Source organism: Paraburkholderia translucens (genome assembly GCF_020881035.1).
Taxonomy (GTDB): domain Bacteria; phylum Pseudomonadota; class Gammaproteobacteria; order Burkholderiales; family Burkholderiaceae; genus Paraburkholderia; species Paraburkholderia translucens.
Genome location: NZ_JAJITC010000006.1, coordinates 399,270 through 455,714, shown reverse-complemented (window position 1 = coordinate 455,714; position 56,445 = coordinate 399,270). Strand labels below are relative to the sequence as shown.

General features: G+C 63.5%; 53 protein-coding genes (2 of these 53 running past the window's edge). 27 read left to right on the top strand and 26 right to left on the bottom strand.

Features of this window, described 5'->3' with window-relative positions:
- The 5 genes from LJ655_RS14390 to LJ655_RS14370 all read right to left on the bottom strand — a co-directional run.
- Positions 1-425: the start of a peptide chain release factor 3 gene (locus tag LJ655_RS14390; RefSeq protein ID WP_230561901.1), read on the bottom strand. 1,177 nt of this gene lie to the left of the window's left edge; the window shows 425 of its 1,602 coding nt (coding positions 1-425); its start codon is at positions 423-425; the stop codon falls past the left edge of the window.
- Positions 426-1,144: 719 nt separating this feature from the next.
- Positions 1,145-1,444, bottom strand: a complete 300-nt coding sequence (locus LJ655_RS14385; RefSeq protein ID WP_230561922.1) for an H-NS histone family protein — start codon at positions 1,442-1,444, stop codon at positions 1,145-1,147.
- Between the two features lie 125 nt (positions 1,445-1,569).
- Positions 1,570-2,769 (bottom strand): serine hydrolase domain-containing protein, encoded by a 1,200-nt coding sequence (locus LJ655_RS14380; RefSeq protein WP_230561900.1) that lies wholly within the window; start codon positions 2,767-2,769, stop codon positions 1,570-1,572.
- 78 nt (positions 2,770-2,847) lie between these two features.
- A complete protein-coding gene (locus LJ655_RS14375; RefSeq protein ID WP_230561899.1) occupies positions 2,848-3,051 on the bottom strand; it encodes a hypothetical protein in 204 nt (67 codons plus the stop codon).
- 493 nt (positions 3,052-3,544) lie between these two features.
- Positions 3,545-3,811 (bottom strand): hypothetical protein, encoded by a 267-nt coding sequence (locus LJ655_RS14370; protein WP_230561898.1) that lies wholly within the window; start codon positions 3,809-3,811, stop codon positions 3,545-3,547.
- A gap of 631 nt (positions 3,812-4,442) precedes the next feature.
- On the opposite strand from LJ655_RS14370, the gene LJ655_RS14365 reads away from it, so the two are divergent.
- The 3 genes from LJ655_RS14365 (at position 4,443) to LJ655_RS14355 (ending at position 7,918) form a co-directional block, all read left to right on the top strand.
- The gene (locus LJ655_RS14365; protein ID WP_008921056.1) at positions 4,443-4,694 is read left to right on the top strand and encodes a hypothetical protein; all 252 of its coding nucleotides are present in this window, start codon (positions 4,443-4,445) and stop codon (positions 4,692-4,694) included.
- Positions 4,695-5,099: 405 nt separating this feature from the next.
- Positions 5,100-6,092, top strand: coding sequence for a DedA family protein/thiosulfate sulfurtransferase GlpE (locus tag LJ655_RS14360; RefSeq protein WP_230561897.1), 993 nt, complete (start codon positions 5,100-5,102; stop codon positions 6,090-6,092).
- A gap of 95 nt (positions 6,093-6,187) precedes the next feature.
- The gene (locus LJ655_RS14355) at positions 6,188-7,918 is read left to right on the top strand and encodes an FAD-dependent oxidoreductase (RefSeq protein ID WP_230561896.1); all 1,731 of its coding nucleotides are present in this window, start codon (positions 6,188-6,190) and stop codon (positions 7,916-7,918) included.
- Between the two features lie 102 nt (positions 7,919-8,020).
- Here LJ655_RS14355 and LJ655_RS14350 read toward each other — a convergent pair whose 3' ends face one another.
- From LJ655_RS14350 to LJ655_RS14340, 3 genes are all read right to left on the bottom strand, one after another.
- Positions 8,021-8,278 carry a hypothetical protein gene (locus tag LJ655_RS14350; protein ID WP_230561895.1) on the bottom strand — a complete coding sequence of 86 codons (258 nt, stop codon included), beginning with the start codon at positions 8,276-8,278 and terminating at the stop codon, positions 8,021-8,023.
- 94 nt (positions 8,279-8,372) lie between these two features.
- Complete coding sequence (locus LJ655_RS14345; RefSeq protein ID WP_268991465.1) at positions 8,373-10,418, bottom strand: NHL repeat-containing protein; 2,046 nt, start codon at positions 10,416-10,418, stop codon at positions 8,373-8,375.
- A gap of 422 nt (positions 10,419-10,840) precedes the next feature.
- The gene (locus LJ655_RS14340) at positions 10,841-11,743 is read right to left on the bottom strand and encodes a DMT family transporter (protein ID WP_230561893.1); all 903 of its coding nucleotides are present in this window, start codon (positions 11,741-11,743) and stop codon (positions 10,841-10,843) included.
- 229 nt (positions 11,744-11,972) lie between these two features.
- Here LJ655_RS14340 and LJ655_RS14335 point away from each other — a divergent pair, with 229 nt between their 5' ends.
- Positions 11,973-12,866 (top strand): helix-turn-helix domain-containing protein, encoded by an 894-nt coding sequence (locus tag LJ655_RS14335; RefSeq protein ID WP_230561892.1) that lies wholly within the window; start codon positions 11,973-11,975, stop codon positions 12,864-12,866.
- A gap of 24 nt (positions 12,867-12,890) precedes the next feature.
- Here LJ655_RS14335 and LJ655_RS14330 read toward each other — a convergent pair whose 3' ends face one another.
- The 3 genes from LJ655_RS14330 to LJ655_RS14320 all read right to left on the bottom strand — a co-directional run bounded on the left by LJ655_RS14330 (position 12,891) and on the right by LJ655_RS14320 (position 18,657).
- A complete protein-coding gene (locus tag LJ655_RS14330; RefSeq protein ID WP_230561891.1) occupies positions 12,891-15,923 on the bottom strand; it encodes an FAD-binding and (Fe-S)-binding domain-containing protein in 3,033 nt (1,010 codons plus the stop codon).
- A gap of 38 nt (positions 15,924-15,961) precedes the next feature.
- Positions 15,962-17,248, bottom strand: a complete 1,287-nt coding sequence (locus LJ655_RS14325; protein WP_230561890.1) for an MFS transporter — start codon at positions 17,246-17,248, stop codon at positions 15,962-15,964.
- 188 nt (positions 17,249-17,436) lie between these two features.
- Entirely contained in the window at positions 17,437-18,657 is a 1,221-nt protein-coding gene (locus LJ655_RS14320) for a pyridoxal-phosphate-dependent aminotransferase family protein (RefSeq protein ID WP_230561889.1), read from the bottom strand.
- 171 nt (positions 18,658-18,828) lie between these two features.
- Between LJ655_RS14320 and LJ655_RS14315 the strand changes: the two genes are divergently transcribed.
- From LJ655_RS14315 to LJ655_RS14295, 5 genes are all read left to right on the top strand, one after another.
- Positions 18,829-19,533 carry a GntR family transcriptional regulator gene (locus LJ655_RS14315; protein ID WP_230561888.1) on the top strand — a complete coding sequence of 235 codons (705 nt, stop codon included), beginning with the start codon at positions 18,829-18,831 and terminating at the stop codon, positions 19,531-19,533.
- A gap of 318 nt (positions 19,534-19,851) precedes the next feature.
- Positions 19,852-20,610 (top strand): SDR family oxidoreductase, encoded by a 759-nt coding sequence (locus LJ655_RS14310; RefSeq protein WP_230561887.1) that lies wholly within the window; start codon positions 19,852-19,854, stop codon positions 20,608-20,610.
- Positions 20,611-21,508: 898 nt separating this feature from the next.
- Entirely contained in the window at positions 21,509-21,889 is a 381-nt protein-coding gene (locus LJ655_RS14305) for a BON domain-containing protein (protein ID WP_230561886.1), read from the top strand.
- Between the two features lie 648 nt (positions 21,890-22,537).
- On the top strand, positions 22,538-22,678 hold the full coding sequence (locus LJ655_RS14300) for a hypothetical protein (protein WP_230561885.1): 141 nt from the start codon (positions 22,538-22,540) through the stop codon (positions 22,676-22,678).
- Between the two features lie 46 nt (positions 22,679-22,724).
- Positions 22,725-24,371, top strand: a complete 1,647-nt coding sequence (locus LJ655_RS14295) for an Nramp family divalent metal transporter (protein ID WP_230561884.1) — start codon at positions 22,725-22,727, stop codon at positions 24,369-24,371.
- A gap of 363 nt (positions 24,372-24,734) precedes the next feature.
- Here the strand turns inward: LJ655_RS14295 and LJ655_RS14290 are convergent, their stop codons facing one another.
- From LJ655_RS14290 to LJ655_RS14280, 3 genes are all read right to left on the bottom strand, one after another.
- Positions 24,735-25,253 carry a hypothetical protein gene (locus LJ655_RS14290; protein ID WP_230561883.1) on the bottom strand — a complete coding sequence of 173 codons (519 nt, stop codon included), beginning with the start codon at positions 25,251-25,253 and terminating at the stop codon, positions 24,735-24,737.
- A 249-nt stretch (positions 25,254-25,502) separates the two neighbouring features.
- Positions 25,503-25,982: a nuclear transport factor 2 family protein gene (locus LJ655_RS14285; RefSeq protein ID WP_230561882.1), complete on the bottom strand. Its 480-nt coding sequence runs from the start codon at positions 25,980-25,982 to the stop codon at positions 25,503-25,505.
- Between the two features lie 13 nt (positions 25,983-25,995).
- On the bottom strand, positions 25,996-26,652 hold the full coding sequence (locus tag LJ655_RS14280; RefSeq protein WP_230561881.1) for a TetR/AcrR family transcriptional regulator: 657 nt from the start codon (positions 26,650-26,652) through the stop codon (positions 25,996-25,998).
- Between the two features lie 122 nt (positions 26,653-26,774).
- Here LJ655_RS14280 and LJ655_RS14275 point away from each other — a divergent pair, with 122 nt between their 5' ends.
- Entirely contained in the window at positions 26,775-27,425 is a 651-nt protein-coding gene (locus LJ655_RS14275) for a YceI family protein (RefSeq protein ID WP_230561880.1), read from the top strand.
- A gap of 42 nt (positions 27,426-27,467) precedes the next feature.
- Here LJ655_RS14275 and tdh read toward each other — a convergent pair whose 3' ends face one another.
- Positions 27,468-28,499 (bottom strand): L-threonine 3-dehydrogenase, encoded by a 1,032-nt coding sequence (tdh, locus tag LJ655_RS14270; RefSeq protein WP_230561879.1) that lies wholly within the window; start codon positions 28,497-28,499, stop codon positions 27,468-27,470.
- A gap of 28 nt (positions 28,500-28,527) precedes the next feature.
- Positions 28,528-29,733 (bottom strand): glycine C-acetyltransferase, encoded by a 1,206-nt coding sequence (locus LJ655_RS14265; RefSeq protein ID WP_230561878.1) that lies wholly within the window; start codon positions 29,731-29,733, stop codon positions 28,528-28,530.
- A 137-nt stretch (positions 29,734-29,870) separates the two neighbouring features.
- Between LJ655_RS14265 and LJ655_RS14260 the strand changes: the two genes are divergently transcribed.
- The 3 genes from LJ655_RS14260 (at position 29,871) to LJ655_RS14250 (ending at position 32,233) form a co-directional block, all read left to right on the top strand.
- Complete coding sequence (locus LJ655_RS14260) at positions 29,871-30,509, top strand: helix-turn-helix domain-containing protein (RefSeq protein WP_230561877.1); 639 nt, start codon at positions 29,871-29,873, stop codon at positions 30,507-30,509.
- 115 nt (positions 30,510-30,624) lie between these two features.
- Positions 30,625-31,035, top strand: a complete 411-nt coding sequence (locus LJ655_RS14255) for a DUF2471 family protein (protein WP_230561876.1) — start codon at positions 30,625-30,627, stop codon at positions 31,033-31,035.
- Positions 31,036-31,150: 115 nt separating this feature from the next.
- Complete coding sequence (locus LJ655_RS14250; RefSeq protein WP_230561875.1) at positions 31,151-32,233, top strand: tyrosine-type recombinase/integrase; 1,083 nt, start codon at positions 31,151-31,153, stop codon at positions 32,231-32,233.
- A 70-nt stretch (positions 32,234-32,303) separates the two neighbouring features.
- Here LJ655_RS14250 and LJ655_RS14245 read toward each other — a convergent pair whose 3' ends face one another.
- The gene (locus LJ655_RS14245) at positions 32,304-33,533 is read right to left on the bottom strand and encodes a DNA-binding protein (protein ID WP_230561874.1); all 1,230 of its coding nucleotides are present in this window, start codon (positions 33,531-33,533) and stop codon (positions 32,304-32,306) included.
- 1,842 nt (positions 33,534-35,375) lie between these two features.
- Here LJ655_RS14245 and LJ655_RS14240 point away from each other — a divergent pair.
- Positions 35,376-36,725 carry a replication initiation protein gene (locus LJ655_RS14240; protein ID WP_230561873.1) on the top strand — a complete coding sequence of 450 codons (1,350 nt, stop codon included), beginning with the start codon at positions 35,376-35,378 and terminating at the stop codon, positions 36,723-36,725.
- 60 nt (positions 36,726-36,785) lie between these two features.
- Here LJ655_RS14240 and LJ655_RS14235 read toward each other — a convergent pair whose 3' ends face one another.
- Together LJ655_RS14235 and parA are read right to left on the bottom strand one after the other, a co-directional pair.
- Positions 36,786-37,841: a ParB/RepB/Spo0J family partition protein gene (locus tag LJ655_RS14235; RefSeq protein WP_230561872.1), complete on the bottom strand. Its 1,056-nt coding sequence runs from the start codon at positions 37,839-37,841 to the stop codon at positions 36,786-36,788.
- A 24-nt stretch (positions 37,842-37,865) separates the two neighbouring features.
- A complete protein-coding gene (gene parA / locus LJ655_RS14230) occupies positions 37,866-38,528 on the bottom strand; it encodes a ParA family partition ATPase (RefSeq protein WP_230561871.1) in 663 nt (220 codons plus the stop codon).
- 714 nt (positions 38,529-39,242) lie between these two features.
- Between parA and arsC the strand changes: the two genes are divergently transcribed.
- Positions 39,243-39,602: an arsenate reductase (glutaredoxin) gene (arsC, locus tag LJ655_RS14225; protein WP_230561870.1), complete on the top strand. Its 360-nt coding sequence runs from the start codon at positions 39,243-39,245 to the stop codon at positions 39,600-39,602.
- Between the two features lie 54 nt (positions 39,603-39,656).
- Here arsC and LJ655_RS14220 read toward each other — a convergent pair whose 3' ends face one another.
- Positions 39,657-40,640, bottom strand: coding sequence for a sulfonate ABC transporter substrate-binding protein (locus tag LJ655_RS14220; protein ID WP_230561869.1), 984 nt, complete (start codon positions 40,638-40,640; stop codon positions 39,657-39,659).
- A 130-nt stretch (positions 40,641-40,770) separates the two neighbouring features.
- On the opposite strand from LJ655_RS14220, the gene LJ655_RS14215 reads away from it, so the two are divergent.
- Complete coding sequence (locus LJ655_RS14215; RefSeq protein ID WP_230561868.1) at positions 40,771-40,965, top strand: hypothetical protein; 195 nt, start codon at positions 40,771-40,773, stop codon at positions 40,963-40,965.
- Between the two features lie 87 nt (positions 40,966-41,052).
- Here LJ655_RS14215 and LJ655_RS14210 read toward each other — a convergent pair whose 3' ends face one another.
- Both LJ655_RS14210 and LJ655_RS14205 read right to left on the bottom strand, forming a co-directional pair.
- The gene (locus LJ655_RS14210; RefSeq protein ID WP_230561867.1) at positions 41,053-41,259 is read right to left on the bottom strand and encodes a zf-HC2 domain-containing protein; all 207 of its coding nucleotides are present in this window, start codon (positions 41,257-41,259) and stop codon (positions 41,053-41,055) included.
- A complete protein-coding gene (locus LJ655_RS14205) occupies positions 41,246-41,851 on the bottom strand; it encodes an RNA polymerase factor sigma-70 (protein WP_230561921.1) in 606 nt (201 codons plus the stop codon). The genes LJ655_RS14210 and LJ655_RS14205 overlap by 14 nt, the downstream gene beginning before the upstream one ends.
- A 441-nt stretch (positions 41,852-42,292) precedes the next feature.
- Between LJ655_RS14205 and LJ655_RS30100 the strand changes: the two genes are divergently transcribed.
- Both LJ655_RS30100 and LJ655_RS14200 read left to right on the top strand, forming a co-directional pair.
- Complete coding sequence (locus LJ655_RS30100; protein ID WP_268991463.1) at positions 42,293-42,427, top strand: hypothetical protein; 135 nt, start codon at positions 42,293-42,295, stop codon at positions 42,425-42,427.
- Between the two features lie 374 nt (positions 42,428-42,801).
- Positions 42,802-43,356, top strand: a complete 555-nt coding sequence (locus LJ655_RS14200; protein ID WP_230561920.1) for an NADPH-dependent FMN reductase — start codon at positions 42,802-42,804, stop codon at positions 43,354-43,356.
- 45 nt (positions 43,357-43,401) lie between these two features.
- Here the strand turns inward: LJ655_RS14200 and LJ655_RS14195 are convergent, their stop codons facing one another.
- Positions 43,402-44,220 (bottom strand): hypothetical protein, encoded by an 819-nt coding sequence (locus LJ655_RS14195; RefSeq protein ID WP_230561866.1) that lies wholly within the window; start codon positions 44,218-44,220, stop codon positions 43,402-43,404.
- Between the two features lie 247 nt (positions 44,221-44,467).
- Positions 44,468-46,762 carry a hybrid sensor histidine kinase/response regulator gene (locus LJ655_RS14190; RefSeq protein WP_230561865.1) on the bottom strand — a complete coding sequence of 765 codons (2,295 nt, stop codon included), beginning with the start codon at positions 46,760-46,762 and terminating at the stop codon, positions 44,468-44,470.
- A 541-nt stretch (positions 46,763-47,303) separates the two neighbouring features.
- Between LJ655_RS14190 and LJ655_RS14185 the strand changes: the two genes are divergently transcribed.
- The 9 genes from LJ655_RS14185 to LJ655_RS14145 all read left to right on the top strand — a co-directional run bounded on the left by LJ655_RS14185 (position 47,304) and on the right by LJ655_RS14145 (position 55,367).
- Complete coding sequence (locus LJ655_RS14185) at positions 47,304-47,669, top strand: response regulator (RefSeq protein WP_230561864.1); 366 nt, start codon at positions 47,304-47,306, stop codon at positions 47,667-47,669.
- Positions 47,662-48,285, top strand: a complete 624-nt coding sequence (locus tag LJ655_RS14180) for a chemotaxis protein CheC (protein WP_230561863.1) — start codon at positions 47,662-47,664, stop codon at positions 48,283-48,285. Before LJ655_RS14185 ends, LJ655_RS14180 begins: the two co-directional genes overlap by 8 nt.
- A complete protein-coding gene (locus LJ655_RS14175; protein ID WP_230561862.1) occupies positions 48,282-49,232 on the top strand; it encodes a sensor domain-containing diguanylate cyclase in 951 nt (316 codons plus the stop codon). Before LJ655_RS14180 ends, LJ655_RS14175 begins: the two co-directional genes overlap by 4 nt.
- A 241-nt stretch (positions 49,233-49,473) precedes the next feature.
- Positions 49,474-50,322: a presqualene diphosphate synthase HpnD gene (gene hpnD / locus LJ655_RS14170; RefSeq protein ID WP_230561861.1), complete on the top strand. Its 849-nt coding sequence runs from the start codon at positions 49,474-49,476 to the stop codon at positions 50,320-50,322.
- A gap of 4 nt (positions 50,323-50,326) precedes the next feature.
- Positions 50,327-51,595 carry a hydroxysqualene dehydroxylase HpnE gene (gene hpnE / locus LJ655_RS14165; protein WP_230561860.1) on the top strand — a complete coding sequence of 423 codons (1,269 nt, stop codon included), beginning with the start codon at positions 50,327-50,329 and terminating at the stop codon, positions 51,593-51,595.
- The gene (gene shc, locus LJ655_RS14160; RefSeq protein WP_230561859.1) at positions 51,592-53,676 is read left to right on the top strand and encodes a squalene--hopene cyclase; all 2,085 of its coding nucleotides are present in this window, start codon (positions 51,592-51,594) and stop codon (positions 53,674-53,676) included. The genes hpnE and shc overlap by 4 nt, the downstream gene beginning before the upstream one ends.
- Before the next feature lie 3 nt (positions 53,677-53,679).
- Positions 53,680-54,423: a phosphorylase gene (locus LJ655_RS14155; RefSeq protein WP_230561858.1), complete on the top strand. Its 744-nt coding sequence runs from the start codon at positions 53,680-53,682 to the stop codon at positions 54,421-54,423.
- Positions 54,424-54,648: 225 nt separating this feature from the next.
- Positions 54,649-54,906: a hypothetical protein gene (locus LJ655_RS14150; RefSeq protein ID WP_230561857.1), complete on the top strand. Its 258-nt coding sequence runs from the start codon at positions 54,649-54,651 to the stop codon at positions 54,904-54,906.
- Between the two features lie 95 nt (positions 54,907-55,001).
- The gene (locus LJ655_RS14145) at positions 55,002-55,367 is read left to right on the top strand and encodes a YbjP/YqhG family protein (RefSeq protein ID WP_230561856.1); all 366 of its coding nucleotides are present in this window, start codon (positions 55,002-55,004) and stop codon (positions 55,365-55,367) included.
- Positions 55,368-55,415: 48 nt separating this feature from the next.
- Here the strand turns inward: LJ655_RS14145 and LJ655_RS14140 are convergent, their stop codons facing one another.
- Together LJ655_RS14140 and hpnN are read right to left on the bottom strand one after the other, a co-directional pair.
- Positions 55,416-56,441 carry an MlaA family lipoprotein gene (locus tag LJ655_RS14140; protein ID WP_230561855.1) on the bottom strand — a complete coding sequence of 342 codons (1,026 nt, stop codon included), beginning with the start codon at positions 56,439-56,441 and terminating at the stop codon, positions 55,416-55,418.
- 2 nt (positions 56,442-56,443) lie between these two features.
- Positions 56,444-56,445 carry a 2-nt sliver of a hopanoid transporter HpnN gene (hpnN, locus tag LJ655_RS14135; RefSeq protein WP_230561854.1) on the bottom strand. It continues 2,614 nt past the right edge of the window, so just 2 of its 2,616 coding nucleotides fall inside the window; its start codon lies beyond the right edge, outside the window; the stop codon is cut by the window's right edge — 2 of its three bases fall inside, at positions 56,444-56,445.

The following is a 56,445-nucleotide window of genomic DNA, read 5'->3' as shown; positions in this document are numbered from 1 at the left end:
CGGTCGAGCTTGTTGATGAACGTGACGATCGGCGTCTTGCGGCTGCGGCAGACTTCGAGCAGCTTCAGCGTTTGCGCTTCGACACCGTTCGCGCCGTCGATCACCATCACGGCGGCGTCGACCGCGGTCAGCACGCGATAGGTGTCCTCGGAGAAGTCCTCGTGGCCCGGCGTGTCGAGCAGATTGATCACGCAATCGCCGTACTCGAACTGCATCACGGAGCTTGCGACCGAAATGCCGCGCTGCTTTTCGATCTCCATCCAGTCGGACGTCGCGTAGCGGTTGCTCTTGCGGCCCTTCACGGTACCGGCGATCTGGATCGCGCCCGAGAACAGCAGCAGTTTTTCGGTGAGGGTGGTTTTACCCGCGTCCGGGTGGGAAATGACCGCGAATGTGCGGCGGCGTTTGAGTTCGGAGACTGACATCGGGTCTGGCGGTCACGGAAAGGGGTTCGGGCGGTTTCCGGCGGCCCTGGGCGGCCGGTATGCCGCGCGTGGCGCGGCGGCGTCGGGCGGCGGAAGTCGGGCGCGGGCCCGGATCGGCCGGTGTTGGCGTCGCCTCCGGATACGGGTGGCGAACAGGTCGCGACCCAGCGTTCGGCAAGGCGGGAATCGCTGGCACAAAGCGGCGCAAGGTGCGAATGATACACGTCTGGCGAGGCGGCCGGGGGAAAGGGGGGCGCGGCGCATCCTCGCAGTGAAAGGTGAGCGTTTTCGGGACTTGCGGCGGCGAATCCCGATTCGCGTCCAAAGGTGAGGATCGCGAAACGCATACGCGCACCAGCAAAGGCAGGCAAACCGCAAACGCGATGCTCGGGAGAACGGCGGTAAAGCGTCGAACCCGCGACCAACACGATCGGGCTCGACGCCTGGAAACGCCCGCCAGCAAGGGCTGGCGGGCGTTCTTGGAGTAAACGGAGCAGCGGTGCGCCGCGATCGCGATTCCTACGCACTGTGGTGCGTCATGCGACAAAGCCTGGCTCACCGAAGCATCCCGCGAGGTTCGAATGCCCCGGTGAATCACGGCCGACCGGCTCACGCGTCACGCAAAGGTGAGCGTTTTCGGGACCTGTGCAACGGTGCGGAGCGAATCAATTGGCACATCACTTCAGAGAAGCCGGCCCCATGACCGCGCACTTCGAGGCTCAACTTTCGATCAGAAACCGCTCGCGATTCTTCCCGACGAGCCAACCCGGCGAACGCCCGCGGCCGCTCCATGTTTCGCCGGTCTTAGGATTGCGGTACTTGGCAACCGACGCCGATGCCGACTTGCGGCGCGGCTTTGGCAAGGCGCTCGCCAATCCGAGCTCTTCGGCGGTCAGATCGTATTCGGCGATCTTCTGCTTGATTTCGGCGATAGCTTGCGCGACTTCTTTCTCCCGTGCCGCTGCGACTTCTTTGTGGAGTTTTTCGAGTTGCGCAGTCAACTGTTTGTAAGAGGCCATGCCGGTGTACCCCCATCGGTTGGACGAACCGCGATGAACTGTGAGTAGTCGTTGGCGGACACTATCAGACGAATAACTCTCAGGATAGTGAATCGCGCGGCCAGTTGCATGCGCGGCGGATGCGCTCAATCATCGAGCGCATCGTAGACGCGGCGTTCGAAGTCGGCGGCCATCGGGAAGGGGTCGATCGAGCGGCGCTGGATCAGCATCAGGCCGATCATGTTCTCGACCGGATCGGCGAACCAGCTCGTGCCGTACGCGCCGGGCCAGCCGAACGAACCGAGCGAGCGATAGCCGAGCGGCAATTGCTGGGCCGGATCGTCGACGATCGACAGGCCGAGGCCAAAACCCTGCCCCGCCCAGATCTCCTGACCGAAAGCGGGCAGGCGGCGCTGCTCGGGGCTCAGGAAATTGCTGCGCATCAGATCGACCGAGCGGTGCGACAGCAATCGCGTGTCGCCGACGCGCCCACGTCCGAGCAGCAGTCGCGCGAATTGCAGATAGTCCTCGGCGGTCGAGACCAACCCGCCGCCGCCGCTCTGGAAGCGCCGCGGATTCGCCCAGCGGCTCGCCGCCGCATGATCCTCGACCACGCGACGCCGCGTGCCCGGATCGATGTTGTACGCGGTAGCGAGGCGCGCAAGCTGTGCGTCGGGCACCCAGAACGCGGTGTCTCGCATGCCGAGCGGCTCGAAAATGCGGGTGCGGAAAAACTCGCCGAGGGGCATGCCGCTTACGCGTTCGATCAGCACGCCCAGTACGTCGGTCGCGACGCTGTAGTGCCAGCGCGAGCCGGGCTGGAACATGAGCGGCAGTGCAGCGATACGCGCGAGCCACGCGCTGTTGTGGCCGCTCGCTTCGAAGCCGTTGAACGCGGCGGCGTAGGCTTCGGCAAGCGGACCGGTCGCCGTGAAGTGATACGCGAAGCCCGCACGATGCGTGAGCAGGTCGAGCACCGTGATTGGCGCGCGGATCGGATCGGTCTGGTCGAGCGGGCCGCTCGGATCACGCAGTACGCGCGGCGCCGCCAGCTCGGGCAGCCACCGCGCAATGGGCGCATCGAGCGCGAGGCGGTCTTCCTCGATCAGCATCATGATTGCGGCGCTCGTCACCGGTTTCGTCATCGACGCGATGCGAAATAGCGTGTCGCGCTCCATTGGCAATTGCGCGGCTTCGTCGCGTAGGCCCAGCGGTTCGAAGTAGCCGATTTCCCCGCGCCGCCACACGAGCGACACCACCCCTGCCACTTCGCCCCGCTCCACGTAGCCCTGCATCGCATTGGTCAACGTCGCTAGCCGGGTCGCGTCAAATCCTGCAATCTGCATATTCGTCCCGAGGTGGTGAAAGAAAACGTGCGTGCGCCATTTATCGCTGCTTCGGATTGGCGGACACAGTGACGACTCTCAGGCTTTTTGCCGTTTTTCCAATGCGCAAAGCGCGGCATCGAGGCGTTTGACGCGCTTTGCCTGGGCGGGTACGAGAACCGCGCCGGAAACGTGCTCGAGCCGATTGCGCCAGTAAGACAACGGGATACGGTCTTCTGCGGAAATATGCGAAATTATCTGTTCCAGATGCTCGATGTCTTTTTCGAGTTGCTGATGATTCATTGCTTACCCCGAATTATATTGGATTAATGTTAAAGCAAGTAAATCGAAAGCAGCGAGCCGCGATGGTCAGCGCGGCGGAAGGTAATGCCCGCCGGTAGTGGAAAAACCTTCCTGAGCTTTTGCCTGTAAGGGCAAAAACCGGAAAATTCTGCTCGCCGAGGCCAAATGGTCAACGGTTTGAAAAGAGTACTGCCGTCAGACTTCGAGTTCCGTTAGCTGCCGCACCGACTTTGCTGGACATCCAAAGGCTCAGATCAATTCGCTGTCGGCGCGCAAAGAATAATCGCTTTGCGGCCCTTCGGCATTGTAAAAATGCTGCCTGCTGGCTTGTTTAACCCAATAGGGATGCTAATCGCTTATTGAGCGCATATTACGCGCATAGATTTATGACAGCCATATGCCAAACGGAACGACACGGGCGTGCTAATCGAGCGGATTGGAAGCTGAGGGTAACGGGGGAAAGAAAATCAAACGCCGGCGCGGCATGATGTGCCTACTTCGCCACCGCGCGACAGGCGTAGATCAAGCTCAACGTGCCACCCGCGCTCGACTGGCGGACAATATCGAAGGCGCCGTTACAACTCGCGGCCGCCTGCTGCGAGCACGAGTCGGAACCCACCGGGCATTGCACGAGCGTGGTCGTGCGGCCGTCCGGCAGGAACAGCGGCGCGCTGCTGCTGCAACCGCCGAGCGCAACGATCGCGCCGATGGCCAGTGTGAGGCTCGAACGGCGCGCGAAGAAGGAAAGCCTGCGTTTCATGGAAACCCCGGTCACGTCTTGTTTTTCGATCCTGCGATTGTGCCACGCTGCCCTCGCGCTGCGTCAGTTGGCGCGGCGCGGCCAGACAGACGCGACGCCCCGAACGTCTGACCGGCAAACCGCAGTTTGATCTGATAGATCCGCATTAGTCCCACCTCGACAGCCGGTTGCCGAAGCACGAGGATGGAGTCGTCAGCGCCCAACCGTTGCAAGGGCAGGCTGACCCGAGTAACAACGGCGTTTAGCGGCCCGTCCCTGTCCGGACGGGCTATTTTTTGGCCCGCTCGAATGGTGCCGAAGGTGAGGGAATTCGGGAACGGAGCGGCGGTGCGTTGAGCCGCCCGGCACACGGGCTCCGCTCACCGCTCGATAACTCGCCCCAGCGTCACCGCCATGACAAAACCCGAAGCCGTCCCGCACTGCCGCGGGGCATGAAAAATGCGACCGTCGCCACAACGAGTCGCGTTAAACTGATTGGACGCCACGCGAGCGCAAATGCGTGAGCGGCGGCATACTCGACTAAAACCCGGGCGAGACGGAGACAGACGCAGCAAAGCACGACAGCGCGGCAGACGGCACGCCGTCCGCCCCGTACAATGGTTCCATCACCAACGCGACAAGGACAACTTCGATGCGCATCACCGGGTCCTCCGGGTCAATGGCCCTGCTCACCGAATACGACGACGCAACAGCGCGCGAACTTCGCTCGCTGCGCCTCGAATCGACCGAAGACGGCAAAGGCATCCTGCTGATCGAGGTCGATGAGCGCAAGCCGGGCATACATCGCGAGGTGCGCTACGAAATCACGCCCGCGGAGCTGATTGCCGCGATCCGCGCGCATGGCGCCGAGTTGCCGGGCGAGCAGCACAATCATCGTCAGTGAAGCAGGCGCGCAGCGTGGGAGCGTGCGCGTGACTCGTCAGCCTATCCCGCCTGTCGCGCCGCACTTCGAAGCGTGCGCGCGGGATTATTCGCATTGGACCCGTCCGCCCGCACCGGCGTCTTTCCGTTTATTCGGCTCGGGCTGTCAATCCACGCTTTCCTACGGGTTTTAGCTAGCGCTTTTTCGCCATTCGCCCACAGCGCTTGCGCTCGTTTCAGCACGTTGTCACAAGCGGTTGCCACGCTTGTATCTCGGGGCATGCCGCACACGTGCCGGCCCGCTCGCAGCGAGATAACGGGCCGATTTCCGGGCCGTTTGCACGTCTGAAAAATACGTCCATAATCGCTGCATTACTCTTTGCATTTCTTGTCGCACTGCGCCCGCAAGGGCCGCAGATGTAAACCGATGCTACATGATCTTGTCGCGCAATACGGACCGGCGCTCGTCTTCGTCAACGTGCTCGCCGCCGCGCTCGGGCTGCCGGTGCCGGCGATGCCGGCGCTCGTGCTGTTCGGCGCGATGGCTGCGATGCACCCCGGCTCGGTCGGCACGCAACTGCTGCCGGTTCTGGTGCTGTCGATCTTCGCCACGCTGATCGGCGACAGCGCGTGGTATCTCGCTGGCCGAGTCTACGGCGGCAATACGCTGAAGACGATCTGCCGGCTGTCGCTGTCGCGCGACACCTGCGTGAAAAAGACCGAGCGTTTCTTCGGCCGCTGGGGCGTGCGTGTGCTCGCGGTCGCGAAGTTCGTGCCGGGGCTGTCGATCGTGTCGATTCCGATGGCCGGCGCAATGCACACACGCTACCGGACCTTTCTCACCTACGACGGCGTCGGCGCCGCGCTGTGGTCCGGCACCGGGCTCATCATCGGCGCGTTGTTCGCGCGGCAGATCGACATGTTGTTCGCAATCGCCGGTCGGCTCGGGCGCACGGCGGCGCTCGTCGTCGTCGCGTTGCTGGGGCTGTACGCGGTGTACCGGTGGATCCGGCGCCGTCAGTTGATCGCGAAGCTCGCGACGGCGCGCATGGAGGTCGACGAACTCGCGAAGCTGTTCGCGGCCGGCCGCGCACCCGTCGTGTTCGACATCCGGTCGCAGGAGAAACGCAAGCTCGATCCGTTCGTGATTCCAGGCGCACAATTCGCCGACGAGCGGCAACTCGACGGCATCGTCGCCAGCTATCCGCACGATCAGCAGCTGGTGATCTACTGCTCCTGCCCGAACGAAATTTCCGCGGCATGGATGGCCAAGCAGCTCAGCGAAGCCGGTTTCTCGGACGTGCTGCCACTGCGCGGCGGCATGGAGGCCTGGCGTGACTCCGGCAAGCCGGTCGACGCGCTGCCCGAGATGCCGCCGCCGGTAGTCGCGGTCGACGACATCGCGCCCAAAGCCGTTTAGCCGGAACAAGCGGCGGCAGGGTCCGCCCCGGCGTGCGAGCACGCGCCGTCTCGCCTCCCGTTCAATCGTGCAATGAACATCGAAGGAGCGGTTCAATGCTTTCGACTCAGGACGTTTCGACTCAAGAGGTGGAAGGACAGCAGGGAGTCGTCGCCGACGCGCCGTATTCGTCGCTGTCGACGCGCATGCACCAGATGTTTCCCGTGCTCAGCAGCGCGGAGATCGACCGGATGCGCCGCTTCGGCGAGATCGGTCACTGGCAGTCCGGCGAGCTGCTGTTCGAAACCGGGCACACCGGCCCCGGCATGTTCGTGCTGCTCGAAGGTCGCGTGCAGGTTTATCAGCGCGACGGCGTCGGCCGCGAGGTCGTGATCAGCGAGCGCGGCGCCGGGCATTTCCTGGCCGAGGTCGGGCAACTGTCGGGCAGGCCCGCGCTCGTCAACGGCCGCGCGCTCGACGCGGTCGAAGCGCTGCTGATTCGGCCCGATCGCCTGCGCGCGCTGCTGGTCGCCGAAGCCGAACTCGGCGAGCGCATCATGCGCGCGCTGATTCTGCGGCGCGTGTCGCTGATCGAAAAGGGCGCGGGCGGTCCCATCCTGATCGGCAACAGCAGCGACGCGCGGCTCGTGATGCTGCAAGGTTTCCTGTCGCGCAACGGCCATCCGCATTCGGTGCTCGACGAACGCGACGAAGACGCGCTGCGTCTGATCGAGCAGTTCGCCGCGCAGCGCGAGGACCTGCCGCTCGTGATCTGTCCGGACGGCTCCGTGCTGCGTCATCCGAGCATGCCGGAACTTGCCACTCGCTTAGGTCTGCTGCCCGATCTCGACGACTCGCAGGTGTACGACGTCGCGATCGTCGGCGCGGGGCCAGCGGGACTGGCCGCCGCGGTGTATGCGGCTTCCGAAGGACTTTCCGTGATCGTGCTCGATAGCCGCGCGCCTGGCGGTCAGGCGGGCGCAAGCTCGCGCATCGAAAACTACCTTGGCTTTCCGACCGGCATCTCGGGCCAGGCGCTCGCCGGCCGCGCATTCGTGCAGGCACAGAAGTTCGGCGCGCACGTCGCGATTCCGGTGAACGTGAAGGCGCTGCAGTGCGGACAGTCGCCTTATCGGCTCGAGCTGAAATGCGGCGGTCACATCAGCGCACAGGCGATCGTGATCGCGAGCGGCGCGGTGTACCGGCGACCCACGCTCGAGGGGCTCGACCGCTTCGATGGACGCGGCGTCTACTACTGGGCGTCGCCGGTCGAGGCGAAGCTGTGCAAGCGCCGGGAGGTCGTGCTGGTGGGTGGCGGCAATTCCGCGGGCCAGGCGATCGTCTATCTGGCGACGCACGCGGCCAAGGTTCACGTGCTGATCCGCCGCAGCGGTTTCGAGGCGACGATGTCGCGCTATCTGATCGACCGCATTTGCTCGCTGCCGAACGTGTTCGTGCATCCGAACTCGGAAGTCGGCCGGCTCGATGGCGATGAGGATGGCCTCGTGTCGGTCGCATTGAAGAGGCCGCTGCCCGACGGCGTCGATCACTTCGACACGCGGCATCTGTTTCTCTTCACCGGCGCGGACCCGAACACCGAATGGCTGCGCACCTGCGGCGTGCAACTCGACGCAAAGGGTTTCGTGCTGACCGGCATTGCCGCGGACGGCTCAGCCACGGCGTGCGATCTCGGCACGACCGTCGAGGGCGTCTATGCGATCGGCGATGCGCGCGCCGGCTCGACGAAGCGCGTGGCCGCGGCGGTCGGCGAAGGCGCTGCCGTGGTCGCGCAGATCCACCAGTTGCTCGCGCAGACGAGCGGGGAAGCGGTGGCATTGGGCGCGTGACATTCAACGCGACGCCGCACGCATGAAACAATGCGCACCGTGCGTCACACGGTACGTTATTTCAAAGGCGACATGATGGCCCCGCCGACGCGGGGCCGCTTCTCAGCGGTCCAACTTCGCGCGCAACTCGCGCGCGGCCTCCAGCAGTCCTTCGTAACCCGAGCGTGCGTGTGCCGGCAAATCGGGATCGCCGACCAGCGCGCCGAGCGTTTCGATCAGACTGTACACAATGCCTTTCGCCGCGCCCGACGCAATGCCGCCCGACGACACCTGCTGATCGACGTGACTGAGCGCCGCGTCGAGGTGCTCGATCTGGGGACGATCGTCAGAGGGCGGCTTGGGAGAAACGTCTTGCGTCATGATCGAACATCGCTCCTTTGAGTGCATCGGTAAGGCTGTTATATACCGATCGTGCGCCGACGTCTATTCGTGTTCGGCGCGAGGGCGATCTGCATCAAGGTGTCCAGCGGTACATCAGGATCTTGGCGCGCGCGTCGTCTTCGACCAGCACCACGTACTCGCCGTTATCACGCCGCATCGCGCTGATGCCGAGATACACGTCGACCCACCCGCTCGTCCCGCCGACGCTCGCACCCGGTGTCATATAACCGACCGCCGTGCCGTTGCGCGCGTCGTAGACGTCGACCCGATCGGTGTACAGTTCGGCGACGAAGACATAGTCGCCCGCCACCGCGACGCCGACCGTGGTGGTCTGCGGATCGCTCTGCGTGTTCCATGGCAGCGAGATCGCGTAGACCTGTGTCGGCTTGCCGGTGCTCCAGTTCTCGTAGCGGGCAAGCACCGGGCCCGCTTCCTTCCAGTGCGTCGAGTCCCACGGCACTCCGCTCGTGAACCCGGACAGATACATCGTGTCGGTCGATGCGATGTAGACGAGCCGCGCGAGCCGCGTGAATGGCGCGGGCATCGCGAACATCTTCGAGCTCGCGTACGTGTAGGTCGGATTGCCGGCAGAGTCGAGACCTTGCAGCGGCATCTCGCGCACACCGCTCAATGGCGTGGCGAGCCACACGTTGCCGGATTCGTCGACCCACCAGAAGCCGTCGCCCACCGTGCTGCCGGTCGACGGATTGCTGCTGATCTCGCTTGCGTCGACGGCGCCATTGCCATTGCTGTCGCGCCACATCCATTCGCCGTAGGTCGGTTGCGCGGCTGGCCATGCGCCCGGCAGCGGATTCTGCGCGAGCAGCCCCGACGGAATCGCGATCTCGCCATGCGCGGCATCGAAGCGATAGACGTTCAGATAGTGCGCGCCTGAATCGAGCGTATAGAGAAAACGCCGACCGTCGAATCTGCGGACCATCGGTTCGCCGCGCACGCCGCGCGGCTCGTGAAACGCGGGGTCGTCGGGATAATCGAAGCGATCGAGCGTGAACGCCGCATACGACCATTCGTGGCCGACCGGCTGGCCGTAGTTGAGCGTGAAGCGCTTCGAGCCCGTGTAGACGGAGGCGGGCGTGGCCGGATCGAACGTGCCACTATCGACGAAGCTCAGGCCGTAGAGCCGCCAGTTGAGCACGCGCGTGCCGTACACGTAGCTCTCCAGCACCGCGCCTTGCCCGACCGACGCCGAGCCCGGTGCGCGCGGCCCCTCGCCGTTTTGCGCGACGTACAGATTCCCAGCCGGGTCGACGCCGATGCCGGTTATGCCGTTGAAGCGCACATCGCCGGGCACGCCGCGCACCGGGTGGAAGATGCCGTTGCGCGTACCGATCGACGCGCCGGCCTGCATCTGCCCATCCGCGCCTTTGTTGAACACGAGAATCTGCTGTGAAACGCCGTTGTCGGCGACCAGCAGTTGGCCTGTTGGCGTGATCGTGAGGTCGGTCGGCACCGTGCCGGCTGGCAGCGGCAATGGACCGGCGAGCGCGGTGCCATCGGCGCGGAAGTGCAGAATGCTCAGGCTGCCTGTCCCGAAGCCGCCGATGACCCACAGCGTCGAATCGGTGTCGATCGCGATGCGCGCGGGCGACACGACGCTCCACGAGCGCAGCGGTTGCATGGTCTGCGCGTCGTACACGACGATCCGGTTGCCGTAGGTGTCGGCCACGTAGAGCTCGCTGTCGGTCGCGGCGAGGCCGCGAATGCTCGCGTCGATGCCGGTCGTCACCGTTTCGACCGCAAGGAAGCTGTTCTTCGTCGCGTTCGCGCTATTGCCGATGCCGCCGGAAAACGGTGCGCCGGTCGCGAGCTTCGCGAGCGTGCGGCGCGTGATGCCATACCAGGTCTGATTGGCCGGCGGATAGTCGGCGCCGACCAGCGCATTGCTCTGGTTGCCGATCGACATCGCTCCATACAGGTAGGTGTGATTGACCGCGACCGCGTCGCCGCCCGCCGCGCCCCAGCCGTGCGTCGAACCGGCGATCGCGAGTTTATCGCCCGCGCGATAGGCGGCGATTTCGCTACCGCTTTCGTCCCACGGCGAATTCGTATAAATAGTGCCATCGGCGCCAACGCTAATGGCCTGAATGTCCTGCTGCATCCATTTACCGTCGCCAAATCCGAAACTATTACCGATCCATGACGTAGAGTAATTCAAATTGGATTGCGCGGAGACATTCTGGGAGATCAAGCCATGGATTAACACCACGGCAACGCCAAGGCGGGAAAATAGCTTCACGGCGGTTATTCCTTGCCAGGCGCGAATTGGCGGCTTTGTGGGCGACAATGCGCGCGCATCAAATTGGGTGGCTTATCCTCTCATATAAAAATAGAAAATTTATTGACAAAAAATCCGTATCCAATACTGATCAAACCGGATAATTCCGTTTGCATCGAATTACGTTTCCAATGAAATCCATCCGTTACAGAGCCGGTCAATACCGGCTCCCGTAAAGACTCACCAACTAGAAATCCGGTCGCTTTTTCTGCTCCTGTAAATCCTCACCTTGAGCGATATGCGAATCATGTGTGCGCCGTCCGGCGACGCTCGAGAATTCGCCGCGTCAGATCGAACGCCACCAGATTGCCGGCCACGACGAGCAGCAGACCGACTACCGCGAGCGCGGACCAGCGATAACCCTCGAACAGCGTCGACGCCGCGAGCGCGACGATCGGGAACAGCACTGTGCAATACGCGGCGCGCTCCGGGCCCATGCGACCGACCAGCATCAGGTAGGCGGTGAAGGCGACCACCGAACCAAACACCGCGAGATACGCGAGCGCGCCGAGATAGCGCACTGACGGCTCCAGCGCGAACGAATAGCCAGCGAGCAGACTACCGACCGTCAGGACGGCCGCGCCGATCAGCATCGCCCAACTGTTGGTCGCGAACGGATGCAGGCCCATCGACTGCATGCGGCTCGACAGCAGGTTGCCCGCCGAGAAGCACATCGTGCCGAGAAACGCGATACCAAGCCCGAGCCACGCCGTGTGATCGCCGAGATGACCGGCCATCTGCTGCACGAACAGAAAGACGATGCCGAGGAGCCCGAGCAACGCGCCCGCAATCGCGCTCGGCTGCAGCGGCCGGCCCATGAACAGCCGTCCGTTGATCGAGTTCAACAGCGGCGCGGTCGAGAACACCACCGCGACGAGCCCGCTCGGCACGAGCTGTTCGGCGTAGTAAAAGCACAGGAAATTCAGGCAGAACAGCGCGAGGCCCTGCGCGGCGAGGTAGCGCCAGGCGTCGCGCGGCGGCCAGATCGGCCGGCGCGTGATACCGAGCAGCGCGAACAGCAGCAGCGCGGCGATCCAGAAACGCCACGCAATCGACACCGGCGGCGGCACTGTGCCAAGTTGCCATTTGATCGCGATCCACGTGGTGCCCCAGATCAGCACGGTGACGGCGTAAAGCACGAGATTCATGGTCGGGCCTCGGACTGCAATGACGGACTGCAATAACGGGCTGCAATGACACGCAGCATTGACGATGCCCACTATGCGACCGCGCCGCCGCCCGCGATTGTCCAAAGTTGCGCACTTTTTCACGCCGCCGAGCGGCCAGAAGAGACGGGCCGTATACTGGCCGCTCAGCCCTTCGTCATCCAACGGAAACGCCCCGCTCGCCGCTGTGAACGCCCGCTCGTCCGTCCCCGTGATATCCGCCGCCGACACGCCTTTTGGTCTGCAGTCGGTCTGTCATACGCTAGCCAGTTCGAACGCGCATCTGGACCGCTTCGCGTGGCTCGGCGATGGACTCGCGATCGCGCTCTGGACGCGCGACACGAAGGAAGACGAGACCGTCTACGAGCGGCCCGGCCATCACACGCTATCGTGCTACCTGGATGGCGGCTATCGCACCGAGCGCCAGAAAATGCCGGGCCACTACGGCGCGCCGTCGCGGCTGTGCGCGCTGCCCGGCGATCACGAATCGCGCTGGTGGGTGCGCGGCCACATGCACTTCATGCACCTGTATTTTCGGCCCGAGCATTTCACGCGACGCGCGGTGCAGGAACTCGACCGCGAACCACGCGAATTGACGCTCGCCGATCGTACGTATTTCGAAGACCCGCGCATTGCGAGCCTGTGTCAGTCGCTCGTCAACGAGGAGTGGCAAAGTCCCGACGGTCTGCTGCGCACCAACGAGACCGCGCACGAGGTGCTGAGCCTGCTATTGCGCGGGCAAGGCGTGCGGCGCGCGAACGTGGCGCTGAAGGGCGGGCTCTCGGCCGCGACGCGGCGGCGCCTGCGCGACTATATCGACAGCCGTCTCGCGCAGCCGTTGACGCTCGGTGAGTTATCCGGTGTCGCGGCTCTCTCGGAATTTCATCTGGCGCGGATGTTTCGCGAGTCGTTCGGCTTGCCGCCCGCCGCGTGGATCGCGCGGCAGCGGCTCGATCGCGCGCGCACGCTGCTGCGCACGACGACGCTGCCGCTCGCACAGATTGCCGCCCAATGCGGCTATGCGAATGCGAGCCACTTTAGTCACCGGTTCCGCGAGGCTGTTGGGGTGACGCCGAGCGGGTATCGGCAAGCAATCGGCGTTTGAGCTTGCGTTTCAGTCAGCACCGCGTCATGGCAGCGCCATCGCCAGCACGCGCGCGACGTGGATCGCGTCGACGCCCGCGCCGTCGTGAATCTGATGCCGGCAGCTAGTGCCGTCGGCAACCATTACAGCAGCGGCGTCGAGCTTGCGCACCGCGGGCAGCAGCGACAGCTCCGCCATCGCCTGTGATGTCGCGTAGTGCTCCGCTTCGTAACCGAAGCTGCCGGCCATGCCGCAGCACGACGATTCGACCGTCGATACCTTCAATTCGGGAATCCAGTTCAGCACGGTCTGCACCGGTGTGAATGCGTCGAACGCCTTCTGATGGCAGTGGCCGTGCACGAGCGCCTGCTGCATCGGCAGCGGTTTCAATTCGAGCTGTAGACGTCCGGCCTCTTCTTCGCGCACGAGGAATTCCTCGAACAGAAACGCGTGCTCGGCGAGTCGCCGCGCTTCGTCGCCAAAGCCGTATTGCAGGAATTCGTCACGTAACGTCAGCAGGCACGATGGTTCGAGCCCCACCACTGGCACGCCGCGTTCGACGAACGGCCTGAACAGATCGAGACTGCGCCGTGCTTCCAGCTTCGCTTCATCGACGAGACCTGCGGCGAGAAACGTGCGGCCGCAACACACGGGACGCTCGCCCTGGCGTGCGCTGAAATGGACCGTGTAGCCTGCCGCTTCGAGCACCTGCTGCGCGGCACGCGCGTTGTCGGGCTCGAGATGGTTGTTGAAGGTGTCGACGAAGAGCACGACCTCTTTCGGAGCGGGGACTTGCGTCGCGTTGCGTGCGGACTGCGCGGACATCGCATCGGCCAGAAACGCCCTCCTGAAGCGCGGCAAGCTCCGCTCAGTCGCAAACCCGATCGAACGCTTGAACCACGTCGACAGCACCGGCACGCTGTCCGCGAGCGCCAGCAGTCCCGGCATGCGGCTCGCCGCGCCCGCATAGCGCGGCATGAACGCGACCAGCCGGTCGCGCAACCGCACGCCATGCGTTTTTGCACGCGCCGCGCGTGCCTCGATCTTGAACTTCGCCATATCGACGCCGGTCGGGCAATCGCGCTTGCAGCCCTTGCACGACACGCACAGGTCAAGCGTTTCCTTCACATCATCGCTCGCCAGGCCGCCTTCGCCGAGCTGCCCGGAAATCGCGAGCCGCAACGTGTTCGCCCGCCCGCGCGTCAGGTGCTGCTCGTCCTTCGTCACGCGATAACTCGGGCACATCGTGCCCGCGTCGAACTTGCGACAGTGGCCGTTGTTGTTGCACATCTCGACCGCTTTCGCGAGGCCGCCGCTCAGATCGCCGCCGCTGCCCGGCGCACTTTCTTCTCCGGTCAGCGGATTACGCTCGACGTTCCATGCCGACCAGTCGAGTACCGTATCGATGCACTGTTCGCGATAGCCCGGCGCGAAGCGGAAATTGCGCGCGTCGTCCATCTTCGGCGGACGGACGATCTTGTCGGGGTTGAAGCGGTTCTCCGGATCGAACAACGCCTTGATCTCGCTGAACGCCTCATTGAGCCGCGGCCCGTACTGCCACGCGACCCATTCGCCACGGCACAGTCCATCGCCATGCTCGCCGGAATATGCGCCCTTGCACTCGCGCACGAGCGCAGCCGCTTCCTCGGCGATCGCGCGCATCTTCGTTGCGCCGTCGCGGCGCATATCGAGAATCGGCCGCACGTGCAGCGTGCCGACGCTCGCGTGCGCGTACCACGTGCCTTCGGTGCCATGTCGGTGAAACACGTCGGTCAGGCGGCTCGTGTAGTCGGCCAGATGTTCGAGCGGCACCGCGCAGTCTTCGATAAAGGACACCGGCTTGCCGTCGCCCTTCATGCTCATCATGATGTTGAGCCCGGCCTTGCGCACTTCCCACAGCGCTTTCTGCGCATTGGCGTCTGGCATCTCGACGACTGCATCGGGCAAGCCCAGCTCGCCCATCAACTCGGTGAGCTGCTTCAGCGAGGCGAGCTGCGCGTCGCGATCCTCGCCCGCGAACTCGACGAGCAGAATCGCCTGCGGCTCGCCGACCAGCGCCTTCCCGATCACCGGACGAAACGCGGCATTGCTCAACGCGAGATCGATCATCGTGCGATCGACCAGTTCGACCGCCACCGGCTTCAGCTTGACGATGTGCTGCGTAAGCGCCATCGACTGCCGGAAGGTCGGAAAGTTGACCACGCCCAGCGCCTTGTGCGCGGGCAGCGGCGCGAGCTTCAGCGTGATCTGCCGGCTGAACGCCAGCGTGCCTTCCGAGCCGACCAGCAGATGCGCGAGGTTCGCGCTGCCGTCGTCGGTGTAGGCGCGGGGATTCTGGCAGTCGAACAGATCGATGTTGTAGCCCGCGACGCGACGCAGCACCTTCGGCACGCGTGCGACGATTTCATCACGCTCGCGCTGCGCGATCCGCGTGACACCCGCGACGATCTGCTGCAAACGCTCGCCTTGCGGCGGCTCGCGCAGCGACGCGAATCGCGCCCCGCTACCGTCGGCGAGAATCGCGTCGATCGCCTCGACGTTGTGCACCATGTTGCCGTATTCGATCGAGCGAGAGCCGCAAGAGTTGTTGCCCGCCATGCCGCCGATCGTGCATTGCGCGGCCGTCGATACATCGACCGGAAACCAGAGGCCATGCGGCTTCAGCCATGCGTTCAGATGATCGAGCACGACGCCGGGCTCGACCGTCACGGTGCGCGCGCCGGCATCGAATGCGACGATGTTGTTGAGCCACTTGCTCGTGTCGACGACGAGCGCTTCGCCGACCGTCTGCCCGCACTGGCTCGTGCCGGCGCCGCGCGCGAGCAGCGGCACTTTTTCGCTGCGCGCGATCTCGAGCACGATGCGCAAATCGTCCTGATCGCGCGGCACCACGACGCCGACCGGCATGATCTGATAGATCGACGCATCGGTCGCGTAGCGGCCACGGCTGGCGAGATCGAACAGCACGTCGCCGCGCAGCGATTTGCGCAGGTGCTGCGCGAGCGGACTCATCGCACGCGCGGCGGAGGGGACCAGATGGATCGGCTTGACGAGCAAGCCGGCAGTGGGATCCGTCATTGATCGGCAGGAAGCTGGCTCGGTGAAGTCGTCATGTTTCACACGCCCATTCTCGTGGAAACCTCCGGCTTCTCCGCAGCGCCGGGTTCGAAGCGGCTTTCCGGCTGCATGCGAAACGCGAGCACGACGCCAACGCCCATCAGCAACATGCTGCCGAGGAACGGCAGATCCCAGTTGCCGAAGAAGTCGATCAGAAAGCCGCCCATCACCGGCGAGATGATCGCGGCGAGCGCCGAGCCCGTGTTCATCATGCCGCTCGCGGTGCCGGAAAATTCCGGCGCGATGTCCATAGGGATCGCCCACATCGGGCCGATCGTCATCTCGGCGAAGAAAAAGCCCGACGCGAGACAAACGATCGACAGCGTCAGATCGTGCGTGAACATCAACGGAATCAACGACAGCAGGCAGAACAGCATGCACACCGACACCATCCAGCTGCGTGCGCGTTTGAGGCTGCCGGTGCGCTTGAAGATCGCATCGGTGACGATGCCGCCGAGCGTATCGCCGATCACACCGGCAAAGAACACGACCGATGCGAAGATCGCCGACTTCTGCAATTGCAGATGATGGTTGTGCAGGAAGTACAGCGGAATCCAGCTCAGGAACAGCCAAAGCGTCCAGCCGTAGCAGAAGTAGACGATCGTGACCGGCGTCATGCGGCGAAACAGCCTGCCCCACGGCAGGCCGGCGGTTTTCGGCTTCGGCGTGGGCAGCACGGCGAGTTCCTCCGGCGTGATGCGCGGATGATCTTTAGGGTGCTCGGTGAACGTGAGCGCCCAAACGACGACCCACAGCAGACTTAGCGCGCCGCAGATAAAGAACGATTCACGCCAGCCCCAGGTGGTCATGACGAGCACGATGAGCGCCGGCGCGACCGCATTGCCGATTCGCGACGCCGCGTGCGTGATGCCCTGCGCGAAGCCGCGCTTTTCTTTGGCGACCCAGCGCGACATCGCCGAGGTTGCCGCCGGGAACGTCGCGCCTTCGCCGAAACCGAGCACGAGCCGCGCCGCGAGCAAGGAAGCGAGGCCGCCCGCGAGACCGGTGAACACCGTCGCGAGACCCCAGATCGCGCCGCAGATCAGCAATGTGCGTCTCGCGCCGAAGCGATCGCTGACCCAGCCGCCAATCACCTGAAACAGCAGATAGGGATAAGCGAAGGCCGAGAACACGAGGCCGACCTGCGTATGCGTGAGATTGAATTCCTTGCCGAAACCCGCGGCCGCGGTGCTGACGTTCACGCGATCGAGGTACGTGATGAAGTACATGATGCAAAGCATCACAAGAACGATACTGGTCGCACTGGTCAAACGAAACCGCTTCATGGTCTCTCCGTGGCATGTGTCGACGGCGTGCCTGAAGTGGCGCGCTGCGTCGTCGCCCGTCGGCGGCGGGGGCCGCTGTGGACGCATTGCATGTTGCTCCGGCCGCGTTCTGTGCGCGGCTCGGCGAGAAAAGCGCTCTTTGGTGTTGCGTATTGTTCTTTGTTGCTAACGTTATGCCTGCCCGGCCTTCAAGCCACCGCCTTCAACCCTCGCGTATTCGGCGCCTGGCTCAGCCACTCCATCGCGGCCGGCATGCCGCTTTCCCTGACCGGCACGCCAGCAAGCCGCAGACCCATTTCGCAGCCGGCCAGGGTGGCGAGCAGCGTCAAGTCATTGCAATCGCCGAGATGGCCGATGCGGAACATGCGGCCTTTCATCTTGCCAAGACCAGTGCCGAGCGACATGTCGAAGCGCTCGTAGATCAGCTTGCGCACCGCGTCGGCATCGACCCCCTCGGGCATCATCACGCCAGTGAGGACCGGGCTATAGACGGCGGGATCGGCGCACTGGATGTCGAGCCCCCACGCGCGCACCGCGCGGCGCGTCGCTTCGGCGAGGCGCTCGTGACGCGCGAACACGTTATCGAGCCCTTCACCGAGAATCATTTCGATCGCTTCGTGCAATCCGTACAGGAGGTTGGTGTTCGGCGTGTACGGCCAGTAGCCGGCCTTGTTCATCTCGACGATTTCCGGCCAGTCCCAGAAGCTGCGCGGGAGCTTCGCGTGCTGGTTCGCGGCCATCGCCTTCGGCGAGATCGCGTTGAAGCTGATGCCCGGCGGCAGCATCAGGCCTTTTTGCGAACCCGAAACGGTGACGTCGACACCCCATTCGTCGTGGCGATAGTCCGCGCACGCGAGACCGGAGATCGTATCGACGAGCAGCAGTGCCGGATGGCCCGCCGCGTCGATCGCGCGGCGCACGGCGGCGATGTCGGACGTGACGCCGGTCGAGGTTTCGTTGTGCACGACGCAGACTGCCTTGAGCGCATGCTGCGCGTCGGCGCGCAGACGCTCTTCGATCATCTGCGGCTGCACGCCGCGCCGCCAGCCTTCGATGCCCGGCAGCCCGAGGAATTCGGGCCTCAGCCCGAGCTTCTCGGCCATTTTTTTCCACAGCGTCGCGAAGTGGCCGGTCTCGAACATCAGCACCTGATCGCCCGGACTCAGCGTATTCGACAGCGCCGCTTCCCACGCGCCCGTGCCGGACGCCGGATAGATCACGACTGGGTGCTGTGTCTTGAAGATTTTCTTGATGCCCTCGAGGACCTCGAGGCCCAGTTCACCAAACTCGGGGCCGCGATGGTCGATGGTCGGATAGCTCATCGCGCGGAGGATGCGATCGGGCACCGGGCTCGGCCCCGGAATCTGCAGGAAGTGACGGCCAGCGGGATGAAAATCTAGCTTCAGCATCAGACTCCTCCAATTGAATTTTGCATGCAAAAAACTATATCAGAGGAGCGGGGACGCTCCAAAGCCGAAATTGGGCTGGTGATGCCCGTGTTTACCCACTTATGCGCGGTGATTAACTATTCGGTAGCCTTCCGATAAAATTCCCACGTCGTGTGAAGCTGAGGTTTTTGTATGCAAAATTCGGATTTCGATGCGGGTGTGGCCGCTGCCCCGCTGATGCCCAAGGTCGAGCGCCAGCGCCTGCACGATACGGTGGTGGAGCACATCCGCCGCTTTATCGTCGAGGGGGTGCTGAAGCCCGGCAAGAAACTGAACGAGCGCGAGTTGTGCGAAACGCTCGGCATCTCGCGCACCCCGCTACGCGAAGCGCTGAAGGTGCTGGCTGCCGAAGGGCTGATCGAGATTTCGCCGAATCGGGGCGCGTCGGTATCGAAGATGTCCGAAGCGGAAGTGCGCGAAACGTTCGAATTGATGAGCGGCCTCGAAGCGTTTTCAGGCGAACTCGCGGCTGAGCGCATCACCGTGGCCGAACTCGCCGAGATCAAGGCACTGCATTACGCGATGCTAGCGTGCCGCGCGCAGAACGATCTGCCGGGCTATTACAGCCGCAACCAGGCGATCCACGACAAGATCAATGAAGCAGCGAGAAATTCGGCGCTGCGGCAGGTGTATGTGTCGGTCAACCGTCGGCTGCAGGCGCTGCGCTTTCGCTCGAACTATCAGACGCCGAAGTGGGACCGCGCGATTCACGACCACGACGAAATGCTGAAGGCGCTGGAGGCTCGCGACGGGAAGAAGCTCGGCGCGATTCTGCGGCAACATCTTCTCGATAAGCGGGATGCGGTTTTGCAGGTGCAGCCACACTTGTCCACCTAAAATGTTGGCAAGCCTGTGGACAACCTTCGCACAGCGAGCTTAAGTGCTTGAAGCGCGAGAATTTTCTGCGCGCGGCGCAGGCGTAGGCAGTGAACGTCGCTATGGAGTCCGTGATAGTGGCTAGCTTGCTTCGCAAGGACGCCGTATCACCCGCACCGGCTTCAAATGGCAGTTGTCCACATAAATTGGGAACAAGCTTGTGGACAACCTGCGCACAGGCCTGCCAAGTGATTGATGCAGCGGGCCTATCGTTCGCGGATGCGGTCGCGGGCAGCGGCACGCGTGGCATTCCATATGTAAACAGATCCTGGTAACGACATGACCTCCTCTCTTCCGATTCGCGCGATCGTCACCGGCCATACGCGCGGCCTGGGTGCGGCGCTCGCGGAACAACTGCTCGCACGCAACGTCGCGGTGCTGGGTTTGGCGCGCTCGCGGCACGCCGCGCTGAAGGCGCGTTTTGCCGCGCAGCTTGAAGAGATCGAGTTGCCGCTGGCCGAACCTGCCCGCGTCGCGCAATGGATCGCCACCGACGCATTGCGCAACTTCGTGCGCGGCGCACAGACGGTGCTGCTGATCAACAACGCGGGCATGGTGCAACCGATAGGTCCCATCGAAGGACAGAACCCGTCGAACGTCGCGGACGCCGTGAGCCTGAACGTCGCGACGCCGCTGATGCTCGCGAGCGCGTTCGCCACCGCGGGTGTCGATGCGACCGACCGGCGCATCGTGCACATTTCGAGCGGCGCGGCGCGCAATGCGTATCCGGGCTGGAGCATCTACTGCGCGACGAAGGCGGCGCTCGACCATCACGCGCGCGCCGTCGCGCTCGACGCGAATCGCGCTTTGCGCATCTGCAGCCTCGCGCCGGGCGTGATCGACACGGCCATGCAGGCGCAAATTCGCGGTAGCAGCGAAGCGCAATTCCCGATGCGCGCGCGCTTCGAAGAACTGAAGCTCCACGGCAAGCTGTGGACGCCCGAACAAAGCGCGGCGAAGCTGATCGACTACGCGCTCAGCGATGCGTTCGGGCTAACGCCGGTCGCGGACATTCGCGAGATCGCGAAACCGGATTGATCGCGCTGTTGCTTCCAGGTGTCTACGCTCCCGAAAAGCCTCACCTTTGGCACGGAGCAGCGGCGGATCGGCGTCTGGTACCGTCGCCAATGCTCCTGAAAAGCCTCACCTTTGCGGTGAAATGAGGGGGTAAATGCCCACTTCCGGGAGTGCGCTGCCGGTCTCGCTCACCGCTCCCGAAAACCCTCACCTTTGACCGGACGCACCCCGTTCGCTTCGCCAACGCAAGCCGCGCATGCGGCAGATCGCCTGGACATTCAACGACTTACGTCACACAGCACGCGCACGGCGAGCGCGATTGATGCGGTAGTTCCCGACTGCACGAGATGCCGTTTGAGCATCAATAACGCATGCAGCCGACCGGTTCAGCATCCACGACTCCCGAATATCCTCACCTATTCGCGAACAGGCAGGGATGCGCAATCCCGCGCGCGTCTTGCCACTGGCCTTATTCGGTTTCTTGCGTGGCCAGTTAGTTGCAAAAGAACCGGCCGCGCGCGGCTCCCGAAAATTCTCACCTTTCAACTTTGGCGCGCGCTGCGCTCGTTGGCCGGACACGCTCTTCAGTCCATGCACCGCGTCGACGCTCTTCATCACTTCGACGATCGCCGTTCTGATCGGACAGCGCTCGTCTCCGAACTCGCCCGACTGGCCAATCGAAGCGTCTCCCGAATTCCCTCACCTTCAGTTTTGAAGTGCGCGTACAGGTGCGCATATTCTCACCTCGGCGCCTCCCGAATCCTCTCACCTATGGGGTATCGACCCATTCGCCGCAGAATATAATCGGAGCCGACGATCGATTACTCGTCGCGAGGCGGCATCGCGTTGCGTCGCCTCTTCCCTGCTGGCATCAAACAGCTCGAACGTCAGTTCCTGACACACCGGCAAAGGAGGAAGAATGAAAACAAACGGCGCGAGCAGAATCATTCGCGCGTTCGTCGCGGTGGCCATCGCGAGTTACGCGACCTATGCGAACGCGCAGACCGGCGGCATGCCGAATGACGCGTCGATGCAAAGCCAGCCGGCGCCCGCGGCTTCGAATCGAAACACCAACCGGTCCGACAGCGCGATCGTCCGCGACGTCCGCCGCGCTTTCACGCGCACGACGAGCCTCAATTCCGCGAACATTCACGTCACGTCCCGCCACGGCATCGTGACGCTGACCGGCACGGTACCGCGGCAATCGCAAATCGCGCGAGCCGGCAATGCCGCAAAATCGGTTCGCGGCGTGCGAAGCGTGCAGAACCGGCTGACGGTGCGACGGCGCGCCGGTGAGTAAGCCTCGCGGGCGGCATCGGTCGGATGGATCGATGTCGCCTGTTCGCCCTTCCCTTCCTATCGGCCTTGACCCGCGCTTCATTCAGCAGTGTGCAACGTGGCGTTCCCCACACGTTTTCTGCTCTGCTAAAGAAACAGGTTGACCTCGACGGAAAGCGCGCCCTAGAATTTAAAAATCCTCATCAACGGGGCTCACGCCTTGGACACCTGTAGTAGCCGACTTTCGAACATATTCGCTGCCTGACCGGCAGGACGTCCGCGCTCTCTTCATCAGCCGCCGTCTTGCCAGCAGGCAGACGGTGCGCGCCGCAGTTTATTCCCGTGCACCTTAGGTAACGTCGTATCCGCATGACAGGAACGCCGCGTTCAAACGCGTCCCTGCGCTGATACGGCGGCGTCGTATCGCGAGTCTCGCGAATGCGTGGATGAGCACGTGCGCAGCAAACGTATAAAGCGCCCGCACGCAATAGCCGCAACATACCGACAAGGAGCCGCCATGCCGGACAGTGACAGTTATCCCATATGCCGCTTACCCGTTCCATTAACTGAGGAAAGCGAGTAGACCTTCACCGCCGCGCCCGGACTTTCGCGACCTCCGTGTCTGCTGGCTTTTCACCAGCGCGTCGAGCCAGACGCACGGAGAGACTTCATGCAATTCGGCCTCCTTCTCCCGCAATTCCCACACGTGCGGGAATCGCACGCCTACTACGACACCCTGCTCGTGTTGAACGTCCGCGAATCTCATCCCTTCGCCGCGTTCTGGCGGCGTCTGACGTCGCGCGTCGCATAGCGTTTCACGATCCGTCCTTCGACAAATAGAACCAGGAGAGAACGACATGTCGACTCCGACGAACATTTCTTCCGCGCGCAGCGCCCTGCTCGATTCGGCACACGTCGGCGATATCAAAGGTGCGCTCGGCACGATCGCTCACCATGACACCGCGCCGCGCACGAGCTGGTGGGCGCGCCTGCGCACGTTGCTCGCGATCCTCGGCCCCGGTCTGATCGTGATGGTCGGCGACAACGACGCGGGTGCGTTCGGCACCTACACGCAGGCCGGTCAGAACTACGGCACTTCGTTGCTATGGACCATGCTGTTGCTGGTGCCGGTGCTGTTCGTCAATCAGGAGATGGTGCTGCGGCTCGGCGCGGTGACGGGAGTCGGTCACGCGCGGCTGATTTTCGAGCGCTTCGGCAAATTCTGGGGCGCTTTCAGCGTCGTCGATCTGTTCCTGCTGAACGCGCTGACGATCGTCACCGAATTCATCGGCATCACGTTCGTGCTCGACTTCTTCGGCGTCTCGAAGATCGCGGGTGTGTGCATCGCCGCGGCGCTGACGATGGCCGCCGTCAGCACCGGCGACTTCCGCCGCTTCGAACGCTTCGCGGTGGTGCTGTGTGTGTTGAGCCTTCTGCTCGTGCCGGTGCTCGTGTCGATTCATCCGCCGGTCGGCCAGATGGCGCGCGACTTCTTCATTCCGAACTGGCCCGCGCATTCGAAGCTGTCCGACGTGATGCTTCTGGTGATCGGCATCGTCGGCACGACGGTGGCTCCCTGGCAGCTATTCTTCCAGCAGAGCTACGTGGTCGATAAACGCATTACACCGCGCTTCATGAGCTACGAAAAGGCCGACCTGTGGATCGGCATCGTGTTCGTGCTGATCGGCGCGGTCGCGATGATCTCGTTCAGCGCGGCGCTCTTCCACGGCCGGCCCGAATTCGGCAACTTCACGGACGCGGGCGGCTTGATCGCCGGACTCGAGAAATATGCGGGACGTACGTCGGCGGTGCTGTTCGCGATTGCGCTGTTCGACGCGTGCGTGATCGGCGCGGCAGCCGTGTCGCTATCGACCGCCTATGCGATCGGCGACGTGTTCAAGATCCGCCATTCGCTGCATCGTAGCGTATCGGATGCGAAGGGCTTCTATGTCGTGTACTTCGCGATCGTCGCGGCCGCCGCGGCATTGGTGCTGATTCCGGGCAGCCCGCTCGGTCTCATCACCGAAGCAGTGCAGACGCTCGCCGGCGTGCTGCTGCCGAGCGCGACCGTGTTCCTGCTGCTGCTGTGCAACGACCGCGCGGTACTCGGTCCGTGGGCCAATTCGAAGAAGCTCAATCTGTTTACCGGCGCGGTGGTCTGGGTGCTCGTGATGCTGTCGATCATCCTGACCGCGTCGGTGATCTATCCGGACATCGCGGCGCAAACGATCATCGAAGTCCTTGCGGCCGGCACGTTGCTCGCGGTCGTCGGGTATGTGGCGACCATCGGGATTCGCACGCTGCGGGCCGCGTCCGCAGCCGCGCCAGCGCCGGTCTATGCGCAAGACGCGCGCAACACATGGCGCATGCCGCCGCTCGACGAGCTGCCGCCGCCGCGCCTGACGCTCGCCAACCGCGTGTGGATGGGCGTGCTGCGCGGCTATCTGCTGCTTGCGATCGCGCTCGTGATCGTCAAGGTCGTGCAGATGGCGTTGCTGAAGTAGTGCGAATGGTGAGGAGTTCCAGGAGGTCTGGGCAATGGTGAGGGTTTTCGGGAGACCGGTCATGCCCGCAAAATGACGTCCAGGCAGAGCAGTAGCGTCGGCGGCGTATCGGTTACCGAGCACGCCACGAAAATCTGCGCCCGGCTCATAGCGCTCGAACGGCAGCCCATCGAGCCGTGAGATGCTGAATTAGCGCGGCACCCTCGGGCATTGGCGGCCGCGCAATGGTGAGGAATTCCAGGAGATGATTTCCGCGTGTGAAGCCTCACGCTCGCGGTAATCGGCCGATCCGGGCGAAGCGGAAGCCGTCGGCTCCCGAAAAACCTCACCTCAGGTACATCGCCCTCGTTGCTCCCGACTTCATCAGAACTTCACCTTCACCTGAAAACCGATCGTAAAGGGCAGATCATCCGACGGGATCGGTGGGACGATGATGAAGTTCGCGCCGACCCGCTTGTAGTCGAGCATCACGATCGGCGCGACCACCGGGCCGATCGTGTGATTGCGGCCAAGACCCCAGTTGCCGTAGTTATAGCCGGAGATGATGCCGCCGATCGCCGCGATTCGCACGATACCCCAATGCGCGAACTCGGGCGCCCACACGCCGCCGCCATAGTAGGACGGCCGCCGCAGCGAATTGCGAAAGCCGCCGACCGTCAGTGCCCACTGGTTATTGAGCCAGCATTCGACGCCAAGCCCTGGATTGAACTGCTCGAAGTGCTTATCGGGATCGGGATTGATGTGATACGAGCCGAGCATCGCGTCGACCCACACACCGCCGTCGCACCAGCTGCCCGCATGCGCCGTGGAGACCGCTGCGAAGCTCGCGAAAAGCGCCACCGCGGCGCGTTGGATATTCTTGTTCATCTGCCGAAAGTGCATTTCTTCTCCGTCACCGGTCGAGCGCCGGTGTCATGGTGTCCTGGCGATCCGCGTGCCGCCCGTCGCGCACTGTACCCGAAGCCACGCGGTCGATGTTGAGGACTCGCTCGATCGGCCCGAAACGCGACGTGCCCCCACAGCCGGAACCGCCACGATAACGGAGAACCGATGGCGCCGTGATGAACGAGCGATGAAGAAATTCGCGGCGCGCATTGCGCGCGCCGCTGGCAGTATATGTGGCGGAGTCGTCTACAGACCGAGATCGGACAGGCCAGGGTGGTCGTCGGGCCGCCGTCCGAGCGGCCAGCGATACAACCGGTCGGTTTCACGGATCGGCAGGTCGTTGATACTCGCGTGACGACGCGCCATCAGGCCATGCTCGTTGAACTCCCAGTTCTCGTTGCCGTACGAGCGGAACCAGTTATTCGAATCGTCGTGCCATTCGTAGGCGAAGCGCACCGCGATGCGGTTGTCCGTGAACGCCCACAACTCCTTGATCAGCCGATAGTCGAGCTCCTTTGCCCACTTGCGGCGCAGAAAACCCACGATCTCCGCGCGCCCATGCACGAAGTCGGCGCGGTTGCGCCACACGCTGTCGGGCGTGTACGCGAGCGATACGCGCTCGGGTTCGCGCGTGTTCCATGCGTCTTCCGCGGCGCGAACTTTCTGGATCGCGGTGTCGCGCGTGAAGGGCGGCAGCGGCGGACGGGTTTCGATCGTATCGGCCATGATGGCTCCTTGCTCAGGTAGTAGCGCGCCGGGATGGCGGCCGTTTGGTTGTGGGGCGCCTCGCTGCCGCATCGAGCAGGGTCTTCGCAATCTTCTGCGCGTCGAGCGCCGCATCGGCCTCGCCGCTCACGAGCGCCACCGCGATCGCGCCGTCGAGCAGTACGAGCCATTGCCGCGCGAGCGGCGCCACGCGACGCCCATCGATTGCGGCTTCCGCCGCGAACGCAGCGCATTCGGAGCGCGCGAAGTCTAGCAGCCGTGCCTTGTGTTTGCGCGCGACGACACGGATCGGATCGTCGGCGGAGGCGATTTCACCGGCAGCGTTCAGAAACGCGCAGCCATGAAAATCCGCCGATGCAAACCAGTCGTGCAGCACGTCGAACATGCCGAGAAGGCGTTGGCGCGCGCTCTTACCGTGCCGTTGCGTGCTGGCGATAAACCAGTTCATCCAGCGCTCGTCGCGCCGTTCGAGCGCGGCCGCGACCAGCGCATCTTTCGATTCGAAATGCGTGTAGAAGCTCTTGCGGGCGGTGCCGGACTGTCGCACGATCGCATCGACCCCGGTTGCGTGGATGCCGCCGGCGTAGATCAGCGCCTCGGCGGCATCGAGCAGGCGTTCGCGCGCAGTGCTGAGTTGATTCGGGTCGGTAGAGGTCGGTTCGTGTGTCATGAGCGAAAGGTAGAACGATCATTCTCCTTCGTCAAGTTTTTCTTCGGGCGTTCGTACTATGGGTCCGCTTGCTGCTATCGTGGTGAAGATCGTCTAACCATCGCTCAACCGGAATCGCTTCGATGAACCTGTCCTCCGTTCGCGCGGCGTGGGTACGCGCGCTGCTCGGCGTCACGCTGTTGAGCGCCATGGCGTGCACGCCCTTGCAGGTGCTCACGCATTCGGTCAGTCAGAATGAAGCGCGCGTACCATCCGGGCGCTACGACATCGATCAGGACCATACGAGCATCACGTTCGATATCGATCACTTCAAATACACGCGCTTTACGATGCGCTTCGATCGCAAGCAGGGACAGCTCGACTGGAACGACGGCGGCCTCGAGCGCAGCACGGCGTCGGTCACGATCGACGCCGCGAGCATCGACACGAACGTGCCGCTGCTCGACAAGATGGTGAAAAGCGACAGCATGCTCGATGTCGCACGCTATCCGCAGATCCGTTTCACGAGCACGCGTTTCGAGCGCACCGGAGACGCGCGCGGCACGCTCTCCGGCGATCTGACGATCCGCGGCGTCACGCAGCCGGTCACACTCGATGTGACGTTCAACGGCTTCGCGCCCGATCCGCTGACGAAGAAGGACACGCTCGGCTTTTCCGCCGACGGCCATTTCAGCCGCGCGAAGTTCGGTCTGGCGACGTGGTATCCGGCTGTCGGCGACGATATTCACGTGCGCATCCAGGCCGAATTCGTGAAAACGCCCGCAGGCGCGTGAGCGCGCTGCGGGCGTGAGCAGATCGAACTACGCCTGGCTGACTCAGGCAGCGGTCCAGTCGAGAATCACCTTGCCGCTTTCGCCGGAGAGCATCGTCGCGAACGCTTCCTGGTAGTCGTCGACCTTGAAATGGTGCGTGAGGATCGGCGACAGATCGAGACCACTTTGCAGCATCGCAACCATCTTGTACCAGGTCTCGAACATCTCGCGCCCATAAATGCCCTTGATTTCAAGGCCTTTGAAGATCACCTGGGTCCAGTCGATCGCGGTTTGCGCGGGCGGAATGCCGAGCAGCGCGATCTTGCCGCCATGGTTCATCGCTTCGAGCATGCTCGTGAAAGCTCTCGGCACGCCCGACATTTCGAGGCCGACGTCGAAGCCCTCGGCCATGTGCAGATCGTGCATCACGTCGCGCAACGATTCGCGCGAGACGTTCACCGCGCGCGTCGCCCCCATCTTGCGGGCGAGTTCGAGGCGATAGTCGTTGACGTCGGTGATCACGACGTTGCGCGCGCCGACGTGCTTTGCAATTGCGACCGCCATGATGCCGATCGGTCCTGCGCCGGTAATCAGCACGTCCTCGCCGACCAAGTTGAACGATAGCGCCGTATGCGTCGCATTGCCGAACGGATCGAAGATCGCGGCGAGGTCGTCGGAGATCTCGGGCGGGATCTTGAACGCATTGAAGGCCGGAATCACCAGGTATTCGGCGAACGCGCCCTCGCGATTCACGCCGACGCCGATCGTGTTGCGGCACAAATGCCGGCGCCCCGCGCGGCAGTTGCGGCAGAAGCCGCAGGTGATATGTCCTTCGCCTGACACGCGATCGCCGATCGCAAAGCCGCGCACTTCCTGCCCCATCTCGACGATTTCGCCGACGTACTCATGGCCGACATGCATCGGCACCGGAATCGTCTTTTGCGCCCAGTCGTCCCACTTCCAGATATGAATGTCGGTGCCGCAAATCGCGGTGCGCGTGATGCGGATCATCACGTCGTTATGGCCGACTTCAGGCTTCTTCACGTCCGTCAGCGTGAGGCCCGGTCCGCGTTCGAGTTTTGCCAATGCTTTCATCTGCTTCTCCGTTCGATGCACGCGGCGGTTACGCCTGGATTACGCCGAGCTCGCGGCCGACGCGCGCGAACGCCGCGACGGCGCGATCGATCTGTGCGGGCGTGTGCGCGGCGCTCATCTGCGTGCGGATGCGTGCGCGCCCGCGCGGCACCACCGGGAACGAAAAGCCGATCACGTAGACGCCTTCCTTCAGTAGCGCGTCGGCCATCTTTCCCGCGAGCTGCGCGTCGCCGAGCATCACCGGAATGATTGGATGTTCGCCGGGCACGAGCGTGAAGCCGAGCGCACTCATCGCGCGGCGAAAGTGCGCGCCGTTTTCGCGTACACGCGCGCGCAGTTGGGCGCCTTCAGCGCTGCCAAGCAATTCGAGCACCTTCAGCGACGCAGCCGCGATGCTCGGTGTCAGCGTGTTCGAAAACAGATACGGACGCGAGCGCTGCCGCAACAGTTCGACGATTTCCTTGCGCGCGGCGACGTAGCCGCCCGACGCGCCGCCGAGCGCCTTGCCGAGCGTGCCGGTGATGATGTCGACGCGCGAGATGACCCCGCAATGCTCGGGCGTGCCACGGCCCTGTTCGCCGATGAAGCCGACCGCGTGCGAGTCGTCGACCATCACCAGTGCGCCGTACCTGTCGGCCAGATCGCAGATGCCGGCGAGGTTCGCGATGATGCCGTCCATCGAGAACACGCCGTCGGTCGCGATCAGCCTGAAGCGCGCACCGGCCGCGTCGGCTTCCTTCAAGCGCGCTTCGAGATCGGCGAGGTCGTTGTTGCGGTAGCGAAAGCGCTTCGCCTTCGAGAGCCGCACGCCGTCGATGATGCTCGCGTGATTCAGCTCGTCGCTGATGATCGCGTCGTTTTCGTCGAGCAGCGTTTCGAACAGGCCGCCGTTCGCGTCGAAGCAGCTCGAATAGAGTATGCAGTCGTCGGTGTGCAGGAACGCAGCGAGCGCTGCTTCGAGTTGCTTATGGACAGTTTGTGTGCCGCAGATGAAGCGCACCGACGCCATGCCGAAGCCATCGCTGTCGAGGCCCTGCTTCGCCGCTTCGATCAGCCGCGCATCGTCGGCAAGGCCGAGATAGTTGTTCGCGCAGAAGTTCAGGACATCGCTGCCGTCGGCCAGACGCACGGCGGCCGACTGCGGACTCGCGATCACGCGCTCGCTCTTGTAGAAGCCGTCGGCGCGGATCTGTTCGAGGGTGCCGCGCAGATGGGCAAGGTATTGGTCACGCATGAACGGGACTCCTGTGGATGATGGCGCCCGCGTTCGCATAGGCGCAGGGAGGGTGGCCTGTTATAGTCGGCTGTCAGCTTTATCGGATTTTTTCGTTTTTCCGAACTAAAATCCGGTATATCGAACAACTCTAAACGATGGGTCAGGAAATGGCAAGTTCGGGTACACGCCGCGCCGCGGCCAATGCGAAGGCCGCCTCCGCTAGCGCTGCGTTGCCGGCGAGTGTGGCGCCGCCGCGCGTCGGCGAGCAGATTCAGCGGCTTCGCGCCGAGCGGCGCATGACGCTCGATGATCTGTCGCGCGCGGCCGGGGTGTCGAAATCGATGCTGTCGGAAATCGAGCGCGACAAGGCCAACCCGACGATCGCGGTGGCGTGGCGGCTCACCAACGCGCTCGGTGTGAGCCTCGATTCTCTGTTTGCGCCGCCAAAGTCGCCGGAGGCGATTGCCGTTTCCGGTCCGCACGACATTCCTACGCTAAGCGGTCATGACGCGAAATACCAGCTGCGTGTGTGGGGGCCGATCGAGCTGGCCGGCAAGTTCGAGTGGTACGAGTTGACGCTGCAGCCGGGCGGGGCGCTGGTGTCGAGCGCGCACGAGCCCGGCACCCGCGAGCATCTGACCGTGCTGCACGGCTCGATCGAGATCGAGGCGGCCGGCGCAACGAAGCGGCTCAGGCTCGCGGACACCGCGCGCTACGTCGCCGACGAGCCGCACGCGATCCGCAACGTCGGCAAGGGTGAGGCGAAAGCGCTGCTGGTCGTGATTCACGGGTAGCGCCGGCTTGGGGGTTGGCACGCTATTGACGCAGTTCGCGAGGAATAGGCCGTTCGGCCAGGTTGCGCCTGGTACTGTATGTTTGTACAGTATCAAGTGTCGATTGGAGCCGAGAATGAACAACCTGAAAGCCGACCCTACCGATCAAACTCTTGCCGCGCTGCGCTACCAGACCGCCGCGCGCGATCTCGAACATATCGTGCGCAACATCGCTGCGCGCTACATCGTTCAGCAGGTGCCGCTCACGTGGCGTCTGCTGCATGCCATCGAAGCCGAGGCGCTGGCCGACCTCGGTTTTGCCAGCCGGCACGACGCGCTCATGCTTGGGCTGTTCCAGCGTCCGTCCGATCTGCCGTATCCCGAAACCGATGACGGCGTGGACTTCGGTGCGTCCACTGCGTTACCGGCCGTCTTCGCGTTTGCCGTCAATGCGTACGAGGAAGCCGCGCGGCAAGCGGCGCGTCGTGCGTCGCAACCTCGGGCCCTTGACGCGCCGTTAAAGCGCGCACGTGCGTGGGGAGGCTGATGACAGCCTCACGAGGTAATGGATCGAATCTTCCCCGATGCTTCCGGATCGGCGTGGGACCGATTAGCGCCTACAATACGCGAACCGCACGGTGCAACTAACGGAAGGAATGTTCATGTCTCCCCCTCATCTGTCCGACCCCGTTCCCCGTCCTGCCCCTTCTACTGATCTGTTCGATCAGCAACGCGAAGACTGGCGACGCGACCCGCAAATCGCGTTCGATGCCTGGCTCGCGAAGCAGCATTTCCGTCGCTCCTCCGCGCTGGTCTATCAGGCGCAGTGGGGCCAGTTTCTCGACTGGCTCGGCACCCGGCAACAAAGCCTCGCGACGGTCGACACGGCCGCCATCGCCGAATTCGTCGCCGGCCTCGAAATCCGGAGAACGCAACGAATCCGCTATTTGCGGCTCATCGAACGCGTACTTGATCACGTGCGCGAGATCGAATCGGCGTCGACCAATCCGGCCCGCTTCATTGCTCAGGATGGCGAAGCAGCGTGGCGCAATGCGCGCGACAACGAGCCGACCGGGTTTCTCACCCATGCGGAACGCACTGCATTGATCGCGCGCCTGTTCGCGCCGTTGCCGTCCTTGTCGGGAGCGCAGCGCTGGAGGGAGCGGCGCGATCGTGCGCTGATCGCCGTATTCCTTGGGGGCGGACTAAAGACAGGCGAGGCCGCTTCTCTTGCGGTTAGTTGCGTGAAAGCGGGTTCACCGTGGGTCACGATCGAGTCCGCGAATCCGATGCTGACGCGGCGCACGCGGCTCGCGCCGTTCGCGACGGCGATTCTCGACGCCTGGCTTGCGGAACGTCGGCTGACGGAGCTGGCCGGCGATCTCGTGTTTCCCGCGTCGCCGTCCGGCCGTCCGATGCACAAAGCCACGATGCTGCGTGCGGTGGACGCGCTGGTCGATGCGGCGGGGATCGCCGCATCGCGCCAATCGCGCGCGAGTCCGCAGACCCTGCGCAACACGTTCGCGGCGGACCTTTTCGAGAGCGGGGTGGAAGCCGAACAGGTCGGACAATGGCTCGGGTTCGTGCAGGCGGTGTCCGCGAACCGGCTATATCGTGCGTGGCAAACCTGGATTGATCAACAAGATTCGCCTGCGACTCACACGCCGGACCCGGCGGCGGCGCCATTGCCCGAGCCCCGGCGCGACGGGCGTTTGACGAGGAAAACGGGAGCCGGCGAGCCCTGAAAAACCTCACCTTTCCGGTCCCGAATTTCCTCACCTTTGACGTTTTTTCGGTTGCGTTGCCCGATTGGGGTCAGCGAACCGTGACCACCGAGCGGGTCGACGGCGGGTTAGACGCGTCGTTCGACAGAAACTGTTTCACCGCTGCGAGCCTGGATTCGTTAGGGCCGGAGGAGTGCTCACAATCCGGGCACAGCAGCTCGAAACGGTGACCGACCTGCGATAGCTCCGGTTCACCTTCCTCGCATTTCGGGCAGCGCGCGGGCAGCGTCACGTGGCCGTCGGCCGCGGTGCCGATCGTGCCCAACTCTTCGCTCGTGAGCCGTCCCTCACTGACGAGTGAGCACAGCAGCACGGCGATGGCCGGATCGATGCCCTGTTGGGCACGCAGCAAGGCGACTTCTTTCGTCAGCGCATCGACTTCGTCCGACTGCTCGCGCAGCTGCGCTTCGAGCCGGTCTGCGCGGGCCTTGGCTGCGGCAATCTGCTGAATGAACTCGAATTCCTTGCGGCTCGCATCCCGCACGCCGGACTGATACGTCGCGGCCATGCTGCGCAACGAATCGAGTTCGACCAGCATCGGCTTGACGCGCCGCTCGGCCTCGGCGACCGCATCTTTGATCTGCTGTGCATAGTGCTCGGTGCTTTGCCGCAATTCGACGTGCAACGCGTCGATCCGGTCGCGCAATGCGGCATTAGTGGTCTGCTCATTTTCGAGCCGCTGCCTCAGCGCCTCGTTTTCCTGATCGAGCCGACGCGCCGTTGCCTGCAAGCCTTCGAGATGAACGTTGCCATGCGTGGTCGCGCTCGATAGCTGGGTTTCGAGCATGCGCACCCGCTCCCACGCGGCTTCTGCGCGCGCTTCGCTGCGCCTGATCGCGTCGTCGGCCGCGTCACGGCGAATATCGGCGTCACGCACGCGCTGTTCGGCAACGCTGAGCTGCGCGCGGATCTCCTCGCGTTCGCCCTCGAGCGCCGCTTTGGCCTCGATGAGCGCTTCTTCGAATAACGCCCCCAGCAGTTCGCCGGCGCGATCCTCGAGTGCCTTCGGAATAACGCCTGCGCCCACCTTGACCCGTGACACGTTGCGGATACGCTCCCAGAAATGATCGATGTCTTTCGGGATGTCGCTTGCGCTACCGGTCTGCGTGAGGTCGCGCACGGCCGCCATCGACGGCCGTATACCAAGATCGAAAAAGAGCCGCTTGCACGCATGCAGCGACAGATCCTGCCGACGCGCGCCCTGCGCGCGCATCGTTTCAAGCTCATCGCGAATGGCCTGCCGCTCCTGATCCAGATTCATGTCTACCTCGATGTCGCTCGAATTGGATGGATCATAACAATTTACGTAGTATTTGCTACCTATTTATGAGTGGCGAACGGATTGACGTATACAGACAGGTATCGACGGACCAATCGCCGTCGTAAACAGGCGGACACCGTTCTTTTCCGTGAAACAATACGAAGAATAGCTAATAAGCCTTTGTATTATAAGCACTTTGCCCGATTTCCACTTGATCGCGCACTGTTTCACGACAACAACGCAATAGTGACGGGTTGTAGGACCCGGGTGTCACGGGGCTCGCGGGGTAAAAAGCTTGAGAGTAATAAAAGTAAACACCTTTGAACCCTTGTTAAAAACGTTAACGATCCAGCAAACCCTTATCTGGCAGGGGTTTCAGCCTGGCAAGGTGAAGCTTTGCAGGAGACTTGGTGAGGGTCTGCGGGAAACTCGAGTGATGGGGTTCGGGGAGCTCGGTGAGCAGGTCCGGGACAGAACGTGAGCGGGTTCAGGAAACGCCGGATACGTGACGTTTAGGCAAAGGTGAGGTTTTGCGGGACTTCGCTACCGTGAAGCGCCCGACCATCCTCGAAAGTTGTCTGGGCGTATGGCTTGCACTGAGGTGAGCGTTCTCGGGAGGCTCGCGAGCGTCGATTCCTGAGGCTATTTTGGGACGGTTAACCGCCTTGGTGAGCCGGGACGGGAGAAAACGGGAATCAAAGGTGAGACTTTACGGGGCGTCCGGGTCCGTTTTGCCGCATTTTTGAGCATTCACCGGGCTGAGGTGAGGTTTTACGGGAGCGAAGGCGGATTGCGGCGCAGCGATTCCACGGAACGCTGGCGTGGCGGTAGCGCTGGCGCCCGGAGAGGTGAGGGGATTCGGGAAGTTGGCGAATGGGCCGTATCAGCAAGCTGTTTCGGCTGGCGATTCCGTCAAAGGTGAGGCTTTTCGGGAAGCCTCGGTTGGCGTTTCGCGCGCTAAGGTGAGGGCCTTCGGGATCAAAATGCGGGCTGCGGGCCGGAAATGCCCGGCCAATGGCGGTTTGCGTGCGCGGGTATACCTCGCTTCTGGCGGTAAAGGTGAGGATATCCGGGAGAGTTGGGGCGAGAAAATGAAAAGTGCGACCGTGCGAAAAGTAGGCTGTAGGTGAGGATTTACGGGGGCGCTAGTCGTTTGCCGAGGAATGGGAATCGTCGCAAGTAACTGAAATCATTGAATTATTGATTGTGACGCGGAAAAGGTGAGGATTTTCAGGAGGTCATTGGGCCGATGCAGGGGAGCGTCCGGAAACCTCAAGAGTGAGGTTTTTCGGGAGGTCTTCTCCGGGAATAGCGGTCCTGGTGGGGGTGAGCGCTTGTCGTTTGATATTGTTCGGCTCTGTAATGGTGAGCTTTTTCGGGAGGCATTGAACGGTGAGAATTCGCCCGAAGGATTTACCCGTTGGCAGCAGTCTTAGGGCGTCGCGCGAAGTCGAATATTGCGCCGCGGGTTAGCCCCTTTGCCGCCAGCGTGCAGGCATTTCATCTATTGACCCCGGCTATGCGAGGAGGTCTTCAGCCGGCAAGAGCAGCTCCGTTGCGCAAGGCCTCGAAAAAACCGCAAAAATTTTTGAGGTGAGAAGGTTCGGGATAGGAGGCTCCCCGTTGCCGCGTGGCTCAAAACTCTCCGGATTCGCCAACGCCGCGACCGGCAAGGAGAGCCCACCCCCGGCGGCATGCAGCCGGGGTGAGGGTTTTCGGGAGTCGCCCGAGGTGAGTTGCGCTTCGTAAACCCGCTTCACCGGCAACGGTGAGATGGATGCTATAGACGCGTATCACCACAGCCGGTATGCTCACGCGAAATCCCCCTCCTCACCCCGACGCATGGCCACGAAGCGCGCGAAAAAGACCGATGTTGTCAGCCCCAGCTCGGCTGAGCTGCGCAAAGCCGTCGAGGCGATCGCGATCCAGCCGAAAAGCGGCAAGATCACGCTGCTCACCCGCAAACTTTTTAACGTGTTGCTCGCGGTGGCGCAGCAGGCGGATGAGTCGGGCGACACGTACAGGGCGCTCCTGTCTGACATCGTCGCCAATTCCGCGTTCGATTCCAACGACACCGCGCTCGTCAAGGAGCACCTGCGCCGCATGGTGTCGGTGCAAGTCGAATGGAGCACGGGCACGTCGAGCCAGAAGCCCGGTCGGAAATGGGGTATCTCGACGCTGATCGCGGACGCGGAAATTCTCGAAGATCCGACCACGCGCCGCGTCTGGGTCGAGTTTTCGTTTGCGCCGAAGATCAAGAAGAAGCTGCTCGATCCAGTCCAGTATGCGCGGCTGAGTCTGCAGTTCCAAAGCCAGTTGCGCAGCAGCGCGGGCCTCGCGCTCTATGAGATCTGCGTACGCTACCTGACCAACCCGAGCCATCTGACGATGCGCGAGACCTGGGAATGGTGGCGGCCGATCTTATCGGGCACGCCGGATACCGAAGCCGGCGACGAAGCGAAGCGCGAGTACAAGTATTTCAAGCGCGATTATCTGCGCCCGGCCATCGCCGAGGTCAACGCGGTCACGAACATTTTCGTCGAGCTGATCGAGCATCGCGAGGGCCGGCGCGTCGCCGAGATCCAGTTCCGCGTGACCGAGCGCAAGCAGCCGATGCTCGCGCTCGACGAGCATCCGAACGTGTTCGACAGCACGCTCGTCGACCGGATGGTGAAGATCGGCATTCCACTCAAGGAAGCGCAGACGCTTTACGCGGACAGCGAGGAGAACCGGATCCGCGCTGCGCTGCAGATGACCGAGCAGCGTATGCGCAGCACGTCGCTGCCACCGGTGCGCAGCGCGCCGGCGCTGTTCAAGGACGCCCTGAAAAAGGGCTATGCGCCGCCGGTCGAGGCGCTCCCATCGGGTGGTGCTGTGAGCAGGGCCGCGGCTGCCCCGGCCGATGATCTGAAGGCGCGTCTGCTCGGCGAATACTCGGCTTACCGTCGCAAGCAGGCCTACGAGTTGTACAACGAACAGGCCGAGTCGGAGCGCGATATTGCTCGGCAGTCGTTCGAGCAAGAGGAATTACCGGGGCTCGGCACGCACATGCGCGACGACTGGCGCCGTCGTGGGCTGGACTCGAAGATCGTCGAAACGGCATTCTTCGACTGGCTCGCGCGCAGGACCTGGGGCGAACCGACCGATGGCGATCTGCTCGCCTTTACGCTGAACCAGTCGCGCGCGGCCTGACGGATCGCTGGCAGCCTTTGAAGTCAAATGGGCGGTGCACGCGCACCGCCCCCTCACGTCTTACTTCAGCATCTTCTCAATCTGTCGCAGGATCTCGTCGCGCTTTTCGCGCGTGAGACCTTTGAGGCGCAACTCGAGCCGGTCGTCCCCGTACGACTTCAGATCACCCACCGACACCCCGTCAAGCTTGATTTCCAGACGTTGCGCGTAGCGCTGTCGGCCCGCCGGTTTGACAGATTCCTGCGTGCTCGCCCGGCCTTTGACGATGTCGGCGACCTGGCGTGTGCTCAGGTCGTCGGAAAGAATCCGGTTGATCAGCCGCAGCGTCGCGTCCGCGCCGCGGGCCGTGTGATAGCGGCCCACCTGATACGCCATATTCGAGCCGAAGCGGTCGGGGCGCGCGACCATCTCCTGCATCACGGCTTCCGGCAGCTTGGCGATGGATAGCGCGACCGCGACCGTCGATTCGTCCAGCCCGAGATGTTCGGCCAGTTCCTTCTGGCTCTGGAAATGCCGCTCGTCGAGGAAGCGCCGCCAGACGATCGCGTTGTCGAACACCGTTTGCGAATCGCGCTGAACGTTGAGGTCGTAGCCGAGCTTATAGCTCTGGATGCCGATCGGCAGATCGATGACGATCGCTTTCACCGATTCCTTGTTCGCCTCTTTCAGCGCACGCACACGTCGGCCTCCGTCACTGACGAAGTAGGTGCCGGGGTTGTCGTAGTCGGGAATGACGTGAATCGCCTGCTGCTGCCCCTGCTTGGCGAGATTGACGGCGAGCTCGGCAATCGACGACTTCACATAGAAGTACCGTGGATTGAAGGGGCTCGGCTTGATGGCTTTGAGCGCCAGCTCGATGACCTGGCCGGGACGATAGCCGTGCTCGAGCCGCCATGCGCGGAAGGCTGCCGACTCGTCGGCCGGATCAGGAATCTCGGCGTCCTGCAGACGCGAGGGCACGACGGCCTGAATCGTACGCGCGGCGATAGGCGGCGTTTTTGCCTCGTTTGTGACCAGACCGTCGATTGCATTGAGACGGTCAAGCGCCGTGCGCTTTTCGCTGCTGGTCGTGTCAGGACGTGCTTGAAAGCCTTTGGCGAACTGGGACGGTTTCATTCAGGGTCCTTTATGCGCATAAATTCACGGGAGCAAGGCGGCGATCTCGTTGGCGCACGCCCGTACTTCGATCGCGGCGAGCTTGGCGCCGCGATCGTTCATCTGAAGTACCGTTTGTCCTAACGCCATCGCCTGTTTGTAGGCTTCGCGCGTAGGAATCTGGGTTTTGAGTAGAGGGAAGCCGAGCTCTTCCAGCGCGCGCTTCAGTTCTCGCGTGAGCATCCGCTTCTCTTCAGTCTTGTTGAGCAGGAAAACCGCGCGCAGGTCTTCGTTCATGACCTGGGCTTGCTGCACCAGCTTGACGAGACCGATGCTGGACCAGTAATCGGCTGGGGACGACGACGTTGGAATCACCGCGACGCTAGCGGCGAGCAGGACGACGCCGGAGACTTTTTCGGTGATGGAGGGAGGGCAGTCGACGACGATGATGTCGTAGTCAGCCACGAACTTCTTGATCTCGCGATGGATCTGGCTGCCTGCTTCGGACAGGTTGACGACCGCGAATGGAATGCCAATGTCGCCGTCGGAGGCAGCACTGGCCCAATGAATCAGGGTGTTCTGGCCATCCGCGTCGACGACGAGAACGCGTTTGCCTTTCTCGTGAAATGCAGCGCCGAGATGCATCGCGATGGTGCTCTTCCCGACTCCGCCCTTCTGCTGTGTTACCGCGATGATTTCTGCCGCCAAATTTCACCTCCTCTTTTTAGACGCAAATGGATTTTACCTGGTTGAATTGCTAATTCAAATGATTTACGCAAGCGAAATTCTGAAATAGCCATTCGGCAAAGGGTTTATGCGCATAAAGAGGCGTCGGTGGCGGACGCCGAGTCCTGCGCCACGCGCGAGGAAACGCGGCGCGGGCTTAGCCGATTGTTGATCGCTGCCAGTCAACGGGAAAGGTGAGAGGTGGGACGCGGTCTCGGAACGGGTGTTCCGTCGTCTGCGACTGTTTGCGAATCTCGGGCTGATTCGCTGTGAAAAGTAGCTGCACCTGAGGGATCGAGGCGGCCCGACTTTATGCGCATAAAGTTCGCGGCGTAATCGGCCCAGAGAAAGGATTCGTCGTGGATTCGCTCGCCTCGCTGTTCGTCAAACCTGGCGGCGAACGGCAAACGTGCCGCCCCGCGGCTAACCCACTTGCGGATCAGCTTGTCGATATCTTTCCTCGCGCGACCGAATGGCAAGGGTCACTAGAACGTCGGCCACCAGTGTCAAGCAGTTCCCGTTCGCCTCGAAAGCAGCGCTGGTTTATGCGCATAAACTGACGCACCCACGCGATGGTTCAAACGCCTCGTGTGCCGTGTCATCGTTCAACGCCACGCCATGGCGTCACCCGCTAGAATTCGCCAACCCGCATCACCATCACGACAACCTTCAACGGCACACCTCCCGACATCAGCGATGATCACTATTTATCACAACCCCCGCTGCTCCAAATCGCGCGCCGCTTGCGAACTCGTCGCGAGCACCTACAACCCGGCAAACGAAACGACGGAAATCGTCGAATATCTGAAGAAGCCGCTCAGCGTCGCAGAACTCAAAACTCTCAACGCTCAACTTGGTTGTCCTGTCCGCGAAATGATCCGCGACACGGAAGCCGAATATAAAGAACTCAATCTTGCCGATCCGGCGCTGACGGACTCCCAGCTCTACGATGCTTTGGCGAAGCACCCGATATTGCTGCAACGTCCGATCGTCGTCCGAAACGGGCGTGCAGTCATCGGCCGCCCGCCGGAAAATGTCGCCGTGCTGTTCGCCTGAGTCGGCGACTGTCGAAGTGAAGCGAGATGCGCAGCGCAGATTCAAAGTACCGTGCTACACCTTCGCCGACAGCGCGGCATCCCTGGTGACGATCTTCGTCGGGATCAGGTGCAGCTCGGCGAACGTATCCGCGATGCGCTGTTGCTCCGCAAGCACGTTCGCGTCGACGGGTTTGTAGACGTGCGCGTAATGGCGCAGACCTGATTCGATCACGCTCGCGTCGAGCCCCTGAATCGGCGCGAGTTGTGCGGCGGCTTCGCTGTAATGGCCGCGTACCCACTCCCCTTCCTTGCCTAGCTCGTCCATCACGATCGCAAGCACTTCGCCGTTCTGTTGCGCGAATTGCCGTGCGCTCAGAAAGAACTGGTGATGACTCACGATACCGTCGGCATCGGCAAGCAGCCGCGCGTTCGCTTGCCGTTTCGCGGCTTCGAGGAAGGGATCCCAGATCGCCCAGGCATCCACCGCACCGCGCTCGAAGGCCGCGCGCGCATCGGCGGGCGGCAGGTAGACCGGTTGGACCTCGCTGAACTTCACGCCATGCTTCTGCAACGCGGCGACGAGGAACCAGTGCACATCCGAGCCCTTGTTCAGCGCAATCTTCTTTCCCTTCAGATCGGCCAATGTTCTGATTGGCGCATCCGGATGCACGAGGATGCCTTCCGCGTGTGGCGTCGGAATTTCATACGCGGTATAGACGAAATTTGCCCCCGCGGCCTGCGCGAACACCGGCGGCGCTTCGCCAACATAGCCAAAGTCGATCGCTCCGACGTTGAGCCCTTCCAGCAATTGCGGTCCAGCCGGAAACTCGGTCCATTTGACTGCAATGCCGAGTGGCGCGAGACGCTTTTCGAGCGTGCCGTGCGCTTTTAGCAAGACCAGCGTGCTCGCGGCTTTCTGATATCCGATGCGAAGTTCTTTTGCGTGTTCATCGGCGGCCTGTGCGGCGACGGAGAAGCCGGGCAACGCGGCAGCGGCCAGCGTTGCGCCTACGCCGGCAAGAAACGTGCGGCGTGTAAGCAGCGGATCACGGGACATGAGAATGCTCGTCGTAAAAAGATAGGACGGACGCCGGAAGATGGTCCGATTGGCTTTGACGATAATTCGTCTGCCGGCCTGGACGAACCGATAAATTCGCATAAGCAAATCACCCCGGCGAAACGATGCATTGCTCGACGCCCGACCCAGCCCTTCCGCTACTATCGGTCAGCCAAACGGCGGCCGCAACAAGGCACTCGCGGCTGTATCGACCGGCTGGTCGCGCGCCGTGGCGCGCAAGCGCTGCGGCTGCATTCTGCGCGAAAGCCCGCCGCCGGCCGCCGCGCTACTGCTGAAGATCGGCGCGGTCATCGGCCTCGCATGACGTTCCTGCTGGGGAGCACGTTGACGTAACGAAGGCGCCCGTCGCCGGTCACCCTCAAAGCGCCATGCCGTTCGCCGCCCCGATGCATCAGTCGTCGCCGTTCCCCGCTCCATCCACGGCCGCCACTCCGCTTGCAACCTGCGCGGCGACTCGCAGCAAGCGGATCTGTTTTCGATAGTTCCGGCATCCGCTGCAAGTCGGCAGATGCAGCTGGATCGCGACCCATTCGCCGGTCGACAGCGCCCGGTCGAGCGCATCGGATAGCAGCCGCGTGATGTCCTTACACTTCCCCATTCGCATCCTCGCTGGATAGACCTTTTTCGCTCAGGCACGTGCGCAGCCGCAATCGCGCGCGATAGATCAGCACGCTGCAATAATTCGCGTTGATCTGCAGTTCGGCGCAGATCGCCGCGATGTCGAGGTCGAGAAACTCGCGCATCATGAACACGCGTCCGATGTGCTCGGGCAGATGCTCGAGGCACATCTCGAACAGCGTCCAGAACTGCTGCTGACGCAACGCGGTTTCGGGCGTCGGCCACGGACGCGGTTTGGTCTCGCGCGACCAATGGCCGTTCTCCTTGAAGAGTTCCCGATCGAGCAGCGACTCGCCGTCGAGTTCGGCTTCGAGCGCCGACAGATTGACCGTGCGCTGTCGCGCGCGCAGCGTGTCGACGAGTTTGTGGCGCAAGATGCCGTACACCCAGGTCCTGTGCTCCGACTGCGCGGCGAAGCGCCCGGCCTGTGTCCACGCGGCAGTCAGGGCTTCCTGCACGGCGTCCTCGGCGGCTGCGGCATCGCGCAATTGCAGTCGGGCGAAGCGCACGAGGTCGCCGCGTAATCGCGTGAGATAAATGGGATCGTCAGGCGAGGGGCCGCCCTGCTGCATCACGGCGTGCTCCGTCGATGCGCGTGTTGCCCGGCAACGTCGGGATTCATGAGCGGATGGCCGTCCTCGGACAGTTTGCGGATGTGTGCGCCATTCTCCCTCACGTTGCTGCCCTAGCGAATCGGTATTGAACATATCCCACCGGAAATCGATGACCAAAACAACTTGGTCGCGCGGCACGGCCGGTTATGACAGCGGATATCGATTATTGCGCGACATGGAATCTCGGGCCTGTGCGAAAAGGCCTCTGAACCGCCGCATTGCCTTGGCGAAGCGTGCGGATCAACCACCGATCCCGTGCGGTCAAGCAACAGCGATTATTTCAATTTGTAAAAAAATATCTTCCCATCTTCGCTGTTTATGGGCGCGGGCCGGCTCGCTATTCTTCACGCGACCGATCGCAACAGATCGCGCAACCGTACGCTTACGAGGACTCGTACCATGAAACGCATTTTCTCGGCCCTGATTGCTTCGGCCGCACTATTCGCCGCGGCCTGCGGTGCCGCTGATGCCGCCGCTCCGGCGCAGACCTGCAACGGTCCGGCGTCGTACTGCAACGTATTTTTCGGCAACTGAGCGGCACGTCGAAATAGACGGCCCAGCATCACGAGAAAAGGGCGCCGGCGACGGCGCCCTTTTCTCATTCAGCGCGGATGGCGTGATCCGGTCTCCGGAATGTCAATTGCGTCCCATTGCCTCCAATTCGCCTCGCCCGAAGGCATGCTTGATTGAGAAGGCGAAAGTTCCACTTATCCACAAGGTTATTCAGAGATTTTGTGGATAACTTCTCGCCTTGCGAGGTTATCCACCGGACGGTGTCGCACGCTCCCCTGCCGATCGGCACTCGCCCCGCCGGATTCGCCATGGCCCGGGCGTTTCGCGCAAGTATTGCCTATGATGGACAGTCCACACTATTGCGCGTCGAGCGCGTTACCCCGAGGAAGCGAACCATGCCCTATCACATTGCAGTGGTCGTTGGCAGCCTGCGGCGGGACTCCTTCAATCGCCAGCTGGCACAAGCGGTGATTTCCCTTGCTCCATCCGATTTCAGCTTCGAATACATTGATATCGGCTCCTTGCCGCTGTACTCCCAGGAGTACGACGCCGACTATCCCGAAGCCGGCAAAAAGCTCAAGGAGCGCGTGCAAGCCGCGAACGGCCTGCTGTTCGTCACGCCCGAATACAACCGCTCGATCCCCGGCGTGCTGAAAAACGCGATCGACTGGGGCTCGCGGCCATGGGGCACGAACTCCTGGGCCAACAAGCCCGGCGCGGTAATCGGAACCTCGCTCGGCGCAACCGGCACGGCACTCGCGCAGCAGCATCTGCGCAACGTGCTCGCCTATCTCGACGTTGCCACCCTGGGGCAGCCCGAGGTTTTCATCAAACACGATCCGTCGGTGATCAACGAAAAAGGCGAGATCGTCAACGACGGCACGCGCAAGTTCCTGCAGAGCTTCATGGACCGCTACGTCCAATGGGTCAAGCGGCATGGGGCGGTGTAGCGCGACCTGGCGCGGCTGACGCCGGTCGGACCGCGCGCCTCGCGCCTACACGTGGTGATGCCCGGTCACCCGCTCCCAACCATGACGCACCGCGAGCTTGAAGCGCTCCCACGGGATGTCCGGCGCTGTGGCTTCCCAGTAGCGCCGCGCTTCGGGCTCGATTTCTTCCCACGGACGATCGCGGAATCGCGCGTCGCGGCCGATTTCCGTGCCGTAGCGATAGGCCGGCACGTAGTCTTCGTAGCGCGCGTCCTCAGCCGCGTGGTGCTCGTCGTGGTGCGAGCGGAAATCTTCTTCGTACTCCAGGCATTCGTCCGGCATCTGGGCGCCCGGACCGATGCCCGGCTGTCCGACTTCGGGGACGATCTCGGACGGCTGCGTCCCCGGCTTCGCTCCCGCCTCGGTCGTCACGCTCGACGTGCGGGGTGTACCCGGCATCACCGCGCCGATCCCCAGCTCGTCGAGCACCGAGTGATCCCGGTCGCGGCCTGCCGGCGTGTCCGGCTCGGGAGGGCGGTCGCCCACATCGGTTGCGCCGAGCCGCACGAGCGTATTGCGCGCGAGCTCCGCGTGCGATTCGCTCGTCGCGTGAACGCAGACGAGCACCGCGCCGCGCCGCATCGCTTCTGCGTAGCGCGCGGTGTCCGAGGAGCGCGGGCCGGTCGAGAACAGGCTGGCGAGAAAGCGCTCGATATTTGCGAGCACGCCTCCGTTGGCGACCTCGCTGGTGGCCGAGCCGACGGAAGGTCCGGCGTTCGCCTGCAACTCGATCTTCTCGCGCGCAAAACCGGTTCGCACAAGCGTGTCGCGGGCGGCTTCAGCCTGCATGTAGGTGTCGAATAAACCTATCACCGTGTGTTCCATGGTTGTCTCCCGGCATGTTCTGCTGGGACGGGCTGCGCCAGAGGCGGCACCGTCGCCTTGCCGTCTTTCGGTATGCAACGTTCATGCCCTTGCGCCACCGCGCGCGGGTGCTGCTCCTATGCGCGGCCGCGACTTCCGTTGTACTGCGCATGAAGCGCGCTCGCAATGCAAAAATGCGCGACGTGCGGCCGCCGCGCTTTTTACAAAGTCTGGTAAATGACGCCTGGGTGAGAACGGGCGATCGGCCTCAGTTATCGGCCGGATGGGTGGCCGCATCGGTGCGGGCTTGCGCGACGTTGTGCTGGATCGTTTCGAGCAGCTTTTCGAGCAGGCCGATATCGAACGGCTTGGACAGCACGCGCACGTTCGCGTGGCGCGCGCGGTCGAGTTCCTCCGCATAGCCGGTCACCAGAATGACCGGAAGCTGCGCGTCGAACCCGAGCACGGCTTCGGCCAGATCGATGCCGTTCATCTTTCCGGGCATGTGAATGTCCGACAGCACCAGATCGAACGGCAGCCGCTCGCTGGTGCTCGCGCGCTTCGCGCAGGCCTCGTCGAGCACGCGCAGCGCGGTGTCGGCATTGAACACGCAGGTGACCTTATGACCCATCATCTGCAACAGCGCCTCGGTGCCGGCGGCGACTTCTTCGTTGTCCTCGACGAGCAGCACGCGCAGACCCAGCGGCGCGCCGCTTTCGGGCGCGCGCGCGTCGGCCGGTCCGCTCGCCGGCGGCTCGGCCGACGCGCGCGGCAGATAGAGCCGCACCGAAGTGCCCGCGCCGATCGCGCTGTCGATCGCCGCGAGGCCGCCCGAGCTCTCGCAGAACGCAAACACCTGCGGTAGCCCGAGCCCCGTGCCCATGCCTTTTGGCTTGGTCGTGAAGAGCGGTTCGAACGCGCGCGCGAGCACATCGGGCGCCATGCCTGTGCCGGTGTCTTCGAGCGACAGTTGCACGAATTCGCCGGTCAGCGGAAAGCCGTCCTCGTGACGGAACACGACGTTGCTCGCGCGCACGGTGAAGCGCCCGCCGTTGGCCATCGCATCGCGCGCGTTGACCGCGACGTTGATGAGCGCGAGTTCGAGTTCGGCGACGTCGACGCGCACCGGCCACGTCTCGATGCCGCTATCGATCACGAGTGAGACCTTCGCGCCGAGCGACGCACTCAGCAACTCGCGGCACGACGGCAGCCAGCGTTCGAGCGACAGCGTCTCGGTGCGCAGCGGCTGCTTGCGCGCGACGCCGAGCAGCTGCCTCGTCAGCGACTGGCCGCTCTTCAACGCGCGCTCCATCGCGGCCAGTTCGCGCTCCAGCCCGTCGACGCCGCGCCGCCGCACGATCTGCACATTGGCCGAGAGGATCATCAGCAGGTTGTTGAAGTCGTGCGCGACGCTGCCGACCAGCGTGCCGAGCGCTTCCATCTTGCGCGACTGGCGGTACGCGGATTCTATCGAGCGGCGCATCGACGCCTCGGCCTGCCAGCGCTCCCACGCCTCCTCTTCGGCGCCGAGGCGGCGCAGCGACAGCCAGATCACGCACCACAGCGCGATCGACGGCGTGAACATCGACAGGATCAGGACGCTCAGGTGCTTGTACCAGCCGGCCCAGATGGCCGAGGTGCGATAGCCGCACAGCACATAGACCGGATACGAGCCGACGTGCCGGAACGCGACGATCACGTTGCCGCCGGCGAAGCTCGAATGCATCCGCACGACACCCGAGCGCTGTCCCTGTCTGACCGCTTCGGCGAACGGCGAATCGGCCGAGAGCGCGGTCGGCTCGCGCGGGCCGCGCGGGAAATGCGCAAGCACCGCGCCGTCGGTGCGCACGAGGCTCATGATGATCGGCGTATCGTCGCTGCTGCCGAGCAATTCGCGATAGAACGCGTCGAAATAGCTGGGCCGCAGCGCAATCGACACGACACCCGCGAACGAGCCATTGGGCGCCTGGCGCTCGACCCCCATGTTGAACACCTGTTCGCCGCTCACGTGCCCCGTCATCACTTTCGACACGTGTTCGAGTTCGTTGCCGTCGCGGATGCCGACGAAATCGTCGCGCTGACCGACCGAAAGCTCCGGCGACGGATACAGGCGGCTGCTCACGAGCAGCGCACCCTCCTCACCGTAAATCGACACCGAGGCCACCTGCGGATAGCCGCCGCCCATCGAGCGCAGCTTGTCGTGAATCGTCTGTTCGCGCGCGCGGATGCCGTCGTCGTCGAGGCCCGCGGTCAGATCGACGATGCGCGAGTTCAGCGTCTCGTTCATGTCGAACACCTTCAACGCGTGTTCTTCGGCGACGCGCACCGTGCGCAGCGTCAGATCGGTCGCGTCGGCCTCGCGCGAGCGCAAATCGGTCAATGCCATTGCTGCGACGTAGACGAACGGCAGCACGATCGCCGCGACCAGCAGCGCGATCAGCGTGATGCGACGCACCTGGAAATTCTGTTCCGGCACGGCGGGAAACAACGCGTCGTCCTGCTCGCGGGCAGGACGACGCGGAAGGCGGCCCGCGCGCGCGGAGTCGGCCCGGTTTGAAGTCATTGTCGTTGATGGGAGAAGTCGCTCGAAACTGGCAGCCCCGGATCGGGCCGTTGCCGGCACCATGCCGACTTCAGAACAAGCATAGACGCCGCGCGGAAAAATTTGCCGCAAGGCGTGGAGAAAGGGCATTCGCCGTACCGGCCGTTCTTTAAAAGCGGCGTTAAAACAGCGACGAATCGGGAACCGCAAACGTACACAAAAGTATAAATATAAAAGTAATTCGCGTCAGATGAGATAATTATTTCCGAAACGGTCCCAACATGGGAAGATGTCCTCATCGATGGCATTTCTGGCGAGTTGCCTTTATGCGAATTTGCTTCGACAATCCTCTTCACAATAAAGGGCCGCTTTCCCGTCCGTGGGCGACATCGTCAAGGTCCGTGAAACGCGTCCTGCTGTACTCGCACCCCTCTCGCCAAAGGCAACTGTAATTCGACAGGCGTTACTGTACCTGGTCGCGCGGCGGCTTGGCATGACGCCAGGATGAATGAGCGGATTCCTTTACCCGACACCAGCCCAAACCACCCGACCCGCCGTTGCCATGCTGCCAATTGTGATCGCCGACGATTCGCTGCTCGCCCGCAAGCTGCTCACCCGAGCACTGCCGCCGGACTGGAACGTCGACGTGTCCTACGCAGCGAACGGGTTCGAGGCGCTCACGTTGTATCGCGAGGGCAAGGCATCAGTCATGTTCCTCGATCTGACGATGCCGGACATGACCGGCTACCAGGTTCTCGAAGCGCTGCAGCAGGAGGACCTGAACACTTTCGTGATCGTCGTTTCCGCCGACGTGCAGCCGCTTGCCCAGGAGCGCGTGCGCGAACTCGGCGCGATCGCGTTCATCGAAAAGCCGGTGACGCCCGAGGCGGTCCTGCCCATCCTCAAGGAGTACGGCTTGTATGTCTGAGCCCGCCCTCACCGAAGACCGCCGCGACGCGCTGCAGGAAATCGCCAACCTCGCGATGGGCCAGGCCGCGACGCGGCTCGCGCGACTGCTCGATTCGTTCATCGAACTGTCGGTACCGCGCGTGAAGATGGTCGCGGTGAGCGACGCTGCGCGCACGCTGCGCGAGATGACCCGCATCGACGACACGGTCAGCGCGGTGCGTCAGGGCTTTCGCTCGGACATCAAGGGCGAAGTGCTGGTGATCTGCCGCAGCGACAGCATCACGCAGCTGTGCTCGCTCATCGACGATCCATACGCGCGCTCGAGCTACGAGGCGATCGGAGAGCGGGAGCTGATGCTCGACGTCGCGAACCTGCTGTCCGGCGCGTGTGTCTCGTCGATTCTCGACCAGCTCGGCCGCACGCCGGTGTTTTCCGCGCCGGGTCTGCTCGGCGAGACGCTGACGCTCGACGAAGTGTTCCAGCCCGGCGTGCTGCAATGGGAGGTGGCGCTGCTGGTCGAAGTGAATTTCGCGCTCGAACACCAGAGCTTTCGCGCCCACCTGGTGATGCTGATGGCCGAGGAATCGATCCATCACATGAACGAAGCGCTCGATGCGCTGCTGTCCAGCTTATGAATGTCCCCGTGGAATCCTTGAGCGACCTCGTGGTCGAGCGGGTTGGTTTCGGTATTTTCGTGCTCGACCGGGACCTGAACGTGCTGATGTGGAATCGCTTCATGCAGGACCATAGCGGTCTGTCGGCGGAGCAGGTGGTCGGCCGCTCGATCTTCCTGAACTTTCCGGAACTGCCGCGCGTGTGGCTGTCGCGCAAGGTCGAGAGCGTGTTCCAGCTCGGCAGCTTCGCGTTCAGCTCGTGGGAGCAGCGCCCGTATCTGTTCAAATTCGATCACGACCGGCCGATCACCGGCGGGGTCGACTTCATGCAGCAGGACTGCACCTTCATGCCGCTGATGCGCGGGCGTGAAGTGGTCGCCGTGTGCGTGACCATTTCCGACGTCACCCATGTGAGCATCGTGCAGCGCGAACGCGAAGAGGCGGTCGCGAAGCTGCAGGAGTACGCCAATCGCGACGGACTGACCGGCATCGCGAACCGGCGGTTTTTCGAAGCGCGGCTGCGCGACGAATTCACACGCTGGCAGCGCTATGGCGGTGACATGTCGATGCTGCTGTTCGACCTCGATCACTTCAAGAAGATCAACGACCAGTTCGGTCACGGCGTTGGCGATACGGTGCTGCGCGTGATGGCGCAGCGTGTCAGCGGCGTGGTGCGCGCGCAGGATACGTTCGGGCGCTTCGGCGGCGAGGAGTTTGCGCTGTTGCTGCCGTGCACGCCGCTCGACGACGCAATGCTCGTGGCGGAGAAAATTCGTTGCGTGATCGAGGAAACGCCGATCGAACTGATCGGCACCAGCGTGCCGGTCACGGCGAGCCTTGGCGGCGCGGCGGCGCGTGACGGCGTGCCCGCCTACGACGTGCTGATCAACGAAGCCGACGCGGCGCTGTATCGCGCAAAGCGCCAGGGCCGTAACTGCGCGGTCGCGTTCCGGCTCGCGGGAGCATGAAGCGCCGGCGGAGGCGGCGCGGTTCGACCCCTTCGGGCCGTGCCGTCAGATGGCCTTCGCTTCCGTCCCCTTATTGGCCGACGGATCTGCGGTCACCGGCAAAGATTGCTATACTTTTCGCCGTTTCCGGCTGCCTGGCCGGATATTTCGCGCGTGTCCGCGCGCGCGCCCAGTGCCCTGCGGGTCGGCTTGAAAAACTTCTTTGAACGCCTTTCAGCGGGCGCCTCCAGCGGAGATCGTCTTGGCTGTTTCCAATCTTGTCGTGGACGATACTGAAATCGACGCCGCTGCTGCCACGTCCGGCAGCTCGTTTTATCTCGCCATGCGCATCCTGCCGGCGGAGCAGCGCGATGCGATGTATCAGGTCTACGCGTTCTGCCGCGCCGTCGACGACATCGCCGATAGCGACCTGCCGCGTGCCGAACGCGCGGCCGGGCTCGAGCAGTGGCGCGCCGACATCGACGCGTGCTATGCCGGTCAGCCGCGCCCGTCGCTGCGCGCGCTGACGCGACACATTCATACTTTTCACCTGCAACGCGAGGATTTTCACGCGATGATCGACGGCATGGCGATGGACGCCGCCGCCGACATCTGCGCGCCCGACGACGCCACGCTTGACCTCTATTGCGACCGCGTCGCGAGCGCGGCCGGCCGTTTGTCGGTGAGGATATTCGGGATGCGTGACGAGCCGGGCCGGCTGCTCGCGCACCATCTCGGGCGCGCGCTGCAACTCACCAATATATTGCGCGACATCGACGAAGACGCCGGTATCAACCGCTGCTACCTGCCGCTCGAGCTGCTCGCGCGCGAAGGCATCGCGGCTGCGAACCCGCGGCAGATCGCCGACGATCCGTCGCTGCCGCGCGTGTGCGCGACGCTCGCCGAGCGCGCGAAGCAGCACTTCGCCGAATCCGACGCGATCATGGATCGTGAGCCGCGTGCTCACGTGCGCGCGCCGCGCATCATGTCGGGCGTCTATCGCGTGCTGCTCGAGCGCACGCTGGAGCGCGGCTTCGACGTTCCGCGCACGAAGGTCAGCAAGCCGAAGCTGCGCTTGCTGTGGATCGTCGCGCGTTACGCGCTTTTCTGAGCTGATGCCCAGGCTCGTCCACGTGGTCGGTGCGGGCGTGGCTGGGCTCGCCGCCGCTGTGCAGTTGCAGCGGCGCGGCGCACGGGTCGTGCTGCATGAAGCGCAGGATCACGCGGGCGGCCGCTGCCGGTCGTACTACGACGAGAAGCTCGGCGCGACGCTCGACAGCGGCAATCACATCGTGCTGTCCGCCAATGCCGCGACGCTGAACTACGCGCGCGCGATCGGCGCCGCCGACGAACTGGTCGGTCCCGCGCAGCCCGTGTATCCGTTCGTCGATCTGGCCACGCTTTCGCGTTGGACCGTCCGTCTGTCGCCGGGACGCTTGCCGTGGTGGATTTTCGATGCGCACGCGCGCGTGCCGAATACGGGTCCGTCCGATTACCTGTCGCTCGTGCCGCTGCTGTTCGCCAAGCCGGGCCGCAGCGTCGCGCAGACGATGCGCTGCGACGGTCCGCTGTGGGACCGCCTGCTGCGGCCGTTGCTGCATGCGCTGCTCAATCTCGATCCGCGCGACGCGTCGGCCGAGCTGACTGGCGCACTCGCGCGCGAGACGCTGCTCGCGGGCGGGCTGGCGTGCCGGCCGCTCGTCGCCCGTCATGGACTTGGCAGCGCGTTCGTCGATCCGGCGCTGCGGCTGCTGCAGCATGGCGGCGCGGCCATCCGGCTCGGTTCGCGTCTGCGCGACATCACGTTTGCGGCCGACCCCGCGCGGGCGCAGGCGCTGCATTTCGCCGACGACAGCATCGCGCTCGGCGCCGACGAGGCGGTGATTCTCGCGCTGCCGCCCGACGCCGCCGCGGCGCTCGTGCCGGGTCTGTGCGCACCGACGCGCTTCGCGGCCGCGCTCAACGTGCATTTCGCGGTCGAGCCGCCGATCGGCTTGCCGCAGATCACGGCGCTGCTGAACGGAACGGCCGAATGGCTGTTCGCTTTCGACGAGCGCCTGTCAGTCACGGTGAACGGCGCCGAGCGGCTGCTGGACACGTCGCATGACGCGCTTGCGGCGATCGTCTGGGCCGAGGTCGCACGGGCGGTCAAGCTGCCGCTCGCGCCGTTGCCGCGCTGGCAGGTGTCGATGGAACCGCGCGCCACGTTTGCCGCGCTGCCTGCGCAGGAGACATTGCGGCCGGGCACGCGCACTCGCTGGAACAATTTGCTGCTCGCGGGAGACTGGACGGCCACCGGCCTTCCCGCGATGCTCGAAGGCGCGATCCGCTCCGGCCAAAAGGCCGCGGATGCGCTGTTGAATCAACCGATGGAACGCAGATGAACGACTTATCTCAGACCCAGCCACCCGACGCGGTACTGCCTGAACCCGCCGACGCGGCGCCGAACCCGGTCGAAGCCGGCATGGTTGCCGACACGCCTACCGCGGCGCACGCAACGGCCGCCGCCACGCCGGCGCCAGTGCAAGCCGCGTCCCCGAGCGCGCTCGACGCGTCGATCACGCGCGCCATCGACGCGATCCTCGCCGCGCAGCAGCCCGACGGCCATTGGGTCTACGAGCTCGAAGCCGACGCGACGATTCCGGCCGAATACGTGCTGCTGGTCCACTATCTCGGCGAAACGCCGAACCTCGAACTCGAACAGAAGATCGCGCGTTATCTGCGCCGTATCCAGTTGCCGAACGGCGGCTGGCCGCTTTTCACCGATGGCGCGCTCGACATCAGCGCGAGCGTGAAGGCGTACTTCGCGCTGAAGATGATCGGCGACCCGGTCGACGCCGAGCACATGGTGCGGGCGCGCGACGCAATTCTCGCGCACGGCGGCGCGGAACACGCGAACGTTTTCACGCGCATCCTGCTCGCGCTGTTCGGCGTAGTGTCGTGGCGCGCGGTGCCGATGATGCCGGTCGAGATCATGCTGCTGCCGGTGTGGTTTCCGTTCCATCTGTCGAAGGTGTCCTACTGGGCGCGTACGGTGATCGTGCCGCTGCTCGTGCTCAACGCGAAGCGGCCGCTCGCGCGCAATCCGCGCAAGGTGCGCATCGACGAGCTGTTCCGCGGCGCGCCGGTGAACACCGGCATGAACCAACGCGCGCCGCATCAGCATGCGGGCTGGTTCGGCTTTTTCCGTTGTGTCGATACGGTGCTGCGCGCGGTCGATGGCCTGTTGCCGAAGGCCACGCGCGAACGCGCGATCCGCGCAGCGGTCGCGTTCGTCGACGAACGGCTGAACGGCGAGGACGGCCTCGGCGCGATTTTCCCGGCGATGGCCAACTCGGTGATGATGTATGACGTGCTCGGCTATCCGGCCGATCATCCGCATCGCGCGATCGCGCGCAAGTCGCTCGAGAAGCTGCTCGTCATCAAGGACGACGAAGCGTATTGCCAGCCGTGTCTGTCGCCGGTGTGGGATACGTCGCTCGCCGCGCATGCTTTGCTCGAAACTGGCGAGGCGCGCGCCGAACAGGCGGCCGAACGCGGCCTCGCGTGGCTGCGTCCGCTGCAGATTCTCGACGTGCGCGGCGACTGGATCTCGCGCCGTCCGAACGTGCGGCCGGGCGGCTGGGCGTTCCAGTACAACAATGCGCACTACCCGGACGTCGACGATACCGCGGTGGTCGCGATGGCGATGCATCGCTCGGCGGCGCTGACGCAGTCCGATGTGGATCGCGAAGCGATCGCCCGCGCGCGCGAATGGGTGGCCGGCATGCAGAGCAGCGACGGCGGCTGGGGCGCGTTCGAGCCGGAAAACACGCAGTACTACCTGAACAACATTCCGTTCTCCGATCACGGCGCGCTGCTCGATCCGCCCACCGCGGATGTGTCGGGCCGCTGTCTGTCGATGTTCGCGCAGATCGGTGAACTGCCGCAAAGCAGCGAGCCGGCGCGGCGCGCGCTGGACTACATGCTGCAGGAGCAGGAGCAGGATGGCAGTTGGTACGGCCGCTGGGGCCTGAACTACATTTACGGCACGTGGACCGCGCTGTGTTCGCTGAACGCCGCCGGCATGCCGCACGACGACCCGCGCATGCGGCGCGCGGTGCAATGGCTCGTGTCGATCCAGAACGACGACGGCGGTTGGGGCGAGGGCGGCGAGAGCTACAAGCTCGACTATCGCGGCTACGAGCGCGCCCCGAGCACCGCGTCGCAGACCGCATGGGCGCTGCTCGGTCTGATGGCGGCTGGCGAGGTCAATCACGAGTCGGTCGCGCGCGGTATCGGCTATCTGCAGCGTGAGCAGCGCGAGCACGGGCTGTGGGACGAAACGCGCTTTACCGCGACCGGCTTTCCGCGTGTGTTCTATCTGCGCTACCACGGCTATCGCAAGTTCTTCCCGTTGTGGGCGCTCGCACGCTTCCGTCATCTGAAGCGCAATGGGCTCACGCGCGTGACGGTCGGGATGTGACGGATGTCTGTGTCGATGACGCCGTCCATGAGGACGGGCGATAGCAGTTTGCCGGTAATCGTCGTGACGGGCATGGCGTTCGAGGCGCGTATCGCGCGCGGTGACGGCAGCGAGCGCGTCGAGGTCGTGTACGCGGCTCGCGCCGATCTGCTCGAGCGCGCGCTGAACGCGGCGGTCGCTCGCGGCGCGGCGGGGATCGTCAGTTTCGGCACGGCAGGTGGGCTCGCGCCGGAGCTGGAGCCGGGGGCGTTGATCGTCGCTGATGCGGTGCATGGGCCGTTCGGACGCATCGGCACGGATCGGCAATGGACGGAGCGGATTGCCGCCGCGGTGACTTCAGAGGGGCTCGCGGCGCGTGTGCGACGCGGCGCGATGGCGTCGGTCGCCGCGCCGCTGATCACCGCCGAAGACAAACGCGCGCTGCATGAATCGACCGGCGCACTGGCGGTGGACATGGAATCGCACATCGCCGGCGCGACCGCTGCTGCTCATGGATTGCCATTTGCCGTGTGTCGCGCGATCGTCGATCCGGCCTGGCGCACGCTGCCACCTGCTGCGACGGCGGGCTTGCGCGACGACGGCAGCACCGCGCTCGGGCCGATTCTGCGGGAATTGCTGCGGCAGCCGTCGCAATTGGGCGCGCTGTTGCGCCTCGCTGCCGATGCGCGCGCCGCGCGGACCACGTTGGTCGAGGCGCGTGGGGCCTTGGGGAAGGGGGGCGTGCTGCGGATGACAGCCGTTGCTTGAGGTTCCAGCCCTCACTAGTTCCCGGAAGCCCCCGCCCCAGCGCCTTCAATTACGCCGGGCGGTCATTCAGCAGGCGGCGCGGATCGGGGTGAATGGGCGAATTTATGCTATTTGTATAAAAGCGATACAGCGCGATGTAAATCTTCGTCAAATTTCATATTAAAAATAGACCTGTTTTTATGATGGCGGTAAAGATCAAATTCCTTATCACGGAGTTTGATCAGCATGGAATGGGACAAAGTTGGTGCGGTGCGTTTCCTTCAAGCGCACGCGCGGTCGACCAGTATCAGTGCATGCGCGCAATACACGCGAGAAGCCATTCAGGCGGGCGGTATATACCTGGCGCGTACCAGGCTGGCCAAAGATTATGGTTCATCGCTTGCTGGTGCCGGCTTCTACGAGGTGCGCGACGAACCGCAAGCTGGTGATGTTGTGGTGATTCAGGCAACTGGCACACACATCCGGACATATGGCGATGTTTGACGGGAGGATATGGATCTCTGACTTCAGGCAGATGCACGGCTTTTACCCGGGTCCCGAATATCGGGCGAACCGACCCGCCTACAAAATGTACCGGCATGACTGAAATGAAAAGATTCCTCCTACTGGCATTTGCCACGCTGACTACCGCATTGGGTGTGATGCAGCCTGCAACGGCAGCAGGGCCTAACACCCCTGAAGCGATCGTCAAGTCGTTCTACACCTGGTACGTCGGAAAACAGGATGCACGGAACCCGCGATACTTTCAGCTAACGGACGATACGATTTACGGTTTTGTGTCGAAGAACACGGTAGATACGCTGAGGGACGACTATAGGCACAATCGTTTGCCGGGAGACACCGATTACTTCACGCGCGTTCAGGATCTCGACAAGGAAGAGGACACCGCCCTCGTCCCTGTTGCATTGTTCGTTTCCATCGATCTGACAACGCCCGTCGTCTGACGCTGACGACGGACAAAGCGACTAATTTCGGACGGATTGACAAAAGCGCTATTGCGGTGCCGATGCCGGTGCAGCAGGCGCGGCTGGCGTCGCGCCCGCGCCACTGTCGCCCGGATCGGCATAGTTCGGCAGATTTCCGCCCGGCGCGTTGTGTGCACCGCCTGAAGCCCCGTCGGGCGCCGGCGCGGACTCACCCGGATCGGTGTAATTGGGTAGCGCGCCCGGCGCGCCCCTGGCCGCGCCGCCCGCTCCCGAAGCGCCGTTGGGCGCTTCCTTCACATCGCCCGGATCGGAATAGTTCGGCAGCCCGCCCGCCGGCGCGCCGGCCGCGGGTGCAGCAGGGCCTGTATCGCTGTGATCGTCAAGATCCTCGTAATTCGGCAGCGGCGCAGGGGCAGCGCTCGTGCCGCGCAAACGCGCGAGGCGCTGCTGGGTATAGGCGTCGCGTACGAACGAGTATTTGTCGAGCGCGGCCTGCTGCAACAGGTCGGTCGCGCCGAGCAGATCCGAGCGCGTGCTCACGAACTGCAGCACATACAGCGGATTGCGTGTCGCGGGTTCGACGTAGTTCAGCGGATTGAACTTCACGTCGACGACCAGCCCCATGCTGTCGCGCACCGTGCTCGGCCCAAATAGCGGCAGCACGAGATACGGACCCGACGGAATACCCCAATGCCCGAGCGTCAGACCGAAGTCCTGGTGATGCTTGGGCAGCCCGGCCGGAGTCGCCCAATCGAGCAGACCGCCAATGCCGAACACCGAGTTGAACGCGAAGCGGATGATGTCTTCGGTCGCATCGGTGATCTTCAACTGCAGCAGCGCATTCGCGGCGTTGGTGAGGTCGCCGAGATTCGAGAAGAAATTGCTCACAGCCGTGCGCAGCGGCTGGGGTGTTACTTTCTGGTAGCCCTTCGCGACCGGCGTGGCGATATAGCGGTCCACTCCGTCGTTGAAATTGAAGATCACCCGGTTCACCGGCTCGAACGGATCGCCCGGCTTGCGGTCGGGAGCAGTCGCACAACCGGAAACAAGACCGGCGGCGATGAATGCCAGCGCGGTGTTACGCAGCTTCATGCCT

Coding starts and splice junctions, on each gene's coding strand:
- LJ655_RS14385 (WP_230561922.1), bottom strand. CDS start 1,444: ATGGCCTCTTACAAACAGTTGACTGCGCAACTCGAAAAACTCCACAAA.
- LJ655_RS14380 (WP_230561900.1), bottom strand. CDS start 2,769: ATGCAGATTGCAGGATTTGACGCGACCCGGCTAGCGACGTTGACCAAT.
- LJ655_RS14375 (WP_230561899.1), bottom strand. CDS start 3,051: ATGAATCATCAGCAACTCGAAAAAGACATCGAGCATCTGGAACAGATA.
- LJ655_RS14370 (WP_230561898.1), bottom strand. CDS start 3,811: ATGAAACGCAGGCTTTCCTTCTTCGCGCGCCGTTCGAGCCTCACACTG.
- LJ655_RS14365 (WP_008921056.1), top strand. CDS start 4,443: ATGCGCATCACCGGGTCCTCCGGGTCAATGGCCCTGCTCACCGAATAC.
- LJ655_RS14360 (WP_230561897.1), top strand. CDS start 5,100: ATGCTACATGATCTTGTCGCGCAATACGGACCGGCGCTCGTCTTCGTC.
- LJ655_RS14355 (WP_230561896.1), top strand. CDS start 6,188: ATGCTTTCGACTCAGGACGTTTCGACTCAAGAGGTGGAAGGACAGCAG.
- LJ655_RS14350 (WP_230561895.1), bottom strand. CDS start 8,278: ATGACGCAAGACGTTTCTCCCAAGCCGCCCTCTGACGATCGTCCCCAG.
- LJ655_RS14345 (WP_268991465.1), bottom strand. CDS start 10,418: ATGCAGCAGGACATTCAGGCCATTAGCGTTGGCGCCGATGGCACTATT.
- LJ655_RS14340 (WP_230561893.1), bottom strand. CDS start 11,743: ATGAATCTCGTGCTTTACGCCGTCACCGTGCTGATCTGGGGCACCACG.
- LJ655_RS14330 (WP_230561891.1), bottom strand. CDS start 15,923: ATGACGGATCCCACTGCCGGCTTGCTCGTCAAGCCGATCCATCTGGTC.
- LJ655_RS14325 (WP_230561890.1), bottom strand. CDS start 17,248: ATGAAGCGGTTTCGTTTGACCAGTGCGACCAGTATCGTTCTTGTGATG.
- LJ655_RS14320 (WP_230561889.1), bottom strand. CDS start 18,657: ATGCTGAAGCTAGATTTTCATCCCGCTGGCCGTCACTTCCTGCAGATT.
- LJ655_RS14315 (WP_230561888.1), top strand. CDS start 18,829: ATGCAAAATTCGGATTTCGATGCGGGTGTGGCCGCTGCCCCGCTGATG.
- LJ655_RS14310 (WP_230561887.1), top strand. CDS start 19,852: ATGACCTCCTCTCTTCCGATTCGCGCGATCGTCACCGGCCATACGCGC.
- LJ655_RS14305 (WP_230561886.1), top strand. CDS start 21,509: ATGAAAACAAACGGCGCGAGCAGAATCATTCGCGCGTTCGTCGCGGTG.
- LJ655_RS14300 (WP_230561885.1), top strand. CDS start 22,538: ATGCAATTCGGCCTCCTTCTCCCGCAATTCCCACACGTGCGGGAATCG.
- LJ655_RS14295 (WP_230561884.1), top strand. CDS start 22,725: ATGTCGACTCCGACGAACATTTCTTCCGCGCGCAGCGCCCTGCTCGAT.
- LJ655_RS14290 (WP_230561883.1), bottom strand. CDS start 25,253: ATGCACTTTCGGCAGATGAACAAGAATATCCAACGCGCCGCGGTGGCG.
- LJ655_RS14285 (WP_230561882.1), bottom strand. CDS start 25,982: ATGGCCGATACGATCGAAACCCGTCCGCCGCTGCCGCCCTTCACGCGC.
- LJ655_RS14280 (WP_230561881.1), bottom strand. CDS start 26,652: ATGACACACGAACCGACCTCTACCGACCCGAATCAACTCAGCACTGCG.
- LJ655_RS14275 (WP_230561880.1), top strand. CDS start 26,775: ATGAACCTGTCCTCCGTTCGCGCGGCGTGGGTACGCGCGCTGCTCGGC.
- tdh (WP_230561879.1), bottom strand. CDS start 28,499: ATGAAAGCATTGGCAAAACTCGAACGCGGACCGGGCCTCACGCTGACG.
- LJ655_RS14265 (WP_230561878.1), bottom strand. CDS start 29,733: ATGCGTGACCAATACCTTGCCCATCTGCGCGGCACCCTCGAACAGATC.
- LJ655_RS14260 (WP_230561877.1), top strand. CDS start 29,871: ATGGGTCAGGAAATGGCAAGTTCGGGTACACGCCGCGCCGCGGCCAAT.
- LJ655_RS14255 (WP_230561876.1), top strand. CDS start 30,625: ATGAACAACCTGAAAGCCGACCCTACCGATCAAACTCTTGCCGCGCTG.
- LJ655_RS14250 (WP_230561875.1), top strand. CDS start 31,151: ATGTCTCCCCCTCATCTGTCCGACCCCGTTCCCCGTCCTGCCCCTTCT.
- LJ655_RS14245 (WP_230561874.1), bottom strand. CDS start 33,533: ATGAATCTGGATCAGGAGCGGCAGGCCATTCGCGATGAGCTTGAAACG.
- LJ655_RS14240 (WP_230561873.1), top strand. CDS start 35,376: ATGGCCACGAAGCGCGCGAAAAAGACCGATGTTGTCAGCCCCAGCTCG.
- LJ655_RS14235 (WP_230561872.1), bottom strand. CDS start 37,841: ATGAAACCGTCCCAGTTCGCCAAAGGCTTTCAAGCACGTCCTGACACG.
- arsC (WP_230561870.1), top strand. CDS start 39,243: ATGATCACTATTTATCACAACCCCCGCTGCTCCAAATCGCGCGCCGCT.
- LJ655_RS14220 (WP_230561869.1), bottom strand. CDS start 40,640: ATGTCCCGTGATCCGCTGCTTACACGCCGCACGTTTCTTGCCGGCGTA.
- LJ655_RS14210 (WP_230561867.1), bottom strand. CDS start 41,259: ATGGGGAAGTGTAAGGACATCACGCGGCTGCTATCCGATGCGCTCGAC.
- LJ655_RS14205 (WP_230561921.1), bottom strand. CDS start 41,851: ATGCAGCAGGGCGGCCCCTCGCCTGACGATCCCATTTATCTCACGCGA.
- LJ655_RS30100 (WP_268991463.1), top strand. CDS start 42,293: ATGAAACGCATTTTCTCGGCCCTGATTGCTTCGGCCGCACTATTCGCC.
- LJ655_RS14200 (WP_230561920.1), top strand. CDS start 42,802: ATGCCCTATCACATTGCAGTGGTCGTTGGCAGCCTGCGGCGGGACTCC.
- LJ655_RS14195 (WP_230561866.1), bottom strand. CDS start 44,220: ATGGAACACACGGTGATAGGTTTATTCGACACCTACATGCAGGCTGAA.
- LJ655_RS14190 (WP_230561865.1), bottom strand. CDS start 46,762: ATGACTTCAAACCGGGCCGACTCCGCGCGCGCGGGCCGCCTTCCGCGT.
- LJ655_RS14185 (WP_230561864.1), top strand. CDS start 47,304: ATGCTGCCAATTGTGATCGCCGACGATTCGCTGCTCGCCCGCAAGCTG.
- LJ655_RS14180 (WP_230561863.1), top strand. CDS start 47,662: ATGTCTGAGCCCGCCCTCACCGAAGACCGCCGCGACGCGCTGCAGGAA.
- LJ655_RS14175 (WP_230561862.1), top strand. CDS start 48,282: ATGAATGTCCCCGTGGAATCCTTGAGCGACCTCGTGGTCGAGCGGGTT.
- hpnE (WP_230561860.1), top strand. CDS start 50,327: ATGCCCAGGCTCGTCCACGTGGTCGGTGCGGGCGTGGCTGGGCTCGCC.
- shc (WP_230561859.1), top strand. CDS start 51,592: ATGAACGACTTATCTCAGACCCAGCCACCCGACGCGGTACTGCCTGAA.
- LJ655_RS14155 (WP_230561858.1), top strand. CDS start 53,680: ATGTCTGTGTCGATGACGCCGTCCATGAGGACGGGCGATAGCAGTTTG.
- LJ655_RS14150 (WP_230561857.1), top strand. CDS start 54,649: ATGGAATGGGACAAAGTTGGTGCGGTGCGTTTCCTTCAAGCGCACGCG.
- LJ655_RS14145 (WP_230561856.1), top strand. CDS start 55,002: ATGACTGAAATGAAAAGATTCCTCCTACTGGCATTTGCCACGCTGACT.
- LJ655_RS14140 (WP_230561855.1), bottom strand. CDS start 56,441: ATGAAGCTGCGTAACACCGCGCTGGCATTCATCGCCGCCGGTCTTGTT.